We start from the raw sequence: 57,671 nt of genomic DNA on the forward strand, positions 1-57,671 counted from the left end.
TAAAAGGAAAAGTAGCGCTGATTACAGGGGGAGACAGCGGAATTGGACGTGCCGTTTCTGTCGCGTATGCCAAAGAAGGAGCTCATGTCGCGATCGTATACTTAAATGAACATGAGGATGCAGAGGATACGCAAAAACGTGTAGAACAGGAAGGCGTCAAATGTTTAACAATTGCAGGGGATGTCGGGGACGAAGCCTTTTGCGAGAAAGCGGTAGAAAAGACAGTTGAAGCCTTTGGAAAGCTGGACATTTTAGTCAATAATGCGGCCGAACAGTATCCGAAAGAACGTATTCAAGATATTTCTAGTGAACAGCTTCACCAAACCTTTAGAACCAATTTCTATTCTTATTTTTATTTTACGAAGAAGGCACTCGATTACTTAAAACCGGGAAGTTCCATTATTAATACAACATCTATTAACCCGTATCGAGGCAACAAAGTGCTCATTGATTATACGGCGACAAAAGGGGCCATCAACGGCTTTACTCGTTCTATGGCACAGTCGCTTGTGAAAGATGGAATTCGGGTCAACGGTGTAGCACCCGGTCCAATTTGGACGCCGCTCATTCCATCTACATTTGATGAAGACAGTGTCGAAAACTTCGGGGCCGAGACCCCAATGGGAAGACCAGGACAGCCTGTGGAGCATGTAGGCTGCTATGTACTGCTTGCTTCAGACGAGTCGTCTTATATGACGGGACAGACACTTCATGTCAACGGTGGTTCCTTTATGAATACATGATCAATAGCACGCCGCCCAGATTTAATTGGGCGGTGTATTTAGTATTTCTTCCGATTCTTCTGTACAGATGAGACAGACCATATGATAATGCCCACAACAACCGCTGCAATAACAAGTGAACTCAAATGGAACATCGTTTCATGATGCATGTTCAACTTCCCCTTTCAATGTGTCCGTTTTTTATAGCATCAGCTAGAAGATGTCTTTTTATGAAAAACACATTTCTTTGTTTAATGAATGGATTGTCGTGGAAACCTAAGAGTACGGATGACATTTTGAAGGAGTGAAGATACATGTCACAAGAAGAGTTAAAACAAAAGGTAATGAACTTATTAGATGAACAAAAAGTTGGAACATTGGCGACTGTTGAACAAGATAAGCCGCATACCCGCTATATGACTTTTTTTCATGAAGGGCTGACATTATATACACCAACAAGCAAAGAAACACATAAAGCGGATGAGATTGAAAAAAATCCGAATGTTCATATTCTCATTGGTTATTCAGGTGAAGGATTTGGGGACACATATGCAGAAATCGCAGGTAAAGCCACATTAACGGATGATCCAGAATTGATCGACCGCCTTTGGTCTGATGAGATGGAGAAATGGTTTAAAGGAAAAGATGATCCAAACCTAGTGATCCTTAAGATTGACCCAACCTCCATTCGTTATATGAACGAAGGAAACCGTACACCAGCAGAATTATCACTTTAACACTTGCGTAAGTTGGGGGAACGTGTTATAGTTTTATATTAAGTGTTGAAATAGCAAATAAATAAAGAAAGTAAACTTTCTTTTTTCTATGACATAATGAGAAGCAATAGAGCTTCTACTTGATAAGAACGAGACGCTGTCAAAGCGAACAAACTTATTCTTTTCCTTCTGCAACCGCCCCCTATAAAAGCGGAAGAATGGAAAAAAGACGTTTTGATTTACAATTCACACTGGCACGGCTTCGGAGCCGTAAGGACGAATGAGAGGTAGGGCTTTCGTTGTCTTGTTATCCAGAACTTCCATGGCGTTTACTTTCAAACGTAGGTTCACTCGGAACACATATGACACACTGATATGATCGAATCTTAATTCATACACTCCGTGACGGAGATTAAACATTGATTATTTATTTGCATGAAAAGAGTAAGAAACGGGCTGCCATCTATTTGGCAGCCTTTTTTTAGGTTAAAAGCGGACACCATCCGCATGACATCCCCTTCAAAAAGATTCGCCGTCAACAATAGAACAACGAACACTCATCGACAGCAAGAGGAAATGCTTCATCATCACTCCCTTCGCCCTTTCTTCTGATACCTCCAAATCCGGCCAATAAAAAAGAACATCACCGTAAACAAAATAGAGAAGATCAACATGTCCAGCAGTGTCACGCCTCTATCTGGATGCACAACCCCAAACCAAACCCATTGAAGAACAAAAGAGATAGCAAAATAAAAGATGGATTCTTTCATGAAATTCTCCTTTTCACTTGTTTTTTTGATTGTTTAGACACACCATCCAGATGAAGAAGGAACAAATGGCGCATGCGAGCAAAGTGACAGGCGGCAAGGTGTACCAGCTAGTCAGCCCCTTTACAAAGCACATATAAAAAAAGAAAATGGTAATAGATACGAGCACCCCTTGCTTGAACCAACGGGGAACACGCAGCCAAGCCGCTAGAATGATCGATGATAGCTTATCCATTGAGATAACATCCTTTTTTTGAATCTGATTGGATTTTATCGTAAACAATCAAATATGTAAAATATGGATTTAGAAAGTTGGAATGGTATTCTGCTAGCATGAAACATTCTCGCTGCACTGACGTATAAGAAAAAGGAACTCCATGAAAGGAAGCGATCAAGTGAAAAGAATACCAGTGATTTTCCTCAGGTATATTGTCTTCTTTATTCCAGCAATCATTCTTAGTATTTTGGTGTGGAACCATTACCAAGATGATTTGTCAGCAGGGAAAGCGACGCAATATGACGTCAAACAAATATTTACATTCGATGAAGGAAAACGAGTAGTGAGTGCTGTATCAAAAAACCAGCAGCTCCATTTTGCAATGTATGATCCTCAATCAGGAAAAAGAATCAGTGACTGGATAACGGAAAGCGATACGTTTAATGAAATGCTGCCATCTATTCAAGGGAACAACCTCTTACTTGCTTTAAAAAATAAAGAGGGGCAGCTGTTGATCGAGAAACTAACGCCGAGCGGGGAAAAGAAAGAGCTCGTTAAGCAAAATCTACAGATTCCCTCGTTTTTAAAAACGAGTACATATCAATGGAATGGACGACTCTTGTTTACAGGAGAAAAGGAAGGTGCCGCTGCGGTCCTCGGTGAGCTAAAGAATGGTCAGTTTCATGTCCACAATCTCAACGAGCTGAAGCTGCCAGCAAGACCTGTTTCCATCGATGTCGTCATGAATTCTTTTAGAGGGCAGACCCCATTCCCTATGTTTGAATTGACTTTGAAAAATGACCAGAAGGCGTATGTCAGCGGAATCTCAAACGAGAAGCATCAGCTTGGGGTCTATGTCTCCAAAAGTGCAGAACCGTTTAGCCTCATTGAAGATAAAGTCGTGCAGCAACTGAAAAAAACGATCGGATCATCACAAAACGTTGCTGTCGCTGTCGAATCCAACTATCCAAAAAGACCAAGGAAAGTGGATGCAGAGGGAAGGCTTGGGGAAGTCGTCCCAACACCAAAACCGATGTACCAAACCTTTATCTACCAGCTGAATGAAGAAGAAGTTCTTCTTTTAGGCTCTACAGCAAAGGACGAAGCACAAGGCAAGCTAACTGGTTATATTTATAATCATCGCACGAATAAGGCGACGTCTGCCAGCAAGCTGTCTCAGTCGTTGTCATATGAAACTTTACAAAAAGAAGATCTCTCTTTTCATAAAAATGTGAAGAGCAATTGGCTCTATTATTCACTTGGCAACCAATTAACGGGGGCATTTGAGGCGAAAAGCAAACAGCTAAAGGAATTTCCTTTGCAAAAGGTCATCTCAATCGAAAATGCCAGTCCAGCCCACCAAACGTCTGTTGACACCTTTATACAATATGTCATGAAGGGCGGACCACTCATTCTCAACTGGGCGATATGGATCTTTATCCCACTGCTGTTATTTGTGCTAGCGATCTTCCTGCCACCGATTTTGAGACTGGTGAGAAAGAACAAGATAAAAGACAGTGTCACATTAGAAGCCAATATTGTATCAGTCAAAGAAACGGGTACCTACATCAACGAACAGCCGCTGGTCAACATGCAGCTTCAATTTCAATATGATGGGAGAAATATCGAGAAGGCGGTTAAAACGGTTGTATCCTATACTCAGATACCGAAGCCGGGTCAGCGTATCGCTATTCTCTACAACCCGAAAAAGAAAAAAGCGATGCTCTTAAAAGAAGGTGACTTCTCGCAGCCAAGCGAGCCAAAATTCATCAAAGACGCTATTTTAAGAAACATAGAATCATATGGAACCGTAGGACGAGGCATCGTCTTATCACTTACATTTGAAGCAAATCAGGAAAGGTATATCATTCCGATGGTTCAAGCCCATGGTTTTGAGTTTAGAACAGGAGAAAAAGCCGATCTCGTTGACATCAGCGGTCAGTTGAAAATGGCAGCCTATGGGCATGAAGTGCGGAATCGTTCGGGGAAAGACGTGACATTGACAGGAACGATCCAACGGGTGAAGCAATATCCAGTCACAATTCATGATCAGAAGCCTATTATGCTGGATGTGACGGTTTCTAGCGGAGATCAATCCATCACAAAAACGGTCAGCCAATTCATCCCTGATCATATGGAGGTCGCGCCAGGAACACAAATCACGATGCAGACAAAAAAAGAAGAGTTTAATAGAGAAATGGGACTCATGCAAGAGAAACAAGGAAGTGCAAAAGTGACCGAAGTGTCGTTTGTCGGGGTCATCGGCAATCTTCCGTTAGCGATCATTCAAGTCGAAAGAAATGGTGTGCAGTATGAGATCAAGCAGCCAATCGATCCAATTACTAGCGTATTGCCTGATGATGAATTATGGATAGCGTTTAACGACATGACACGTCAAGCAGCCATTGTGAAATATGCATCGATATAAAAAAGCGTTCCATTATCAGAACGCTTCAACGTAAAGACAAAGGGCTAAAACGACATTCGTTTTAGCCCTTTTGATTAAGCTTTTGTATCATACTGACGGAGCACCTTGTCATAGGCGAAGTTGCCGAAAGGAATGAATGCCGCAAAGAATCCGGCGATGGACCATTTCAAATGCCAGCGAACTTTAAATGTCACATATGCCAAAATGAGCATATAGATCACAAACAATGCGCCATGAAGAGAGCCCACAATGGTGACCGCCATCGGAATATCCGCAAAATATTTTAGAGGCATGGCAATTAAAAGAAGGGTTAAAAGAGACATACCCTCAATAAAACCCGCCTGTCTCAGACGGCTGATACTTGTATGCATATACAAATCCTCCTGTATAAAAGCTAGTTTCTCATCTTCTAATATAAACGAAAGATCGCCTGAACATGCGATAATCTACGAAAAATTCAAAATATGTTCAACGAATGCTTAAAAAATGGGAAATGACACGTGTTACTTTTCGGTTGTTTCAGAGAGTACTTGCTTTAAATGCGCCACATCATGTATGAGGTGGTCTGTCATCGCCTGAACGGCTTCAGCAGCCCGGCGTTCTTTTATTAGAGTGAAAATGGCCGTATGCTCTTTTTGAATCGTCTCGGCCCGAGGCCCGCCGCTAAAATGAAAGATGCGGCAATAATGAATGAGCGCATTCACGTGATTTAATTGTTTAGATAAACGGTGATTGTGACTGGCTTGTATGATTGTTTGATGAAACGCTTCGTGTAACTGAACGATATCCTGAGATGGCAGTTGCTGTTTGATCGCTTCGTCTGCCTTCGTGAGCACCTGTTCAATGTCATCTATTTCTCTATCTGTGGCTTCTTTGCAGGCAAGCTTAACGGCAAGCGTTTCTAAAGCCATTCGGACTTGATAGAGTTCCTCGACATCCCGCTCTGTTAACGTATAGACGGAATAGCCTGATCGATGATCCGCGATTAAAAGCTCGTCTTTTTCTAACAGCCTCATCGCCTCTCTGACCGGTGATCGGCTTACGCCAAATTGTTTGGCAAGCTGTGTTTCATTGATGCGCTCTCCTGGCTGAAACTGGCCATCAAAAATCATTTGCTTCAGCTGTTCATAAAATTGCATGTGATACGGTGCTGGTCTTTCCATCTCGAATGAATTCATCCCATCATTCCCTCTTTTGTACATCATCTTTTGTCTCATGTTATCCAAGTTCTTCCCTCTAGGCAAGCCTGCATCGAAAAGTCAATATCGTACAATCCAAGAGAAAAAGGGTGTGCTACACTAATGATCAGCTCAGTGAAAAGAGGGGATCGACATGAGAATACTAGAGGAACGAACAGTCCATTTTGACCAGGACTTGCAAATAGAGGCGTATCGCTTTCATGCCATCATCAAAAAGTTCCCAAAACATTTTCATCCATACTATGTGATTGGATTTATTGAAGGCGGTCAAAGACGTATGTTCTGCCAAAATCAAGAATACATCATTGAAAAAGGAGATATCCTTCTTTTCAATCCGTACGATAACCACGCATGTGAACAATTTGATCACATGCCCCTAGATTATCGCAGCTTAAATATTGAACCAGAGGTGCTGGAGAAGGTCTTTCAGCACAAGCCGCATTTTAAAGCCCCTGTGGTTTCACAAAGTGAACTAGCAAAGCAATTATATGATCTTCATCAAATGATCACAGAAGAAGCTCCCGCTTTGAATAAACAGGAAGCCTTTTACTTTTTGATGAAGCAGTTGATCGAAACCTATTCTGATACACCAGAGGAAAAAGCATCAGCAGCCAATGCCAATGAACAAAAAGTCCAAGACGTACAGCAATATATTGAAACACATCTCACGGAAAATATATCGTTAGATGACTTAGGTGAGCTTGTGTCCATGAACAAATATTCATTGCTGCGTGCTTTTACAAAGTTCAGAGGAATTACGCCGTATCGTTATTTACAGACAATCAGGGTGAACTATGCGAAGGAACTTCTCGCCCAAGGAATGAAGCCAATAGATGTAGCTGCTGCCGCTGGATTTTCTGATCAAAGTCATTTGACTCATTTCTTTTCGGAATTTATTGGGCTTACGCCAGGGCAGTATCAGCAAATTTTTGCAAAGCAGGTAATAGCAAAATGAAAAATAAACAGCTTCTTGGTCATCTAGCAGCCATGCTCACCATTTTTTTATGGGGATCTACCTTTATATCAACCAAAATATTATTAACGGCTTTTTCTCCAACAGAGATTTTATTTTTTCGTTTTTTCCTTGGGTACCTTGCCCTGATGATCATTTATCCAGTCACCATGAAGGTGCAGCATAGAAAGCATGAAGGGATGTTTGCGCTCGCAGGGTTATGCGGTGTGGTCTTATACTATTTTTTAGAAAATGTTGCACTTACCTATACGTTTGCTTCGAATGCAGGTGTTATCAGCTCCGTTGTCCCATTTTTCTCTTTTCTATTGTCTTATTTTTTATTAAAAGATGAGCCGCTACATAGCCGGTTTTTTATCGGCTTTTTCATTGCGATGACGGGAATTGTGCTGATTAGCTTGAACGGGATGACGACATTCCAATTGAATCCACTCGGCGATGCTTTAGCATTTATGGCTACCATTGTCTGGGCATTTTATTCCATTTTATCGAAAATGATCAATCAATATGGCTACCATATTATTCAGGTGACAAGACGTGTCTTCTTTTACGGGCTTTTATGGATGATTCCACTGATCTGGCATTTTAAGATTCGTTTAGACTGGGAGCGGTTGACGAATCCATCGTTTGCCTTCCACTTGCTGTTTTTAGGCGTCTTTGCATCTGCTATTTGTTTTCTGACATGGAGCTTTTCCGTGAAGACGATCGGTGTGGTGAAATCGAGTATCTACATTTATGGCGTTCCAATCATCACGATGGTCATTTCAATGATCGTTCTCCATGAGAGATTGACCTTCATGTCACTGATCGGAACAGCTCTGACTTTGGGAGGATTGCTTCTTTCAGATAAAAAAGGAGCAGGTAGAAAAAAACAGCCAGTCCCATTACAGTTGCAGAACAAAAAGGCGCTTTGATCAAAAAGCGTCTTTTTGTTTATTGAAAGAACATGAACTCTTTAGTAAACTCAACTTAATCAGTCGACGGTCGACCATTCATAAGGGGGAGAATACAATGAAACACTTTTCGATTGCGACGATACCTGGTGATGGGGTAGGAAAAGAAGTTGTACCAGAAGCAGTACGTGTTTTGAAAGCGATATCAGAGGTGCATGGCGGTCTGACTTTTTCTTTTCAGGATTTTCCTTGGAGCTGCGAATACTATTTAGAGCATGGCGAGATGATGCCAAAGGATGGATTGGTACAACTGAAAGCCTTTGACAGTATTTTCTTAGGGGCTGTCGGTGATGCCAACTTAGTGCCTGATCATATCTCGCTTTGGGGACTGCTCATAAAAATTAGACGGGAATTTGAACAGGTGATTAACGTAAGACCGGCAAAACAGCTAAAGGGCATCCGTTCTCCGCTTGCTCAGCCAAAAGATTTCGATCTACTAGTTGTAAGAGAAAATGGAGAAGGCGAATATAGTGAAATTGGGGGCCGGATTTATCAAGGGGAGGATCAGCTTGCGATTCAAAATGCCGTCTTCTCTAGAAAAGGGACAGAACGTGCGATGCGTTTTGCTTTTCAATTAGCAGAAAAGAGACGAAACCATGTAACAAGTGCCACAAAGTCAAACGGCATCGTGCATACCATGCCATTTTGGGATGAAGTGTTTCAAGACGTCTCAAAGGACTACCCTAATGTGGCGGCAGATTCTCAGCACATTGATGCGCTCTCAGCCTTCTTTATCACAAGACCAGAGAAATTCGATGTGATTGTTGCCAGCAATTTATTTGGTGACATTTTGACGGATCTTGGTGCCGCCATAATGGGTAGTATTGGCGTCGCACCAGCAGCCAATATCAATGTAAATGGCAAATATCCATCCATGTTTGAGCCAGTACATGGATCAGCACCAGATATCGCTGGAAAAGGGATCGCAAACCCTATCGGACAAATCTGGACCGCTAAACTCATGCTTGATCATTTCGGAGAGGAAGAATTAGGCACACACCTTCTCGATACGATTGAATCTGTCACAGCAGACGGCTTTTTAACGGCAGATATCGGCGGAGCTTATCAAACACAAGAGGTCACAAACGAAATCATTAAACGATTGAAGAAATAATCCGTCATTAGAACCACATCTCCACGTCTGCTATAATAAAAGGATGGATAGAAGAAAGAGATGTGAAATCTAGTGTCAAAAACAGTTGTATTAGCAGAGAAACCTTCAGTAGGGCGTGACCTTGCACGTGTGCTGAAGTGTCATAAAAAAGGAAATGGTTTCTTAGAAGGAGATCAATACATTGTCACTTGGGCGCTTGGCCACTTGGTGACACTGGCTGATCCAGAAGGCTACGGGAAAGAATTTCAATCCTGGCGCCTAGAGGATTTACCAATTATTCCAGAACCACTCAAGCTTGTCGTGATGAAAAAGACAGGCAAACAGTTTCAAGCGGTTAAAGCGCAGCTGGCGAGAAAAGATGTAAAAGACATTGTCATCGCAACAGATGCTGGACGTGAAGGGGAGCTTGTGGCAAGGTGGATTCTTGAAAAAGCCCATGTGAAAAAGCCTCTAAAACGTCTATGGATTTCGTCTGTTACAGACAAAGCTATTCAAGAAGGGTTCAAACGATTAAAAGACGGCAGAGAGTATGATAACTTGTATCGCTCGGCGGTTGCGCGTGCAGAGGCCGACTGGATTGTAGGAATCAACGCAACAAGAGCGCTGACAACGAAGTTCAATGCGCAGTTATCCTGTGGACGTGTGCAAACGCCAACGATTGCTATGATCGCCAAGCGAGAGGAAGACATTCAGCAATTCCAGCCGAAGCCGTTCTTTGGGCTGACTGCACAAGTAGACGGACTGACGCTGACTTGGCAGGATGCAAAGACAAAACAAAACCGTACATTCCAAGAGGATGTAGTGAAGGAGCGCTTGGCAGCCTGTAAAGGAAAACCTGCAGTGATTGATGCACTGAAAAAAACAGCGAAAAAAGCCTTTGCTCCAGGATTGTATGACTTGACAGAGCTGCAGCGTGATGCCCATAAACGCTACGGTTTTTCAGCAAAAGAAACACTGTCTACACTTCAGCGTCTGTATGAGCAGCATAAGCTCGTCACGTACCCGCGTACGGATTCACGTTTTATTTCGGCAGATATCGTGCCTACATTAAAAGATCGACTCAAAGGAATGAACGTTAGACCTTACGCGCAGCATGTGAATCGCATTTTACAATCAGGCATTAAAGCACATAAAGGCTTCGTCAACGATGCCAAAGTGTCAGATCACCATGCGATCATTCCAACCGAGGAAGAGCTGTATCCAGGTGCATTAAGTGATAAAGAGCGTAAATTATATGACCTGATTGCCAAGCGATTCCTCGCTGTACTGATGACCCCTTTTGAATATGAGGAAACAACAGTGATCGCCAAGATCGGCAGTGAGACATTCACAGCGAAAGGAAAAATTGTGCAATCAGCCGGCTGGAAAGCCGTGTACGATGATTCCTATGAAGACGAGGAATCAGCCGAAGCAGATCAGCACTTGCCGGCATTAACAGAGGGGCAGTCACTTGACGTACGCCAATTAAAAGAGACAAAAGGCGAAACGAAACCTCCTGCTCGTTTTAACGAAGCGACCCTTTTATCTGCCATGGAGAACCCGTCTGCATTTATGGAGAACAAGGAAAAGGACTTAGTGAAAACCCTTGGCGAAACGGGTGGATTGGGGACAGTGGCAACTCGAGCTGATATCATTGAGAAACTGTTTAACAGCTTCTTAATTGAGAAAAAAGGCAAAGACATCTTCATCACATCGAAAGGGAAGCAGCTGCTTTCTTTAGTACCTGAAGATTTAAAGTCACCTGCGTTAACAGCGGAATGGGAACAAAAGCTTTCTAAAATTGCGAAAGGCCAATTGAAAGCTTCTCAATTCATGAGTGAAATGAAGTCATATGCAAAACAAGCCGTATCTGAAATCAAACAAACGAACCAAACCTTTAAGCATGACAACATGACAGGCACACATTGTCCTGACTGCGGAAAACTCATGTTAAAAGTGAACGGGAAAAACGGCACCATGCTTGTTTGTCAGGATAGAGAATGCGGACATCGAAAAAATGTGGCAAAGAAAACAAATGCACGCTGCCCGAACTGTCATAAAAAGCTTGAGCTGCGCGGGGAAGGCGATGGCAAAATATTTGCCTGTGTTTGTGGTCATAGAGAGAAACTGTCTGTCTTCGAAAAACGTAAATCACAATCCAATCAAAAACGAGCCAGTAAGCACGATGTGTCTAAATATATGAAAAAACAAAAGAAAGTGGAAGAACCAATCAATAACGCACTTGCAGAACAATTGAAGAAACTAAAATTAGATCAATAGTTGTGTAAAAACCCATGTGAATTCGCATGGGTTTTTTGTTTGTTCGAGTATTTTGACATGTTGTTCTTCTGTAAATGGGAATATGTAAGAGAAAAGACTCGTAATTTGGTATAAAATATTTATTTTCATTTAAACAGAAACGCTCTATAATAAATCGTTAGATGCTTAGAGAGAACAGGGATTGAAAGGGGACACGAATGGATAAACCCATACATCGTACAGCTATCGCTATACTCATTGTCATTCTACTAGGCGGATGTACCTGGAAACAGCAGCAACATTCAGCTCAACCAGAACCTGCAAAGCCAGTATTGTCAGGAGAGTACTTTATGACTCACCACTTAATGACAAACCAAGGCATGATTCAGACCTCGCTTGCGGAACAGCCTACTTACTTATCAGAATCGCTCGGACTTTGGATGGATTATCTTGTTAGAAAAAAAGATCAAACATCTTTTGATCAACAGGTAGACGTCCTGCGCACTCAATTCTTACTGGAACATGATCTTCTTAGCTGGCAAATCGAATCTCATCAAAAAAGCCAAGTCAATGCTTTAGTTGATGACTTACGTGTAGTAACAGCGCTTCAAAAAGCAGATCAATTGTGGCAGAAGTCAGTGTATCAAACCACAGCCCAAAAAATCGCAAAAGCGTTAAAAGACAAAAACATGTTCAAGGGTATGTTGACCGACTATTATGATGCATCGACAAAGCAAACTTCACATACAATCACACTTTCATATCTTGACCCAAAAGCAATCAAAGAACTAGTATCCCTCCACCTATTCACAGAACAAATGATGAACAACCAATTGGCCATTCTAAAAAATGCACCGAGACAAAAAGGGTTTTTTCCAAAATCCTATGACATAGCGAAGAAAGTCTACTCATTTGATCAGGAAATCAACTTGATCGACCAGCTTTATACGGCTCTTTATGCTGAACGTGCACAGGTTGATACATCAGTCATCATGAAATGGCTGAAAACCAACTTCCAAAAGGAAGGAAAGCTGTACGGACGATATAAACTGAGCACATTACAGCCAGCAGTGACGTATGAATCGCCTTCAGTCTATGCATTGGTGATCTTATATGCACTCAAACAAGGAGAAGATGATTTTGCAAAAGACGTCTATCACCGAATGAAAGAGCTGCAAATCCAAGATCCTCTCAAGCCTTATTACGGAGGCTATATGAACGAAAAAGATACACACTCATTTGATAATTTATTGCCTCTAATTGCAGAAAGGGAGCTTCTAAATGAAAAGGTTATTCAGTAACACCTATCGCACGTATTATACGCTGCTCCTCACGTTTGCGGGACTCATTTTATTTATGGGCTACTTGAATGGACGTGATGCGGAGAGTGTCATGATCATCACACTCACATTTGTCGTGATAGGATGCGGTATTTTATTTGGTATTTTGCCAGCATTGGTTTTTACTTTGTTGATTTTGTTCTTTATAGGAAGCGGGATGTTCTTTACAGAGCTTGGTCACACAAATTCACTCTTTTCTCATCAAACGTTGCAAGATGTCGTGATATGGGGCGTGGCGCTTCTCTTTTTTGCTATTTCTGCTGGAAACGTGCATGAGCGAATCAAAACGATGCGTTACACCATTGACCAACAAAAGAGGGCCATCAAACAATTTGTAGCGATTGACTCAACCACAGGATTTGACAATGCAGAGCGAATGAGGCTCGAGTTATCTGAGGAAATGAAACGAGCAGAACGATATAAACAGCCATTCGTCTTTATCCTTCTTCATATGCACTACTCAGCTGAATTCAAAACATTATATGGAGAAAAAGAAATGCAGCATCTTTTCCAGCAACTCAGTATGAAGATACGCGAAAGTGTGAGAGAAACGGATAAGAAATTTCGATTATCGGAAGAACGAATCGGGCTGCTGCTCACTCACACACCTGCAGAAAACGTCTCGATCGTTCTTGAAAAGCTAAAGGATAAACTGCAAACGCATGTCCTGCTAAATGGTCGTGAAGTGACCTTAACTTTTCATGTCTGTCATTTAACAAGCAGATCGGATTATCGGACACCAGAGCAATTTTTAGAAGAACTAGAAAACGAGATGATGATGAATGAACTTTAATGTTTTGACGAAATGTTGTTTGTTATTCGTTCTTTTCTCTATGCTTTCGATCAAAGACAGTACATCAGCCGGTGCACTTGAGAAAGAGTCCAGGACCCTCATCGTCTATTCCACACAGTCAGGTGAGACAACGCCAACTGTTCATATGCTTGATGTACTTGTGGGGCATTTTTCCACACGAACGACCATTTTATCTGATGAACAAATCACTGAAAAGATCCTCAATGACTCTCAGCTAGTTATCTATATAGGTGAAGAAAAGAGAACGTTGAAAGCACAAACCATTCGTCTCATAAACGAATCAAAACGCTTAATTGCAATAGGATACAATGCGGAACAGCTTCGCCCATTCTCCAAGCTTACTTTTCACAAACAAGATCACATCAGTCAAATCAAAGAGACCGATGATCAAGAATACCGTCAGCTAGAGAGAGGAATCACAGCTCAGGCGGTTCAAGGGACAGATCTGCAACGTAAATTCTTATTGAAGAAAAATCAAACTGAGCAGCCATTTGTGATTCAAACAAAAGAAGGTGCGGCATATGTCGGAATGCTAAATATCCTTCAGCACGACAAGCTGCTTGCAGAGGTGCTGGAAAGTCTCCTGCCGGCTTCTAATCAAACGACGACAAAGTACTTACAGATTGGGAAGATTAACCCCGTCACGGATGAGAAGAAGTTGCTTGAACTTGGACGATACGTAACAGCTCGCCATATCCCTTTTCTGCTGGCGGTGACCCCTATATGGATTGATCCAGCAACAGGGGATGAAGTGACGCTCAGTGACCGGCCTAAACTTGTCCACGTGTTAAAACAATTGCAAAGCAATGGAGCTAGTGTCGTTCTTCATGGGTTTAGCCGTACGTATCGAGCGGAGGAGTCGGGTAAAGGCTTTGAATTTTGGGATGTCAAGTACGATCAGCCCGTTACGTCAAATGAACCAGAGAAAGCTGATCAGCAGCTGAACAAAAGCTTTTTTTCGAATGAAAAAGATTTTAATACGTATATCACATCCAATCAACATCAAGAAGCCATCTATACAGAAGAAAAGCTGACAAAAGGCATTGAACTGCTCGCGCAGCAGGGATTATATCCGCTTGCATTTGAAGTACCAAATGATGCCATATCCCTGCAAGGCTATGAAGTGATTTCCCGCCATGTGTCCAGTCTATTTGGACAGGTGCAGCTCTCAGACCGTACATGGAAAACAAGAAGTGCATCACCGTTTTTATCGACACCCGCCATGCTTCATGGCATGACTTTATATCCTGAACTGTCTATAGATACAGCGTCTGACCAAGAAGGTGTAAACATACTGGCTGAGCAGACAATTCAATCCATGCAGCATATCCAATCCGCCGCCATTGGGCTGTCCTATGATGTGGAAGCGGGGATAGATGGGCTGCAAGATGTAATCACACAAATGGATGCGATCCCTTCTAGTGAATGGCTAGATTTAAAGAAAACAAAACAGACTGTTGAAACCCCGCATGTCCAGATCAAAACAACAGGAAATGGACATATTCAAATAGAGCAATCCAATATAGCTGAACCAAAAACAAACAAACGAAGCGGGATGGAAAATATGCTTCGAATGCTCACAATGGTGGTGCTGCTCTTTATTGTGGCATTTGCTTTTTACACATTGTATTTAAGGCTGACGATGAAAAAACGGATCTTTAAGGAGAGAAAATCAGGTGGCTGATATCTTATTTTACCTATCATTAATACTGATTTGGATCATGCTCCTATATCATATGTTTCTGATGCAGGGAGGCTTTCAGCACTATTTAACTTACGAAAAAGTGCTGCCTAAATGGACGAAACAAGGGAAAGATCTGCCGACCGTCAGCATTCTCATTCCAGCACATAATGAAGAAGTGGTCATTCGGCAGACGCTAAAAGCCATGGTCCAGTTATCCTATCCCAAACACCTTCTTGAAATCATTGTGATTAATGACAATTCCTCTGATTGTACAGGGGAGATTGTGCAATCATTTAGTGAGCAATACGATCATGTCCATCTGATTGAAACAAAGCCGCCATTTGCAGGGAAGGGGAAATCTACTGCACTGAATGAAGGCTTGAAGGCTTCGACAGGAGACGTTATTTGTGTATACGATGCAGATAATATGCCTGAAAAGAAAGCCGTCTACCATTTGGTTCTTGGATTATTGAATGATCCTAAAGCAGGTGCTGTTGTCGGGAAATTCAGGGTCATTAATGCAGCCAAAAACCTCCTGACAAAATTCATTAACATAGAAACGATCTGCTTCCAGTGGATGGCGCAAGGCGGGAGATGGAAATGGTTTGGCATTGCGACGATACCAGGCACCAACTTTGCGATCCGCCGGCACATTTTAGAAGAGCTTGGCGGCTGGGATGTCCATGCACTAGCTGAAGACACTGAATTAACAATTCGTGTGTATAATCTGGGCTATGTGATTCGGTTCTTTCCTGCTGCGATTACATGGGAACAAGAGCCTGAAACATGGAAAGTCTGGTGGCGGCAACGAACACGCTGGGCTAGAGGCAACCAATATGTTGTGCTCAAATTTTTAAGGCAGTTTATGAAATTAAAACGAAAACGAATGATTTTCGATTTATTTTATTTTTTCTTTACGTATTTCTTATTTTTCTTTGGTGTACTGCTCTCCAATGGCATTTTTATCTTAAACTTATTCGTTGATCTTCACTTATCTGTGGGAGCTGTGGCACTCATCCTATGGGGGTTAGCCTTCTTCCTCTTTTTAACAGAAGTGATGATTACGTTAAGCATAGAGAAAACAGAGCTGACCAAACAAAACATTCTCATTGTCGTTCTCATGTACTTTACCTATTCCCAAGTATGGATTGCGCTTGTTGTGTACTCCTTATGTGTAGAGGCGAAAAGCCGATTATTGAAACAAGAAGTGAAATGGTACAAAACCGAGCGTTACAATCAACAACAAAAGAAAAGCGGGTGACATATTGAAATCGTTAAAATGGTTGATTTATATATTAGGATTATCCTTAGCGATCCAGCCTTTTTTCTTGGCAGGTCAAGCAATGGCGCAATCCAACCGAGTTCAAGTCAAAGATGATTGGGTTCAACCTTCAAAAGAAAGCAAAACAAAAACGCAGCATCTATCAGAAGACGTAGTGACCTTATATGGACAAGAAGACCGCACTGAATTTACCTATCAAGTGGATCAGGAAAAAACAGAGTCAAGCACATTGACGTTAAATATAGAGGCTTCACCATTATTGATTTCACCTTCCTCATTCACTGTTATGATTGATGGAGAGATCGAAAAGACCATCCCTGTATCAGGGAAAAACCAGAAGAAGTCGATTCAAATCAAGTTGAACAAATCACAATTGAAAAAAGGTACTCACCGCATTCAGGTCACATTTTATGGTGTTTTAAAAGAAGGCGTGTGTATCAACCAAGAGACACCTGCCAATTGGCTAAAAGTGTATCCTGAAAGTGAACTTACATTCAAAGGAATCAAGACGAAAGATTTCACATTAGATAGCTTTCCATCACCTTTTATTCAAACAGGTGATCAGAAAGAACAGACAGACATTGTCATTCCTAATTCACCGGATGCAGCTGAATTAGAAGCAGCCATCAAAGTATACCGTACGTTGAAAAACAAAGATCGCCAAAAGGAGATCAAACTTATCCAAGAAAAGGACATCAAGCAAGTGGCTCACCCAACGATTGCTGTGGGAGCTATAGGAAGCTGGGATGGACGATTGAAAACGATTGAACAAGCTGCAGGAATTAAAACAAAAAGCAGTCATCTTACGTTAGCGATGAGAACTTTGACAGCAAAGAAAACAGAACAGCCCATTTTATTTGTGACAGCGGAAAAACCTGTGACAATTGCTGAAAAAATCAATGTTCTGACTCAGTCAGAATTAACGGGTCAACTGACTGGAACGGACTTACTGATTCAAAAGACTGCAGCTCAAACGTCTAAACCATCTCACAAGATTCCTTTGAAAGATTTTGGCGGAGATGATGTCACGGTTGGGACCAACAAGACGGCATCCGACCACTACTATTATCCGAAAGCGCTACTGGCTAACCAAAAATCAGGTGCAAAGCTCAATCTTTCATTCAAAAAATCTGATACAGCGGCAAGCAAAACAGAACGGTTAACTGTTATGATCAATGACGAACCGCACGACGTACCATTAACAAAACTAGGCAGCAAAGATGCGAATGGATTCTATCATGTCTCGATTCCAGTAGATTCAAAGGTACTTCAAAAAAATGAATATATTGATTTGCAATTTGTCACAAGTGGTTTTAAAAACATGGAATCCTGCAGACATACGGATGAAGAAGGCTGGATATTCATTGACAAAAATAGCACTTTACAAATACCAGAAGGAACAACGAGTGAAAAGCCAGATTTAGCCGCATGGCCGCTCCCGTTCACGTCGAAAAATACATTGATCATCATACCAGATCAAATCAAACGTGAAACAATCAATCAAATGGCCATGTTGACGGAATCTTTTAGTCAGCCAGAAGTAGCTCAATATCATTTAATGAAAGCATCTCAAGTGACAAATGAACAATTGAAAAATCACCCTCTCATTTTCATCGGAGGCATTCAGACATTCTCTCTTCTGAAAGAAAAAGCAGCCGATCTCGTTGTTCCGGTGAAAAAGGATCAGTATGATGTATCTTCTTTCGGCATGATCAACGAAACAACGGCTCGAATTGTATGGACACAGCCATCTGTTTGGAATAAAGAACAGACAATGACAGTCTTTTCAGGAATGACTGCAGCTGAAGCTAACGTGTCAAATGAAGTCATGCAATTTCTTCAAACTAATACAGAAAAAGCAACAGTTGCAATAGAGAGTAAAAACAAAGGCGTGTTTACTAATCATCAATCCGTCAGCAGCACATCGAACAGTCTGAAAACAAGTGAAAAACAAAGCAGCAGCGAGTCTTGGATTTACTTTGTGTGTATCGCTGCACTCATCCTTTTTGTGCTTGTGATGATTGTCTATTTCGTACGAAAAAACCGTAAAAAGACTAAGTTCTAAACGATCAAAAGACCTTGAAAAAATCTCTTTACTTTGGTGTCAAACGGGAGTATGATCTCTTTTATAAAAGACCAATCGCTGAATCATTTCGATGAGCGGGGGAACCAATTGTGGTGGTATAAAACACCACGTGGGGTGAATCCTTTTAAGGTAGGGCAAAATCTCATGCGCCCGAATCCGTCAGCTAACCTCGTAAGCGTTAAAGAGAGCAAAGACCAACCTGTGATCTAAACAATAGGCACAGGGGCATTCTATTGCCTCTGTGTCTTTTTGGTGATCCAAATTTTGTAACTCAAATCGTTTGACACTAAAGGAGCGGGCATCACATGTACAGTTTGATGAAGCGTATTTTAATTGGTAAACCATTAAAATCACAGGCAGCAGGAGAACAAAAACTATCAAAAATCAAAGCTTTGGCATTATTGTCATCAGACGCATTGTCGTCAGTCGCATACGGTACAGAACAAATCTTGATTGTTCTATCAGTTGTTAGTGCGGCAGCGTTTTGGTACTCACTCCCGATTGCAGGTTGTGTATTAATCCTTTTAATGGCGTTAATTCTATCTTATCGCCAGATTATTTATGCTTATCCAGAAGGCGGCGGGGCGTATGTCGTCTCCAGCAGAAACTTAGGTGAAAAACCAGGGCTGGTTGCTGGTGGATCATTACTCGTCGATTACATTTTAACCGTAGCAGTGAGCATTTCTGCTGGGACCGATGCGATCACATCGGCTTTTCCAGCTCTATATCCATATCATGTCATGATCTCAATCGTATTGGTCCTAGTGATTATGGTGTTAAACCTTCGTGGACTGACAGAGTCGGCATCTATTTTGGCTTATCCTGTGTACCTATTTGTCTTTTCATTGCTCATTTTAATTGGGGTGGGCGGGTTTAAACTATTAACTGGGCAAGTGCCGCCAGCACCTGAACATACAGCATTTGGCACACATGTATCAGGCATCACGTTATTTCTTTTACTAAAGGCATTTTCGTCTGGCTGTTCTGCTTTAACTGGTGTTGAAGCGATTTCTAATACAATTCCATCCTTTAAAAAACCAGCTGCACAAAATGCAGCGAGAACTTTATTGATGATGGGGGGATTACTGGCCGTTCTATTTGTAGGAGTGACATTGCTTGCGTTTGGTTTTGGTATCTCCCCAAAGCCAGAAGAAACGGTTGTGTCACAGATTGCATCAGACACATTTGGACGGACATTTTTCTACTATGTCATTCAAGCTGTCACAGCATTAATTTTAATATTAGCGGCAAACACAGGCTTTTCAGCTTTTCCATTATTGGCTGTCAACTTAGCAAAGGATAAATATATGCCGCGCATGTTTACAGTGAGAGGAGATCGGCTCGGTTATTCCAATGGTATTATCTTTTTAGGTGTAGCTTCTATGCTGCTCATTTGGCTATTTGATGGGAAAACGGAACACCTCATTCCACTTTATGCTGTCGGTGTGTTTATTCCATTTACCTTGTCTCAGACAGGTATGTGTGTAAAGTGGATTCGTGAAAAACCACAGGGATGGAAAGTGAAAATGCCTATCAATATCGTGGGAGCACTTATTTCATTTACGGTTTTCATGATTCTCATTTTGACCAAGTTCCATCTTGTATGGCCAGTATTTGTTTTCATGCCAATTGTTCTATTTATTTTTCATTCTATTAAGAAACATTATCTGTCTGTTGGAGAACAATTACGTTTATTGAATGAAACCGAGCCTGTCGAAATCAAAGGAAATGTGGTCATCGTCCCAATAGCAGGTGTCACACGTGTCGTCGAACAATCTGTGCAATATGCAAAATCCTTATCAGACCAGGTCATAGCGGTTCATGTATCGTTTGATAAAGAGAAAGACAAGAAAATTGAAGCTGATTGGGAAAAGCTGAATAGTGATGTGCGTCTGGTGATTTTACATTCGTCTTATCGAAGTCTCATTCACCCGCTTGATAAATTTCTTGAAACGATTGAAGCGAAAGCAAATGCACATCAATATAGAGTGATGGTGCTCGTTCCTCAATTTATTCCGAAAAAAAGATGGCACACCATTTTGCATAATCAATCTGCTTTCTTATTAAGATTCCGTTTATTATGGAAACGGGATATTGTTGTCGCCACTCTTCCATATCACTTTAAAAAGTAGCAAGAGCAAGTTGAAACGTTTGATCAAAAGGGTGCGGTGGTATGGAGTAAGAAAAAAGGAGTTTTCTCACATGCCGCAAAGAACCGCAGGAAAAGAAGTAACAGCGCTACTGGAAGAGTGGGGCGTGAAACATATTTATGGAATGCCCGGCGACAGTATTAACGAATTAATCGAAGAACTAAGGCATGAATCAAGCAAAATTCAATTTATACAAACAAGACATGAAGAAGTGGCAGCACTTTCAGCAGCAGCTGATGCGAAACTAACAGGCAAACTTGGTGTTTGTTTATCAATTGCTGGGCCAGGTGCTGTCCACTTATTAAATGGACTATACGATGCAAAAGCGGATGGTGCACCTGTATTAGCGATAGCAGGGCAGGTTGCCTCAACTGAAGTAGGCAGAGATGCATTTCAAGAAATCAAATTAGAGCGGATGTTTGACGATGTTGCTGTCTTTAATCAGCAAGTACAAACAGCAGAAGCTCTGCCTGACTTATTGAATCAAGCCATCAAAGCTGCTTATACCCATAAAGGGGTGGCGGTTCTCACTGTCTCAGATGATTTATTTTCTCAGAAAATTAAGCGGAGTCCCGTTTATACATCTCCTCTTTACGTAGAGGGAGACGTGCGGCCCAAGAAAGATCAACTGCTAAAGGCTGCTCAACTTATTAACAATGCGAAGAAGCCAGTCATCTTAGCAGGAAAAGGATTAAGAAATGCAAAAGAAGAGCTTCTTTCGTTTGCAGAAAAGGCAGCTGCACCGATCGTCATTACACTTCCTGCAAAAGGTGTTGTTCCAGACAGGCATCCATACTTTTTAGGGAACCTAGGTCAGATCGGGACGAAGCCTGCATATGAAGCGATGGAAGAGTGCGATTTATTAATCATGCTTGGAACCTCCTTCCCATATAGGGATTACTTACCGGAAGACACACCTGCCATTCAATTGGATATCAAACCGGATCAGATCGGTAAAAGATATCCAGTAGAAGTGGGGATTGTAAGTGACAGTACGACTGGTCTTCATGAACTAACCTCTTATATTGAATATAAAGAGCAGCGCGGTTTCCTTGAAGCTTGTACAGAGCATATGATGAAGTGGCGAGAAGAAATGGATAAGGAGAAATCTATTGCCACATCACCGCTTAAACCGCAGCAAGTCATCGCTAGATTAGAAGAAGCGGTAGATGATGATGCCATTCTTTCAGTTGATGTCGGTAATGTGACGGTATGGATGGCACGTCATTTCGAAATGAAGCAGCAGGATTTCATTATTTCCAGCTGGCTTGCCACAATGGGCTGTGGTTTACCTGGCGCAATATCAGCTAAATTAAACGAACCAAACCGCCAAGCCATTGCTGTCTGTGGTGACGGAGGCTTCACAATGGTGATGCAAGATTTTGTGACGGCGGTAAAATATAAACTGCCAATTGTCGTTGTGATCTTAAACAACAACAACCTTGGTATGATTGAATATGAACAACAGGTAAAAGGCAACATCAACTATGGTATAGAGCTTGAAGATATTGATTTTGCAAAATTTGCAGAAGCATGCGGTGGTAAAGGAATCTCGGTGTCATCACATGAAGAACTAGCACCAGCCTTTGATCAAGCACTTCAAGCTGATAAACCTGTGATCATTGATGTTGCGGTGACCAATGAGCCACCGTTACCTGGTAAAATCGCGTACACACAAGCAGCAGGCTTTAGTAAATATTTATTGAAAAAATTCTTTGAAAAAGGTGAGCTGGATATCCCTCCACTCAAGAAAAGCCTTAAACGCTTTTTCTAAACAGCAGGTAGTCGGTCCTCCAATTAGGGGGACTGACTTTTTTGTTGAACAAGGAAAAACATTTCAATTGTCACTTGTTTTCTTTTGTATAAAAATATCCAGATTGGATTTTTGTAACTTAAAGCCTATTTTTCCAATTCGGTGAGAAAGGTAAAATAGACTTTATGATCAATAATGGAGGGAGTGGCTTAATCTGGGCAAGATACTTGATGCAAAAGCACTAACCAGTGCCATGGATACAAGGGCAAAACACTATCAGGAACTCCGTGAAGAAATGGTTGATTTAAAAAAAGCGCTACAGGGTGTGGCGAATCTCGGTGATGATTTTACCGGAAAAGGTGCCGATAACATTAAAAGCTTCTACAAAGAACTCGCCGGAAATGTGGACATGTTTATTAGCTTCATTGATAAACAAAAAGCCTTTCATGAAGGTGTTTCTGGAACGCTTGATGATACAAACTTTGGCGGCGACACCTTTGTAGAAGAACATTTTTTAGACAACGCTGTACATATGGGAATCAAAAATGCCAAAAGTATTGTAAAGGATCAAAAAAAGGCACTCAAAACGATTTTTCAAGATATTGATGACCTCATTTCTCTGGAGGTATTTGATAGTAAAACCTTTGACGAAAAGATTGCAGATGCGGAAGATGAACGAAAAAAGACAGTAAAAGATTTAAGAGAGCTTGATCAAAATCTAAAAGATGAATATGCTTTGTCAGAGACGGAGCAGCAGGCTACAATGGCATTGTACGCAGAAATGATCAATGCGACAAATGACGGAAAATCCATTTCGCCTATGAATTTTGACAAGAAAGCGTATCAAAATAGCGAAATCTACAAGGCAAAAAGCGATATTGAGAAGCAAACGTCTGAATATCTGAAAATCAAAAATGATCAAGAAGAAGCTCGCAAGATCGCAAAGGAACAAGAAGCACTCGCCAACCGTCCGTGGTATGAAAAAGCTCTTGATTACGGAGGAAATATCGTCAATGAACTGACAGGCGTGAACGATGCAAAACGTGCCGCAACAGGTGTCGATCCGATCACAGGTGAAGAACTCACCGCAGGCCAGCGAGTCGCCGCAGGCGGCATGGCAGCAGCAGGCTACATCCCGATCGTCGGATGGGCGGGCCGTATTTTCAAAGGCGGTAAAGCCGTTTATAAAACGACTCAAGCCACGTCAGCCGCAGTCAGAGCAGTCGACATTTACAAGACATCACAAATATCCTTTGACGCCCTGAAAACATCACAAAAAGGCTTATATGGCCTCACCGCAACAAACGGCTTCAGCGAAGCGATTACTGGTCGAGACATGTTTGGAAATAAAGTCTCGAAAGAACAGCAAGAAGCCAGTATGAATGCGGCTCTGGGGATGCTTTTGCCGTTTGGGGCGAAAGGGTTTCAAGGGAAGATGGGGATTAAGGGTGCTGAAAAATATAATACCCATACGATGAAACACATTTATCATGGTGAAATTAATAAAAGAGGAAAAGCAGTTGGTTATCATCATGAAAGTATGCAAGGTGGTAAGATTATTCCAGGAAGTGAAAGTTTACCTGATAAAAACGGTATTTATAGAGCTAAAGTTGAAATTGAAGGAGTTGAAAAAGTAGCTAAATCAAGTTTCTTTCCTAAGGAATGGAACCGCATTGATGTGTTAAAAGCTATCGATGAAGCTTACCAAAATAAACAACAGATAGGTCCTAATAAATTTAAAGGTATAACATCATCAGGAATTAAAATAGAAATGTATTTGAAAAAAGATGGATCAATAGCTACAGCATATCCATTATATAAAAAATAATATGAAGGTGATTAACTTATATGAGATATCCATATGAATTTAAGGAAGACCAATTTGGTGATTTAGCAATCATACTTCCCGAAGAAATAAGTATTTTCTCAGATTTTATACAAGATATTTCATCGATAGAAGAAGTGGATGAATATATAGGATATATTCAAAATGTTATAGATGGAGTATATGAGAAATTTGAAATTACATTGAATGCTACCAGTGTAAATATTAAAAAAGATGAGACAGTAGTTGAACATCATTATAGGATTGAAGAACCTCTTGAAAATAAAATTGAAACGAAGGAATTCATAGAATTGTTGTTAATTTGGAGAGAGAAAATACCGGAAATATTCGAAGGTTAAACATCATTGTCGAGACTGAAAAATAAAAAGCACTTTATTGTTATTCAAGGCAAAAAGTGCTTTTTGTTATGAAATAAAACTTTAGATAATTGTCTAAAAAAGAAGTTGCCAAAAATGATCCCAAAAAGAATAACAAGAAGCTCAGTCTACCGTTTTTGGTATGAAAAAGCACTCGATTTATGGGAAATAATTTTAGATGACTCCGTGGAGACAGCTTACTACCATTAATAAAGAATGCTGTGTATATGCCTTGAAAGGAGACATGATGATGTTAAGAGTAACAGAATATAAAGACAGTCAGCCTATAAATATTGAAAATGATCTTTATACACCGATTAATATAGAGTTCGGTAGTTGGAATATATCAAAAGAGCCAACGATATATTGGAAAACTGAAGATTTTAAGAAATTCCCAATTAAAATAGGCATAATGAAGGGTCTCTGTGCTTAAAGCAAACAGAATATTTTATCAGAACGCTCTAAAATAATAAATATGAAAGTTATAAAATGAAAGGGGTTTACATGATGGATGATATTCTGACAAAAAAAATAATTACAGAAAGTGGTACGGAGTTTGAAAAATCTCTAGAATATGGAGGGTCCTACGAGCTAGCAATTGTAGAATTTACTAAAGAAGGAGAAGAAAAACTTTTTACAGGACTAGCCTATGATTTGTATGAAAATGGAAATTTAGAAAGTTATTTCTATGTAGAACAAGGTGTTAAGCAGGGAAAGTATGTTGAATTTTACTCAAATGGAAATGTGAAAAAAATAGGTAATATGAATAAAAGTGCTGCAGACGGATATCAAGTCGAGTTTTTTGAAAATGGAAATAAAAAGTATGAATCTGAATATATAGCTGGTCGGAAAATGACTTATATAAAGTACGATGAAAACGGAAGTATTGTAGATCAAAAAACAGAGCCTGATGAATCTGATTTAAAATACGTCGAAAAATTCAATGGTTAGTAAGGAAAAATAAATTCGAATAATGATTGAAATAATTGGAGTAATATTAATCTGTCTCAAAATAAAGAGAAGGCTTATACATAAAATGTGATAAAATTTATTAATCTTGACTACCAATCCCTGTGAGATATGCAGATATCGAGACACACATTATTCGAAATGAGTTATGAACAAAAAAGGGTGAAATGTGAAGTGCTCATTTTTTAAGATTTAGAAAATGAAACTATCGAAACCCAATCACCAAAAAAAAGGGGAATCAACCAATGCTATGGATTTTCACACAAAACGAACAAAGTTTCGTTAATGTTCACGAAGTCACAGTAACCGGTAAAAAGATTGAAGGGTCTATTGCTGGCAGTGATTCTTGGGTCAAGACGCTCGGCAAGTATGACTCAAATGATCGAGCATCAGAGATCCTTCAAGACATTGTGAAAGTAATTGAAAAAAACCCAAATGGTACGATGACCTATCGAATGCCTCAGCAGTAAAAAGAAACCACCTTTCCATTGCGAAAAGGTGGTTTTGTTTATGAAGGTGTTTTGGTAAAGGCTAAAAATAACGGAATGCCTGTGCCGACAAGTGTTGTGGCAAATAGAAACATACCGCAAATGAATAGAAAGTGACTGGCTGAAAAGACGAGTGCCAGAATGAGAAATACGATGCTGAGTCCTGCCATGCTATAGGATGGGACAAAGCGGCGTTTGTATGTGGCTTTCTTTGTTAGGAATGAGAAGAAAATGCCAAATAATAAAGGGACAATCCATAAGTAAAATAAAATAATAAGAGACATACATCATACCTCGATTTTTTCCTTCTATTTTATCAGATGCCAATCACAACGGATACTACAAAGCTTCACTTTGTAAAATAGTTCATCCAATCGACACAATTAAGTAGGCTGATTGATCGAATTCGTTTTTTGTTTCATATATTCAGGCTGTAAAAGTGCGTACACACAGTGATCGGCAAAGTGGTCGCCCAGCCATTCACATTGTCTTAATATGCCTTCAAGTGAAAAAGATAAACGCTCTGCGATGCGTCTGCTTTTTTGATTATCAACAGCGGCCCTTATTTCAATGCGGTGCAGACCGCACTCTTCAAATAAATAGTGAATGACCGCTTTGCATGCTTTTGTCATGATGCCTTTTCCTTGATAGCCTTCCCCGAGCCAATAGCCAATGGAAACCGTCCGGTTAATCCAATGAATTTGGTGGGTGCCAATGATACCAACGAGTTCTCCATGTGACCAGATTCCAGCCTGAAAACCATTGTTTTGCAAAGCTTGCTGCATGGCACCTTGAATAAACGCCATGCTGTCTTCTTCTGTCTGCGTCGAATCGACCCATAGCATCCATTCACGTAAGTGCTCTCTTGAGCGTTGGATGAGCAGGTACAGACTTCTCGCGTCTCTTGGTTCAAGCAGCCGCATGGATAGATCTTGATCCTGATAAAAAAACATGTGATCACATCCTCTCAAGGGAAATTCTACCACAACCCGATGTAAAAGACAGCATGATTACTGTCTTTTACATAAACGTATCCACAATTAAAAACAGATTAAGTGCGACAACAAGAGCTGCTATCACCCAAGATATTCCTGTCACCCAGCGAGCATTCGTCAAATCACCCATAATTCGTTTTTTACTTGTAAACAAAATGAGCGGAATTAAAGCAAACGCAATGCCAAATGATAAGACCACTTGACTCATCACAAGCGCAGATGTCGGATTGACCCCAGATGCAATGATCGCAATAGGTGGAATGATGGTAATCAGCCGGCGGACATATAGCGGAATTCGGTACTGAATAAAACCCTGCATAATAATATCGCCTGACAGTGTACCGACAGAAGAACTGGAAAGTCCGGCTACAAGCAGACCTACACCAAATAAGATCGCTGATACAGGACCTGCGAGAGTTCCAAAATGCTGAAATGCTACATCTAAATCCTCAACAAAAAGACCATTTTTAAAAAATAAAGCAGCTGCTACAATCAACATGCTGGCATTGATGGCGCCAGCAACTACCATCGCAATGAGGATGTCTAAAAACTCAAAACGAAAAATCAGCTTTTTCTCTTTTTCCGTTCTGCCGACGACTCTTCTTTGCGTTAAGGCTGAATGGAGATAGATCGCATGCGGCATCACCGTAGCGCCTAAAATACCAGCGGCAAGCAGTACGCTGTCTGTCCCTTCAAACCTTGGAATGAACAGTCCACCGGCGACACTTGCAAGATCAGGTTTAGCCACAAAGGTTTGTACAGCGAAAGCAATCACGACAACAAACAGCATGCCGGTAATTCCTGCTTCTAACGCTCGATAACCTCGTCTTTGGAGCTCTAAAATGGCAAAAGAACCGATCGCTGCAATAATCGATGCTTCAAGCAGCGGGATACGAAAGAGTAAGTATAAACCAAGGGCAGCCCCGATAAATTCGGCTAAATCTGTGGCGATAATGACGAGTTCGCCCTGAATCCATAAACCGATCGAGACTGGTTTTGGAAACTCTTCTCGTGCAATTTCAGGTAAATTTTTCCCTGTTGCGATTCCAAGCTTTGCAGACAAAGACTGGATGAGTAAGGCCATGAGATTGGATATGAGAATGACCCATAACAGAAGGTAGCCATATTTCGAGCCAGCCGCAATGTTGGTCGCAAAGTTTCCTGGATCAATATAGGCAATGGCTGCGATAAAAGCAGGCCCGAGAAAAGGAAGGAGCCTTCTAAATCCTTTCACCTTTCCTTCAAGTGCACGCTCCGCTGCCACTGACATGTGGGCTTGTGCCTCGATGTATTTGTTTGTCATATGTCATCACCTAGATTCTACAAAGTTTTGCTTTGGCACAAAAAGTTTCCTCGATGCAATTTTTAATCATCATATGCCCATCTACATGAAAAGTCAACTATCTGAACTAATAGGTTTGTTTATCATATGTAAGTGAAAAAAATAGATACCTTGTCAATCAACACATAAAAAACACCGCCTCTGATCTTAGGCGGTGCATCCTCTACTTCCTCTTCTTTTGTATCGTTTTTTAAGAAACCCTTGATCCAACGCTGCGGAAGATCAGGCTTAAAATAATGACAAAAATGGCTGCTCCTAAGATCGCTGGAATGATCGCAAATCCTGCCAGACTAGGACCCCACGTTCCAAGTAATCCATGACCAATCCAAGCTCCTGCAAGCCCGGCAATCATTGAACCGATCCAGCCTCCTGGCACACTGCCTCCAGCGAGTGCACTCCCAATGAGACCAATGACAATCGCCACAACTAATGAAATCAGAAATCCTAACATGTTGATCACTCCTCTTTTGTTTGTTTATTGTTTACTAAGCAATAACCGTTTTAAAAGAGATTAAAACCTTTCGGAACCGCTTCAATGTTCGATACGTATGATGGACAAGGATTGTGTATAATAACAGACATATACTTGAACGGCATCTAAGGAGGCAAATGGCATGGAGGAAAGAGAGTGGCTAAAAGCACAATTAAAAGAGATTGAAAAATGGGAGAAAGACCAGCAGAAGGTATGGTTTTGGGAGAAACTTAGCCGGCTTCCATTTCAAATGCTGGACAAGCTGACCCCTGCCTTTATTCAAAAGAAAATCGGTGTGTTATTAGATGAGATGGGGCACTACATTCAATCAGGCGGTGTCTATTTGACGTCAGAGAAAGGCATTATTCATCAATTTCAAAAGAAATGTGCCGATGAATCGATTCAGCGTATTGAAGATATTGAGGCGGCTCCGATCGAGGTCATGGATGCCATTAGTGATCAGATGGGGAAAAACCGAACAAACCTCGCCACTGTGCAAGGTGCGACAACAGGTGTCGGAGGTATGTTTACATTAGCGGCAGATATTCCGGCTGTTCTCGGTCTCTCTTTAAAAACATTACAGGATATCGCCGTCACCTATGGCTATGATCCGAAAAATAAAGAAGAACGAGTCTTTATCATTAAATGTTTACAGTTGAATTCTGCTGACGTTGTTGGGAAAAAATCAATATTAAAAGAGCTGAAGAGCTATCATGCATCAGAAGGGAAGCACGAAAACATGATCTCTCAAATTCAAGGATGGCGTGAGGTCGTATATAACTACCGTGATTCGTTTGGCTGGAAGAAGCTGTTTCAACTTGTCCCAATTGCGGGGATTTTGTTTGGTGCAGCGTCCAACCGCTCACAGTTAAAAGGAATTGCCGAAACAGGCATCATGCAATATCGAAAGCGCAGAATATTAACAAGATTAGAGGAGCTCGCTCAGCAAGAACAGCGTGACTCCGGCGCATAAAAAAATCCCTCTCTAAAGGGATTTTTTATTTGGTCTCAGCATCTTCTTCAAACGCTTGAATCGGAGAATATTCATAGCGTGCCCGGAGCTCGCGGATTTGTTTGATCAAGGTGGAACCGATGATCCTTTCTGCTTCATCATACAAAGGATCGAGCGCCTTCATCCATTTTTGCCGCTCTGCTGGTGTTAATTCGTGTATGGCAATTGGAGATTCGCGTTTAATATCCTCCAGCTGATCCTTGTTCATTTGTTCGGCATGTTTTTCGTTCCATGCCGTTGTTTCTTCCATCGCTTCGAGTAAAATTCGCTTCGTCTCAGGTGTTTGACGATCAAAAAAGGATTGATCTGTTAAGACGACATACCCTAAATACCCGTGATTACTGATCGTCATATAGTCTTGTATATGATAGAATTTTTTTGAATAAATATTTGAAATTGTATTTTCTTCACCGTCTACTTTTTTTGTTTCTAGCAGCTGAAACGTTGAATTAAACGATTCCTGATAGGGTTTTGCACCAAGAAGCTTGAATTGCTTTTCAATCATGTCACTTTGCATAATACGGAGAGATTGCTTTTTTAAATCACTAGGCTGCTTGATTGGGCCTTTATTCGAAGTGATTTGCTTAAAGCCATTTGTCCAGTAGGCCATTCCTTTTAGTCCGTCTTTTTGCAGTGTGCCGAACAGTCTCTGTCCAATCGCACCATGTAACCCTTCTTGGACAGCATCGTAGTTAGAAAAGGCAAAGGGCAGATCAAGTGCCAGCCATTCAGGGGACAGCATGCCGAGCTTTGACGTAGACGGAGCAATAAATTGAACTTGATTCTCTTTTAGTGCATTAATTTCTTCGATATCAGAATAAAGACTCCCGTTTGAAAAGATTTGAATGCTGATCCTGCCGTCGGATTTTTCGTGAACAAGTTCAGCAAATTTCTTTGCAGCCAGCCCTTTTGGGGTATTATCTGCGACAACATGGCTGAATTTGAACACAAGCTGATCCTTCAGCCCAGTCTGTTCATCGTCGAAGGTCGTCGCTGATTTAGGCATCATATGATAAAAACCAAAGTATAAAGCGGTTACAAAACCGATGATGAGTAATAGCGTATAGGCGAGTAAATTCTTCATGCGTCAGATCCCCCTTATGTCAAGGATACTTGACATAGGAAGAATTCGTAAAGATACAGGTGAAAAAATGATGAGAAATCGACTGAAATTACAACAATTATCTATTAGATGGAAGCTCACCATCCTCACATATTTCGTTGTCATTTTTGCCCTTTTAATCGGAGGAATTGTTCTGGTCGGGGGAATTCAGCAAACAGAGGAACGAGAACTTCGAAAAAGGCTCATGAACACGGCAAGAACAGTGGCTGAGATGAATGAGGTAAAGCAGGCGTTGGATGATGAGACAAAGGAGCGTGCGCGGTTGCAGCATGCCATTGAAGAGATTCGGATTATCCAAGATGCTGACTACATTGTGGTCATGGATATGGATCACATGCGATTGACACATCCAGTGAAAACAAGGATTGGCCAGCGCTCTGAGGGGACAGATGAAGAACCTGCCTTTGCAGAGCATATCTATTTCTCAGAAGCACAGGGAGAGCTTGGCACAGCCATTAGAGCTTTTTATCCAGTAAAGGATGAAAAATTTAACCAAACAGGGGTTGTACTAGTCGGAAGAACATTGCCGAGTATGGCAGATATATTAGGAGAAATGAAGCAGGATATCCTCATGATCCTTCTGCTCACGCTCAGCTTCGGGCTTGTCGGTTCATTTTTGCTCGCCCGTCATATTAAACAGCAAATGTTTAAGCTGGAGCCGCATGAGATTGTCAGAATGCTAGAGGAACGCACCGCTACCTTTCATTCCATTAATGAAGGGGTCATTGCCATTGATAACCAGCACATGATCACCATTTTTAATGAAAAAGCAAAGCAAATTTTCAGCGTGACAGGTGATGTAGTGGGCCGAAATATTTGGGATGTGCTGTCAGATACAAGGCTTCCAGAAATCATTGATCGCGCAGAACCCGTCTACAATGAAGAAATTCATATGAGCGGAAAGCGGATCATGAGCAGCCGAATTCCAATTGTGATGAAAAAGAAAATCATCGGAGCGGTTGCGATTTTTCAGGACCGGACAGAGGCAGCCAAATTGGCGGAGGAATTAACCGGGGTGAAGAATTTCGTTGATGGCCTGCGGGTGCAAAATCATGAACATATGAATAAGCTTCATACAATTGCGGGTTTAATTCAGCTAGGGAAAGCCGATCAAGCGCTCGATTTAGCGTTTCAAACGACCGAAGAGCAGGAGCATGTGACGGACTTTCTCCACCGTGTGATACAGCATGATGCAGTGGCAGGTTTATTGATGAGCAAGATAAGAAGGGGCAAGGAGCTAGGCATAAAGGTTGAAGTAGATGAAAATAGCAGTCTGCGCGATTTCCCAGAGCGGCTGGATCAGCATGATATGACGAAGCTACTTGGCAACCTGATCGAGAATGCCTTTGCCGCGTATGATACTGTAGAAAGAGACACAAAACTCATTTCTATTAGTATTGATCAAACAGAGGATGTCCTCGCGATCTTAATTGAAGATTATGGTTCTGGAATAGAAGAGGACATGATTCCTCATATTTTCGACAAAGGCTTTACTCACGGTAAAGAAGGCGGAACAGGCTACGGACTGTATATTGTAAAAACGATTATCGACAAAGGAATGGGAAATGTAGAAGTCACATCAAGCATCGGCATTGGTACCACCTTCTCAATCGAATTCCCAATGACAATAGAGGAGAGAGACAGATGACTCAGATTAAGGTGCTATTAATTGAAGATGACCCGATGGTGCAAGAAGTCAATAGAGAGTTCATTAAGAGTGTCCCTGGCTTTCAAGTTGCGGCTGTAGCAGGAAATGGCGAGCAGGGCATCCAGCTCATCAAAGACATTCGCCCAGATCTTGTGGTGCTCGATGTGTATATGCCTAAAAAAGATGGCGTCAAAACACTGCAAGACATCAGAAAGCAAAAGATGCAGGTGGATGTGATTGTGATTTCGGCAGCAAAGGACAAAGAGACGATCGGCACCATGCTTCAAAATGGTGCCCGAGATTATATCATTAAGCCATTTAAGTTTGAACGGATGAAAGAATCTCTTGAAAGCTATAAAACGTTCAAATCAAAAATTCGTACCGCAGCAGAATTTTCTCAAGAGATGCTCGATGATATCATACGAAAGCCTGCAGTTAAGCAGGAAGAAACATGGCTTCCTAAGGGGCTGAATGTGCATACGATGAATGAAATTAAAGCCTATATGCGTCTGCAAGACGGAGCGCAGTCTGCAGAGGAAGTCGCCAATGCACTTGGGATTGCACGTGTTACGGCACGCCGTTATTTAGACTTCCTTGTAAAAGAAGGCGAGCTGAAATTAGATATGCAATATGGCGGGGTCGGACGCCCTGTGAATAAATATATCGTACATTCTGACTAAGAGACCAAAAAGACCAAAATGTACGATATGTCCATAAGCTTCACAGCCTTTGATGAAATCGCTATCATTTACCTACAGATAACAGTTAAGCGTTTACATCAAAGGGTGAGGGAGTTGATTTTTTATGAAGAGGCTATTGAAGAACCTGACATTTCAGGTCATTGCAGCTGTCATTATCGGGATTATTGTTGGGATGGTTTGGCCAAACGTCGGGAAAGAAATGAAGCCGCTTGGTGACACATTTATTAATGCAGTGAAAATGGTCATTGCACCCATTATTTTCTTAACCATTGTTCTTGGAATTGCCAAGATGGGGGACATGAAAAAAGTTGGAAAAGTTGGGGGAAAAGCTTTTATCTATTTTGAAGTTGTGACGACGCTTGCGCTTGTCATCGGACTGTTTGTGGTCAATATCATGAAGCCAGGGGCGGGTCTTGACTATAGTAAACTTGAAAAAGGGGATGTCTCGCAATATACCCAAAATGGGGGACAGGGTATCGACTGGATGGAGTTTGTCACACACATTGTGCCATCTAACATGGTAGATGCCTTTGCAAAGGGGGATATTTTACAGGTCTTATTCTTCTCTATTTTATTCGGTGTTGCGCTCGCTGCACTTGGCGAGAAGGGGAAAGGCATCATCGAATGGCTTGATAAGCTGTCGCTTGTCTTCTTTAAAATCATTGGTTACATCATGCGTGCCGCGCCATTAGGGGCATTTGGAGCAATGGCTTATACAATCGGACACTTCGGTTTAGCTTCAATTAAACCACTGGCTAGTCTAATGCTTTCCGTTTATATGACGATGTTCCTGTTTATTTTCGTCGTGCTGAACATCATTTGTAAAATGTATGGCTTCAGCCTGTTCGGTTACCTCCGTTTTATCAAAGATGAAATTTTAATTGTTCTTGGCACAAGTTCTTCAGAATCTGTCCTGCCAAGAATGATGGATAAAATGGAACGCTACGGGTGCTCTAAGTCGGTTGTTGGACTTGTCATCCCGACAGGCTATTCCTTTAACTTAGATGGAACCTCAATCTACTTGTCCATGGCCGTGGTCTTCTTAGCGCAAGTGTTTGGGGTGGACCTATCCATCGGACAGCAAATCACGATTATCCTTGTTCTGATGCTCACATCAAAAGGAGCAGCTGGAGTCACAGGAAGCGGATTTATCGTGCTAGCTTCTACACTTGCTGCACTTCAGGTTATCCCGCTAGAAGGTCTTGCACTGCTATTAGGGGTCGACCGTTTCATGAGTGAAGGAAGAGCGATTACGAACCTGATTGGAAATGGAATTGCTACAATTGTTGTAGCGAAAAGTGAAGGGGAATTTGACGAAGCGAAGAGTAAAACAGCGCTACAGGAAATGCGAAATATCAAGCAGGCTGTTTAGTATAAAAACAACCAAAAACCGAAACCTTATGTTCTACATGGGGTTCGGTTTTTTCTTGTGTAAAAAAAGAAAAAACATAAAAGCTTGATTAATTTAGGACGAATCGTAAGACCTCATTGACCTTTTGTTATATAATTTACAGAAAGATCCGATATAATGAATATGAGATCCAACGAAAAATAGACTTTAGTCCTGGCAGGTGTGTAACGTATGACGGCATTTTTTAAATTGTTCGAAAAACCTGGTGTCAAGAGGTTTTCAGTATTTGTAGTATTAGCCACAGCATTATATCTATTAAGAGGAATGATGAATTTAATTCTCCTGACCTTCATTTTCACCTTTTTAATGAATCGGTTAGAAGAGGTCATAAGAGGCTTTTTAAATCGCTTCCTGAAAATAGGACAGAAATCAGTCATCACCATTTTGTACATCCTTCTAGCTGGTGGATTGACGTTTGGCGGCTTTGTGTTTGTGCCCATCATTGCTAAACAGGTGGAACAGTTATTTCATTTAGGGAAAAAGATTGCAGATCATCCACAAGATTTACCCTTCTTTGACGTCGTCACCAATGTGTTCGGAGATTTCAAAATATCTTCTTTCTTCGAGAAAGGGTTTAATTTCCTCTATACATACTTAACAGATTTCAGCACGTTCAGTATCCAGGTCATTATGTCCTTAATATTAAGCATGTTCTTCCTGTTCGAAAAGGAACGCCTCATTCAATTCATGAATAAGTTCAAAACGAGTAAAATCTCCGTGTTCTATCATGAAATTGCCTTCTTTGGACGTAAGTTTTCCAGAACATTTGGTAAGGTACTTGAAGCACAGTTCATCATTGCAACAGTTAACTGTGTCTTAACGACAATTGCGCTTGGCATTATGGGCTTTCCGCAATTATTTGGATTAGCGGTCATGGTCTTCTTGTTAGGTTTAATTCCGGTAGCGGGTGTGGTCATCTCCCTCGTTCCACTCAGCATCATTGCGTATACACTTGGAGGCGGAATGTACGTCCTATATATTGTGCTGGTGATCGTGATCATCCATGCCATTGAAGCCTACTTCTTAAATCCGAAGCTCATGTCAGCTAAAACAGAGCTCCCTATTTTCTTCACGTTTATTGTCCTGATCTTTTCTGAACACTATATTGGCATTTGGGGACTGATTATCGGCATCCCAATCTTTGTGTTTATCTTAGATATCTTGGAGGTCACGAATAAGGAAGAAAGTAATTAAAAAGTTCATATGAACCTGTTTACAATTTTCTAAAAATAAGGTATAAATAGTATGAAAATATCATATTACCACACGCTTAATCCTTCTAAAGGAATGGGGGACCCAAGTTTTTGGGGTGAATTTTTCTTATTTTAAGAAAAAAGGACATCTCTTCGTCCTAACCCGTCAGCTAACCTCATCAGCGTGAAGAGAGTAGACAGTGGTACACGTATGGACACGCAGGCCCACGAGAAGACTCTCTCGTGGGCCTTTTTGACGAGGAAGGGGAGATTTTATTGAAGCTTGCGACGAAAATTATTATTGCTTTAATTGTAGGTGCAATCACAGGACTACTGCTCAACATTTTTGCTCCAAATGTATTCAAAGTGTTAGACCCTTATCTATTTACACCTCTAGGTCAAATCTTCTTAAACCTGATTAAAATGTTAGTTGTGCCGATTGTCTTCTTTTCGATCACACTTGGTGTAGCAGGCCTTGGCGATCCGAAAAAACTTGGCAGAATCGGCGTGAAAACCATTACTTACTTTCTACTCACTACGACTTTTGCCATCATTATTGGCATTTCATTGGCCTTACTTATTAAGCCAGGCGCATTCGGTAATTTTGATACGAAAGCGGCAGAATATTCCGCTGAGGAAGCCCCATCAATGGCAGACACACTACTCAACATTATTCCAACCAATCCAGTCCAATCTCTAGTTGAAGGAAACATGCTTCAAATTATCGTCTTTTGTGTATTTTTAGGTCTCGGCATTGCCTTGCTCGGTAAAAAAACAGAAGGTTTGCTGAAGCTGTTTGAACAAGGAAATGAATTAATGATGTATCTTGTCGGTGTTGTGATGAAATTCGCACCGTACGGGACATTCGGTTTGATCGCAACGGCAATTGGCAGTCAGGGGCTCGATGCCATGAAAGCGATGGGACTTTACTTCTCAGTCGTCTTAATTGCGCTGATCTTGCATTTCTTCCTGACCTATGGGTCAACCGTTGCCCTATTAGCTAAACGAAATCCAATGGCATTCTTCAAAGGATTTTCTCCAGCGATGGTTGTGGCATTTAGTACATCAAGCAGTAACGCAGTACTGCCAGTATCAATGGAAACAGCTCAAAAGCGTTTGAAGGTGCCAGAACCTATTTCAAGCTTTGTGCAGCCGCTAGGTGCGACCATTAATATGGATGGTACAGCGATCATGCAAGGGGTTGCGACTATTTTTATCGCACAAGTGTATGGAGTTGAATTAACCCTTGTTCAAATGCTGACAGTTGTCTTAACGGCAGTACTAGCAAGTATTGGCACAGCAGGTGTCCCAGGGGTAGGGCTCATCATGCTAGCCATGGTTTTAAATTCCGTGAATCTTCCTGTTGAGGGCATTGCGCTGATCCTTGGCATAGACCGCTTATTAGACATGGCAAGAACCGTGGTCAATATTACAGGTGACGCAGCATGTGCGGTGATTGTTTCTGAAACCGAGAAGAAACATGAGAAGGAAGCACCAACACCTAATTTATCACTGTAACAACAAAAAGGGCTGACTGGACCAGCCCTTTTTTTCGTGGAACGGCTTGTCTAGCGTGATATACTTTTTACAGGATGAGCGGCCGTAACTGCCGCCATATGTTTTACATTAGAAGGAGGAACCACTTTGCAGTCTGCTGTTCTACACATAGAGAACGTCGATAAACAAATTGGCCGGCATCAAATTTTACAACATATTTCGATGGACATTAGGCAAGGAGAAATTGTCGGTTTACTTGGACCAAATGGGTCTGGAAAAACGACCTTGATTCGATTGATTGTTGGCTTGATGAAAAAAAACAACGGCCGGATCATCATGAATGGATATTCTCAAGATGATGATCATCTAAAGGCGATGTCATCTGTTGGAGCGATCATAGAAAATCCGGAATTTTATTCATATTTAACAGGTTTTGAAAACCTTGAGCTGTATGCATCTATGCATGATGGAATTTCAGAAGAGCGCATTTTTGAAGTGGTAAAAAGAGTTCGTTTGGAGCACGCCATTCATCAGAAGGTCAAAACATATTCACTAGGGATGAAACAAAGGCTCGGGATTGCACAAGCCATTTTGCATAAGCCCAATCTGCTCATTTTAGACGAACCAACAAATGGGCTTGATCCCGCAGGAATGAAGGAGTTTCGAGAGCACTTGCAAATGCTTGTACAAGAAGAAGGTGTCTCTGTGTTATTTGCTACACATCTTTTGCATGAAGTAGAAGAGCTTTGTGACCGCATGATCATCATCCAAAAAGGACAGATCAAAGCCAATACAAACCTTCGCGACATGGAAGGAAAAGAGCAGGTGCTGATGAATATTCAGCCAGTAGAAAAGGCAGTTTCATGGCTAGATACGCAAGGGTATACATATGAACAAAGGGATCAGCATGTGCTGGTTCAACTGAAAAAAGACCGTGTGCCGGAGCTGAATAAACAGCTTGTCTTAGCAGAATTTGATGTACTTGAAATGACGCCTCAAAAACAATCAATTGAAGAGGCCTTTATGAAATGGACGGAAGGCGGGACGGCAGATGCTTCAACTCATCAAGAATGAACATAAAAAAATCACGAGACAAAAGATCACATTCATTGCACTTGGACTGATTGTTGTCTTTCAATTGACGATGGCTCTAGCATTGAAACGAGTCATTTCCGGGCTTGGTGGGCAAGATACAGTCGCGAACTATTTTGCTTATTCCACGAATGTTGTGTTTATTTTACAAGTGTTCGCTGTCGTGATTGGCGCCACATTGATCTCAACAGAGTTTCAAAAAAGAACCATCAAGTTCTTGTTGATTCGGCCGAAGACAAGGCTTCATATTTTCTTGTCAAAATACATCACTCTTGTGCTGATGGTCCTTTACCTGTTTGTTTTTTATTATGTGTTCGCTTTTCTTTTTGGCCTTATTTTCTTTGGTACTGATTTTGATGAAAGCACTGGGCGGTTATTTCTGCACACATTTGCTGTGATTGGATCACAGTGGGTGGAAGTAGTCATGATGGCAAGCTTTGCTTTTCTGTGCTCAAGTTTGTTTAGAAACAGTCTGATTGCACTTGTGACTTCATTTTTCGTCTTATACGCGGCGAAATCACTAGTGTCGATCATGTCTCTGTTAGAAAATCAGTGGGGGAAGATTCTACTTTTCGCTAATACGGACTTCACACAATACAGTTTTCAAGGTCCGCCGCTCTTTCAGGGCATGAGCCCTCTGTTTTCGCTATTCATTGTAGGGGCGCATTTTGTTTTCTTTGTTGGTGCTGCTTGGCTCCTTTTTTGGAAGCGTGATGTAAATGTGTAAAAATTGTGTCAAATAACAAGAAAAATTCGTGACATCTTTGTGAAAACGAGTCTGTATTTCACGATAACCGGCTGATTTTGTCTTATAATAAGACAGAGTCATGGAGGTGGCACTATCGTGAAAAATTTTATTACGGCTTTACCCATTTTGTTGCTGTTGTCGTTTTCGTTTGTGTCTTTTGCCTTCCAGTTTGATCATCTTGTTTATTTCAGACTAGCGCTAGGGATCTTTTCATTAGCGGGTCTTTTCTTTCTGTATACACTTAAAAGAAACATGAAATGGTTCATGGTCTATTTATATGCGAGCTGGATCGTGCTTGCTGCCGTTACGACATTTGAAGAACCTGTGTTTTCACAATTCTTCTTCGGTGGTTTAACGATGACAATGGGTTATCTAACATATATGCTCATCTATTTAGGAATGAAGCAAGACCGTGTAGCGAAATCACATTAAAACAAAAGCCGATAAAATCGAAGAATAGATTTTATCGGCTTTTTCTTTTCTTCAGGCAAATAAAAAAGCAGCCATCTGTTTGACTGCTCTTCTTGTGTTTATGATTCACGTCCAGCAGCGGCAAGCTGCTTCTGGTGCTTTTTGTCGATGGTTGCGTATATACTTTCCATCATCTTAGGGTCTCGCATGATCGCTTCTTTGTTTTCTTCAATCAATTGCTGATACGTTTTGATTTTCTTCTTAGACATGTAACTCAACGCTCCTTTGGTAGAATGGACTCTATAAGATTTCACATAGATGAAATTGATAATCATTTTCAATTAGCATCTCCATTATACAAAGCAGAATGTCATAAGTAAAGATTCAATTCAGAAAATTCACGTAACCGACATATTCCCATCCATATCGACGATGAATTCTTTCCCAGGAAATAATCCGCTGTCAAACCTTGTCATAAAATCAGATCAAACATTCCTGTCGATGTTGAAACGTTTTAGCCGCACATCTCGTCTTATGAAGAGATTTGATTTAAAAGGATATAAAAAAGACACCAGCATGAGTTGGCTGATGTCTCCATTCAAATGAGTTATGAAACGTGTTCTTGAAGAAACTCTGTTACTTCTTCAGGTGATTTAGCGTTGGCACTGTGTAAATGACCTGTTTTTTCGCCATTTTTGAAAATTAACAGGCTAGGAATTCCCATGACCTGATACGTTTCCGCTAACTCAGGAAAGTCGTCTTTGTTTATTTCAAACCATTCATTCTGAGCATAAGCCTCTAAGATGTCTGGAATGAACATGTCCATTCTAGTGCAATCAGGGCACCATGTCGCAAAGAATTTAACGATGACCTCTTTGTCTGATTGAATGATTTCGTTGAATTGTTCAGTGCTTGTAATTTTTTTCAATTTGTCACAACTCCTTTTCAATGTCATTTTAATATAAAATAAAGGCGAATGACATACAAATGCTCGGGGGGGCGCTTACAACCTTTACAAATCATTTCAATTCCGTAACAACAAAAATTAATTAGAGCATTTTTGCTTGAAAGTGATAAGATAGTAAAGATGAATTTTAGTGGGGGGAGTATCCATTGAAAATAAGTTTAGGATTGGTTTACGGCGGAAAGTCAGCCGAACATAATGTATCACTGCAAACAGCCCTTGCAGTTACGAAAGCACTTAACACTGAGAAGTTCGATATACATCCAATTTATATTACAGAAGAGGGCGAATGGCTAAGAGGAGAAAAACTCACTGAACCAGTATCAAACGTCAAAATGCTTCAATTTGAACAAAATGCAAAGACGTTTTTACCAACTTCTTTAAATGAAAGCATGTTTCCACAGCCTGCATCAGCTGATGAAAAGATTGATGTCGTCTTTCCATTGCTACATGGGCCAAATGGTGAAGATGGGACCATGCAAGGGTTACTTGAACTATTGAATATCCCGTATGTCGGTAACGGCGTTCTCGCGTCTGCTGCGGGTATGGATAAAGTCATGATGAAAGATGTGTTTGCTCAAGCTGGGCTTGCGCAGGCAAAGCATCTTTCCTTCAGTAAAAAGGATTATGAGAAAGCCATATCAGACAGTCTAGAACAGGTAGAAGCAGTTCTCGGGTATCCTTGTTTTGTGAAACCTGCCAACATGGGATCAAGTGTCGGAATTAGTAAATGCCGCAGCAAAGAAGAGCTGCAAGCAGCATTTGATTTGGCTTTCCAATATGATCGTCGTGTTGTTGTGGAAGAAGGCGTTGTAGGACGAGAAATTGAAATTGGTGTATTAGGAAATGACGAGCCGAAATGCTCAGTCGTTGGTGAAATTGCACCTAAAACAGATTTTTATGACTACAAAGCAAAATATGAAGATGGCGATACAGATTTGATCATTCCTGCGAGTGTGTCAGAGGAAGAGTACAAGACGATTCACGATATGGCGATTAAGGCATTTAAAGCCATTGATGGATCTGGCCTCGTACGTGCAGATTTCTTCCTAACAGAAGAAGGCGAAGTGCTGATCAATGAAGTGAATACAATGCCAGGGTTCACACCTTTTAGTATGTTCCCGCTGCTTTGGAAACATACTGGTGTAGAGTATCCTGAGCTGATTGAGAAGCTGGTGTCACTTGCAATTGAGCGCCATCAAGAAAAACAAACCATTAAAACCACTTTTTAATGTAAGAAGCAAGCAGACACTATCCTACAGGTAGTGTCTCTTTTCCTTCAAACGTGAAATGAGAAAGAGAGGCGAAAAAACATGATCAAACGTACAGTGAAACAAGTCGCCCAAATGGCTGGTGGCACATTATCGAATGAAGCTTTTGGCGAAGAACAGATACACGGAGTGACAACAGATACACGAAAAGTATCAAAAGGCGCACTATTTATCCCGCTTATCGGGGAACATTTTAACGGTCACACTTTTGCTTCAAAAGCAGTGGAGCTTGGAGCGGCAGCGGTTCTTTGGAATGAAACAGAAGCGAACCCACCATCCGGTGTACCTGTCATTCTTGTAGAGGATACTCTGACAGCACTCCAACAGCTTGCGAAATCATACTTAAAAGAGGAAAACCCTCGAGTTGTCGGTATTACTGGAAGTAATGGCAAAACAACGACGAAAGACATGATCCATTCTGTCCTACAAACGACATACAGAGTCCATAAAACAGATGGAAACTTTAATAATCATATTGGACTTCCGCTGACCATCCTTGCAATGCCAGAAAAAACAGAGATTGCTGTATTAGAGATGGGCATGAGTGCAAAAGGAGAAATCGAATTTTTATCTAATCTCGCTGAACCTGATGCAGCTGTCATCACCAATATTGGAGAATCTCATATGCAGGATCTAGGATCAAGAGAAGCCATTGCAGATGCAAAATGTGAGATCACAAAAGGGTTAAAAGAGGATGGGACTTTTTATTATTTAGGAGACGAGCCTTTACTCCGCCAAAGAGCAAATGCCCTTGCACGTAGCGTAAAAACATTTGGGGAATCAGAGGACTGTGATATCAAGGTGATTCACATCCACCAACTCGCTGAAGGCACTGAATTTCAAGTGGAGGGATATGCTCAAGGGTTTCTCATTCCTGTATTAGGGAAACACAATGTAAAGAATGCTCTTGCAGCTATTGCAATCGGCCAGCATTTCGGTCTGAATGAAAGACAAATTGCCCAAGGGCTAATGCAAACGAAATTGACAGGCATGCGTTTAGAACTGTTTAAAACAGATAAGGGCATCACGGTTATCAACGATGCGTATAATGCGAGTCCTACGTCGATGAAGGCAGCGATTGATCTTGTAGGAGATATGGACGGCTTTGCTAACCGCATACTCGTTCTCGGAGATATGCTGGAGATGGGCAGTGAAGAAGAGACCTATCATTTTGAAGTAGGGGAGTACATCAAGCCTGAGTTTATTGATCATGTTTTAACGTTTGGCCGTCTTGGCGCATTCATTGCTGAAGGAGCAAAGAAAGCATTTGGAGACGACCGTGTATCTTCTTATATGGACAAAGAAGAACTGAAGAAAAAACTAGCGGATGTGGCAGGACCTGACGATGTCGTTCTTGTCAAAGCTTCCCGTGGCATGAGATTGGAAGACGTGATTACTGCACTATAAATCAGATCGGCAAAGAAGGTGACAGGGTGATTGGCTGTCTATGTATACACGGTTTTACTGGTGCCCCGTATGAAGTAGAGCCGCTTGTGGAATATTTAAAGCAGACGACAGATTGGACGGTACAATCTGTCACGCTTCCGGGGCATGGGGAGGAACTTCAGCTCAAAGGCATTCTCTATCAGGAGTGGATTGCCACCGCTGAACTAGAACTCTTATCCCTTTACCGAACATGTGACACCATTTATTTGGTCGGCTTTTCTATGGGCGGGATGATTGCCTCATATTTAGCAGCGAAGTATCCAGTGGCCCGTCTTGTTCTGTTAAGTGCTGCTGCTAAATATGTTAACCCGAAACAAATGATTCAAGACACAAGGCAGATGGTGAAGGAATCCTTGTCTGGTTTGATTGATACGAACCCATTGTATGATCGATATCGTCATAAGCTGACGAGTACACCGCTATCAGCTGCTGTAGAATTTATGAAATTGGTGAAGCAAACGAAAGGTTCTCTTGAAAAGCTTCATCTACCTGTCTTGATCGTTCAAGGTGAAAGCGATGGGATCGTCCCCGCTTCTAGTGCAGAATTCATTTATCATAAAATCCCGTCCCGTCAGAAAGAAATGTTCTATTTACCGGATTGTAAACATCACGTTTGTCATGAGCCTTGTGCACAGCAATTGTTTGAGAAAGTCGAACAATTTCTAAAAAAACAATTTAATCTATAGAAAAGCTAAAATGTGGCTAAACTAATATAAATTGAATCCCACTTGTTAAAATTTGCATCATTTTTGTCGAATGAGTGACAGGCCTATGTTACAATAGGTAAGAAAAGGTGGTCGATTCGGTTGTTTCAATATGACGGAAAAACCTTTGTCCCGCAGTCTAATTCGAGCAATGGGGAAGTATCGGAAGGAACCATATTTCAATATCGTCAGGACGGGAATATTTTAACGGGCACATATCAAGGCGGCAGTATTCAATCTGGCGTACTTGTAGGAACTGTGAATAAAGACGGAGCACTTCATTTTAGATATCATCATGTAAGTAAGGATGGCAGCATGAGAAGCGGTTCATGTCATTCCACCCCTAAGCAGCTGGATAACGGGAAAATCCAACTGTTCGAAAAGTGGAAATGGATGGACGGAGATCAAAGTGAAGGTGAATCTGTCATTGTGGAGCAGTAGATATATCCATTTCTGTCTTGTTGAAAAACAAATAGTGTAATGGTAAGATATAAGGTAGGGTAATTCGGGCTTTGTATATAATGGACCTGTCCTTTCATACAAAGGGCAGTTTTTAATGATCATTCACGAGATTACTGAAACAGCAATTAGAAGGAGTTTGAATAATTTGACTATAACGTTTCAAGATTTTCAATTAAGCGAAAGTCTCATGAAAGCTATTAACCGCATGGGATTTGAAGAAGCAACACCGATTCAAGCGGAAACAATTCCTCTCGGTCTTCAGAATAAAGATGTCATTGGACAAGCACAAACAGGAACAGGAAAAACTGCAGCGTTTGGTATTCCTCTTGTAGAAAAAATCGACCCAGCGTCTCCAAATATCCAAGCGATTATCATTGCGCCAACAAGAGAATTAGCGATTCAAGTATCTGAAGAGCTATACAAAATTGGCCAAGACAAGCGTGCGCGCGTACTTCCGATTTACGGTGGACAAGATATCGGTCGCCAAATCCGTTCGCTCAAGAAAAATCCTCATATCATCGTAGGGACTCCAGGACGTTTACTCGATCACATTAACCGTCGTACAATGCGTCTTCAAAATGTTGAAACAGTCGTGCTTGATGAAGCAGACGAAATGCTCAACATGGGTTTCATCGAAGACATTGAATCGATCCTTTCAAATGTACCAAGTGAACACCAAACACTTTTATTCTCTGCGACAATGCCTGCACCAATTAAGCGTATTGCAGAACGTTTCATGACAAACCCAGAACACGTAAAAGTAAAAGCGAAAGAAATGACTGTATCTAACATCCAGCAGTTCTACTTGGATATCCATGAACGTAAAAAGTTTGATACATTGACTCGTCTTCTTGACATTCAATCACCTGAGCTTTCAATTGTCTTCGGCCGTACAAAGCGCCGCGTTGACGAATTGACTGAAGCACTGAACCTTAGAGGTTATACAGCTGAAGGAATTCATGGTGACTTGACTCAAGCGAAACGTATGGTTGCGCTTCGTAAATTTAAAGAAGGTTCAATCGATGTGCTTGTAGCAACAGACGTTGCAGCACGTGGACTTGATATCTCAGGTGTTACACATGTGTATAACTTCGACGTACCACAAGATCCAGAAAGCTATGTACACCGTATTGGACGTACTGGACGTGCTGGACGTACAGGTATGGCGATGACATTCATCACACCACGTGAAAAAGATATGCTTCGTGCGATCGAACAAACAACTAAACGTAAAATGGATCGTATGAAAGAACCAACACTAGATGAGGCAATCGAAGGACAACAACAAGTAACCATTGATCGTCTGCGCACAATCATCAGTGAAAACAACTTAAACTTCTACATGACAGCAGCTGCTGAATTATTAGAAGATCATGATTCTGTTACAGTGGTTGCGGCTGCCATCAAAATGATGACAAAAGAGCCGGATGCAACGCCTGTTCGTTTGACAGATGAAGCACCAATGATTTCAAAACGCAATCGTAACAACCGCAGCTCTTCTAAACGCAGAGACGGCGGCGGTGGTGGCGGCTATCGCGGAAAAAGCCGTTCATCTTACGGTGATAAAAAGCGTTCTTCAAATGACCGCAATCGTTCTTCTAACGATCGTCGTCAAAAGAAATCTTATAACAACTAATTCAAAAGCGAATCCTTTGCAGGGTTCGCTTTTTTTAACAGGTTTGCTGAAACTTTTTAGGCTTTCTTTCGTAATATATTGATAGAAAAGTAAGAGAATGGGGGAAGAATGTGAGAAAACAGCCGCAACGTCAAATCAGCTTAAATGGATTAAAAGTATGGCGTCTTCAAAATGGAATTATCTCATTGATTTTCTTATTCATCATCATTGGGGTATTTGTAGCTAGTTATTATTTTCAATGGCCATATTGGATTGGAGCCATCCTCATCGGTTTGTGGATTTTACAGGTCATCTTCGGAATCTGGCTCATCCCGAAAATCCGCCATCACATCTGGCGCTATGAAGTATTTGAGAACGAAATTGAAATACAGCACGGATTGATTCGTGTCACACGTGTCATTGTGCCAATGGTACGTGTTCAGCATGTGGATACATCTCAAGGGCCGCTTTTAAGGCGCTACCGGTTGGCATCTGTTCAAATTTCTACGGCTGCGACAGTGCATGATATTCCGGCACTGGAATTAGAAGAGGCAGATGAGCTTCGGGATTACATATCTAAATTAGCAAGGGTGACGGAAGATGATGTCTGAACCAAAACGTGTACATCCAATCTCGATGTTCATTGATTTTATATCAGATGCCGTATCCATGATCAAAAACTTCATTATCCCTTTTTTCGTGCTTATTTTTGTGAACTCGAATTCAAGTATTCGTTTTTATGCGTTCATTATTCTTGGGGTGCTTCTTTTATGGAAAGCTGTTTCAACCGTTTTAGCATGGAGACGATTCACCTACCGAATGGAAGACGATGAATTTCGAGTGGAATCAGGTGTCATCACCAAAAAGAAAAAGTATATCTCGTTAGAACGAATTCAAACGGTGAATACAAGTGAAGGTATCTTCCAGCGGATCTTTGGTTTGGTTCGGGTGCAAATCGAAACGGCAGGCGGGACGGATGGACCTGAAGTGAGCCTGACGGCCATTACAAAAGCAGAAGCTGAGCAACTAAAGCAATCGATTTTCAACCGGAAGAAAAGCTTGCAACAAGAAGAAATGATTGATGAAAATTTAGATCTCCCTGATTCTCTGACAGCGCAACAGCCTGTAGAAAAAGAAATCAGTGTTTCCTACCGAATGGGTATACCAGAGCTGCTTTTGGCTGCGACCACTTCAAGCGGAATCGGCGTCATTATTTCTGGGTGTCTCGCCATTTACACACAAATAGATGAAATTCTACCTTTGGACGGATTCCTTAAACGGTTTTCTTTTTTAAGTCATGCGAGTGTTGAGATTTATGCGATTCTCATATTTATTGCCGTATTGATTGCGTGGATTCTTAGTGTTGGGGTAACAGCCCTTCAATATGCGAATTTTACCGCAAAACGAAAAGGGAAAGACATCATCATCACAAGAGGACTCATCGAAAGGCATCAAATGACCATTCCGCTTGCGAGAATTCAAGCAGTGAAAATCAAAGAAAATATTCTGCGTGAACCATTTGGTTTTGCGACGGTCATGCTTGTCAGCGCAGGAGGTTCCATTACAGAAAAAGAGACCTCTTCTGTCTTATTTCCACTCATACGGAAGAAAAAGATCAATGAATTGTTAACGCAATTTACAGATCAATATCAGCTGGCACCAGAAAGTGAATTGAAAAAAGTGCCGAAGCGTTCACTAAAACGTTATCTGATATCTTACGGATTTGTTCCATTACTTGTAGGTATAATCCTTTCTGTACGTTTTCCACCATGGGGGTATTTGGCGCTGATTCCATTACCATTTGCCTTGTTTTTTGGGTATTTAGCCTATAAACAATCAGGATATGTGATCAAAGATCAACTGATTCAATTAACGACAAGAGGTATCGGCAAGACCACCGGAATTGTTTTAAGAAAACGAATGCAAAACTATACGATGACCCAATCCTATTTTCAAAAGAAAGGGCGGGTGGCAAGTATTCACACCTTTGTGAAGTCCTCTGCCTTGCTTGATTCCTTTGGTGTGCATCACCTTGAAGAGGAAGATGCTGAACGTGTATGCGATTGGTATTCCTATGAAACGAATCAATCAACTTAAACAAAAAATGTCGATCAGCTCCCGTTAAACGGAGTGATCGACATTTTTTATGAGCTTAATAGCGTCGTTTTTTTGAATGGAAGAATAGAGTGATCGGTGCTAGGATCATGCCGCCTATCAATCCAAATAAGTGGGCCATGATGTTGATGTTCGAGTTGACGAACGTCATAATAACAGAGACGCCGAGAATCGTTAAGATCACCTGAGAATTACCACGGTCCATCATATGCGGTTTAAATAGGACAAGATAAAGATAGACGCCAAATAAACCAAATATCGCACCAGAAGCCCCGACATGTACGTACTCTAAAGGCTCCACCCAATAGGTTCCGAGATTGCCAATGAATCCAGCACCCAGATAAATCACAAGAAATCGAACCTTTCCAAGCAAATACTCAAGTGCTGGAGCGAATAGGAAGAGCGACATGGAATTGAACAGAATATGTGTCAGACTTCCGTGAAGAAAAATAGGCGTTAAAAGCCGCCACCATTCTCCTGCTGCAACACCATAATTAAAACCAACGAGATGGTCCTGCCCAAGCTGGATCATTGGAATAGGGATCGCAAATAAAAGCCATAGGCCGATTTGCAAAGCAAGGATCGCTGTTACGATTGGATACGATCTAATAAATTGTTGAAAGCTCTCCGTTCGAATAAACATAACAAACCCCTTTTGACTAGATAATGGTAAGTTTATAGTAACACGTTTATGAAGCGAACATCCAAATTAGTACGAGTATCATAGGAGGTACCTCATGATTAAAGGAATCGGTATGGATATTGTAGAGATCGGCCGGCTGTCAAGAGTGCTTAGCAGGCAGCCCCGTTTACCAGAAAGAATTTTGACTTTACGTGAACAAGAAGTCTTTCGCACACTAAGTGAAAAGAGACAGCTGGAGTTTCTGGCAGGGCGTTTTGCGGCGAAGGAAGCATTCGCAAAAGCATACGGTACGGGAATTGGTCAGTATGTAAGCTTTCACGACATCGAGATACAAAAAGATGCAAACGGAAAACCTCTCATCAAAAGTGAGAAAACAAAAGAAGACTACGTTCATGTATCCATTACACACACAAAAGAATATGCTGCAGCACAAGTTTTAATTGAAAGGTTGTCAAGCTAGTCTGCATATTGTTTGTCCCTCCTTCATATATTGGGTAGTGCGATAAGGAAGGGCGAGTTGCTAACAGGCTTTGATGGTTCGCGGTACGCAGTTAACTCTTGAGGCGTACTGTTAAAGTCAAACAAGCGGTTTCTTCCTTTTAACACAATTAACGAAGGGGTTGAAAAGGGTGAGAAAAAGCTTTGTTTTGCTTGTAACGGGGATCCTTTTTGTACTGATTCTCTCCGCATGCGGTCAAAAATCTCAACAAGATATCGTTGGAGATTTAAACAAAAAGGCAGAGGAAATGACATCATACAAAGCCAAAGCAAAAATGACCATTGAGACAGGAAATGATCCGCAGGAATACCACGTGGAAATTTGGTACAAGAAGCCGGAGCTTTACCGTGTCTATTTAGAAAATCCGAAGAAGGATCAGAGTCAAGTCATTTTAAGAAATGGCAATGGTGTATTTGTGCTGACACCTTCATTAAACAAAAGCTTCCGCTTCCATAGCGATTGGCCGAACAACAGCAGTCAGGTGTATTTATTTGAATCACTTGTGAAAGACATTAAAAATGACAGTGCAGCTCAGTTCAAAGCAAAAGAGTCGAAGTACGTTTTTGAAACAAAAACCAACTATCAGCACAACCAAATGCTGCCGACCCAAGAGATTACCTTTCATAAAAAAACAATGGCGCCTGCCAGTGTGAAAGTACTGGACAGCGATAAAAAGCCAATGGTGAAAGTAGAATTCTCTCATTTTGAATTCAACAAATCCTTTGACAAAGACGCCTTTGATGAGAAGAAAAATATGACACTTTCTCAAATGGATGTTGCCACAAGTGCAGATCCATCTGACAGCTTTGCTGTGAAAACGCCTGTGGATATGCCAGAGGGCGTGAAGAAAATGGAAGAGAAAGAAATGACAACAGATGCTGGGAAACGGTATGTGATGACGTATGGCGGAAAGAAATCCTTCACGCTCATTCAGGAAAAAGCGCGGGTAGCAGAAGCGTCTACGCCTGTGACGATGAATGGCGAGCCAGTCGACCTTGGCATGACAGTGGGTGTTCTGACAGACAAATCTCTTTCTTGGACATCTGATGGAGTTGACTACTTAATTTCTTCAAGTGATTTATCGAAAGAAGAACTCTTAATGGTCGCCAAAAGTGTAGAAGGACAGTCAGCGAAATAGGCGAGATTCTTAACATAACAACAAATCAGCCCTGTACAGGGGCTGATTTTCTTTGAGTTGTTTCACATTATTCTGGATTTTTAGTATCATAATGAAGTATTGAATCATTCAATAGGGAAGTGTGATGAATGGACACAAATGCCTTTTATAGAGACACATGGGCAGAAATTGATTTAACAGCAATCAAGCATAATGTTTCACATATGAAAGACCATATTGGTCAAAGCGTCCAACTAATGGCTGTTGTGAAAGCCAATGCATATGGACATGGAGATATAGAAGTGGCAAAAGCTGCCCTCGAAGCAGGAGCAGACCTATTAGCCGTCGCTTTTTTAGATGAAGCCATTTCTTTAAGAAATAAAGGTGTAAAAGCACCTATTCTTGTGCTCGGCGCAGTACCGTCAGAGTATGTCAAAGTCGCCGTTAGATACAACGTTATCATGACTGCTTACTCTATCCAGTGGCTGAGAGAAGTCGTCAAAGTGATGAAAGGGCAGATGGGACAACCCATTCGTTTCCACTTGAAAATCGACAGCGGCATGAATCGGTTAGGTGTGAAAACAATCGAGCAGGTGAGCGAAGTAAAAGAGCTTGTCCACGCTCATTCTTTTTTACTGCTGGAAGGAGTATTTACTCACTTTGCCACAGCGGATGAAAAAGATGAAAACTACTTCGGTATGCAGGTTGATACGTTTAAAACATTGCTTCAACCGCTTCATACGGACAAACTGCTCATTCATTGCGCCAACAGTGCAGCAGGTCTAAGGTTTAAAGACACTTTATTTAATATGGTTCGTTTTGGCATCAGTATGTACGGGCTGTCGCCGTCGGAAGAAATCAAAGATGAATTGCCGTTTGAACTGGAAGAAGCATTATCTCTTCATACAAAACTTGCACATGTAAAGCCCATTCAAAAGGGTGAGAGCGTGAGCTATGGTGCAACTTATACAGCGAATCAAGATACATGGATTGGTACGATTCCAATCGGGTATGCAGACGGCTGGATCAGGAAGCTTGCCGGAACAGAAGTGCTCGTTGGCGGAAAACGCCGAAAAATTGCTGGAAGGGTGTGCATGGATCAATTCATGGTTGATTTGAAAAAGGACATTCCGGCAGGGGAGCCAGTCGTGCTCATCGGCACACAAGGCGAAGACAGGATATCTGTCGATGAAATAGCCAAGCGGCTTGAAACCATTAACTACGAAGTCACATGTTCTGTTGGTTACCGCGTCCCAAGAGTCTATATAGAGGACGGCGAAAGGGTTCATGTACGAAATCCGCTGCTTCAAGACGGTCCAAGCTTTTTATAAACAGCATCCACGGGAACGATGTTCAAACTGACATCGTTCTCTTTTATTCTACAAAGGCATCATAAACATTCTCCCTTTTTTAGAGATTTTGGAAATACCGTATGATTTTCGGAAAAAAGCGTATAATGGGAAAGAGGAACTCCATTATCATCTTGATTTACGGGTGGCGAGCCGCTTCATGTTCTAATAAGAAATCATGAAAAAACAGCTTTGCTTGTGCATTGAATAATGGTATGATTAGTCTTGGAATGGATCGAAACGGTATCCGTAAGTTTTGTGGAGGTGTATGTTTTTTGTCTGAATCCAGCGCAACAAACGAAATGAAGATTCGACTGCCGGAGGCTTTAATGTCTGAGATCGAACGAGTAGCAGAGCAGGATAAGGTAACAAGAAATGAATTGATCTACCGAGCGACAAAAACGTATATTCGTGAACGTAATATTCGACAAAATCGTGAATCGATGAGACGCGGCTACATGGAGATGGCGAAAATTAATCTGAATATCTCTTCAGAGGCACAATACGCAGAATTTGAGGCTGAGAATACAGTTGAGCGATTAGTCAGCGGGGGTTAAACATTTGATTGTTAAACGCGGTGATGTTTACTTTGCTGATTTATCTCCTGTTGTTGGCTCCGAGCAGGGCGGGGTTCGCCCGGTATTGGTGATTCAAAATGACATTGGAAATCGCTTCAGCCCGACTGCTATCGTTGCAGCCATAACAGCCCAAATACAAAAAGCGAAATTACCGACTCACGTCGAAATTAATGCAAAGCGCTACGGCTTTGAACGAGATTCTGTCATTCTTTTGGAACAAATTCGTACAATCGATAAACAAAGATTGACAGATAAAATCACACATCTTGATGATGAGATGATGGAGAAGGTTGATGAAGCCTTACAAGTTAGTTTGGCTCTTATTGATTTTTAATATGGTGATACTTGGTTGCTCTACTGGGAGCAACTTTTTTTGTGTTCAATTTTTTTTAACGTTATAATGAAGAAAGACTAAAGAAGAGCTTTAAATGTAAGTAGGGGGTAAAACATGTCGAATCATATCGTGTTAGCTTTTGCAAGAAAGCACCAAAAGGAATTAGAAACAGAGTGGACGGACATTTTAAAACGACTCGGAGAAAAAGAAACGGACATGATGCTGAACGACAAAATGTATGAAACCATCTGTTCGGAATATGTTCAACTCATCATTACATCTCTTTCAGAGGGGGATCATGAGGATTTTGAAGAAAAAGTGCAAAATTTTGCTTTAAAAATTGTTCAAATGGGTATATCACTTAAGTTACTGGCAAACGGTCTAACAGAAATCCGTACACATTTATATGAAAAAATGAACGATGACAAAGATACAACACAAGAAAGTCATGACCTCATCTGGCAAATCGATCGATTCATCACACCCATCCATAACGAGATCTTAAACCAGTATTCCATCTCATGGGAAAAAACCGTCAGCCTTCAAAAAATTGCGCTGCAGGAACTTTCTGCCCCGCTAATCCCTGTGTTTGAGCACATCACCGTCATGCCACTTGTTGGCACAATTGATACAGATCGTGCGAAAAAAATTATGGAGAACCTGCTTAATGGTGTCGTCAAACATCGCTCACAGGTCGTTTTGATTGATATCACGGGTGTACCTGTCGTGGACACAATGGTGGCACACCATATTATTCAAGCGTCAGAGGCTGTGAGATTAGTAGGAGCGAAGTGTTTACTTGTTGGTATTCGCCCGGAAATAGCCCAAACGATCGTTAACCTTGGAATTGATTTATCTCAGGTTACAACAAAGAATACCCTTCAAAAAGGAATTCAAACTGCTTTGGAAATGACAAATCGAAAAATTGTTTCATTGGAGGGATAACCAATTGAGAAATCACCCGAAGATTCCAATCTTAAAATTATATAATTGTCTTCTGATTTCAATACAGTGGGAGCTTGATGATCAAACAGCTCTTCACTTTCAAGAAGACTTACTGAATAAAATTCATGAAACAGGAGCAAACGGTGTGGTCATTGACTTAACATCCGTCGATATGATTGATTCATTTATCGCAAAGGTATTAGGTGATGTGATCACCATGTCCAAGCTCATGGGGGCAAAAGTTGTATTAACAGGAATACAACCGGCAGTCGCTGTGACGCTTATTGAACTTGGCATTTCACTGGAAGAAATTCAGACAGCACTAGATCTTGAACAAGGGCTTGAGACACTGAAGCGGGAATTGGGGGAATAGATATGAAAGACCAATCCTGTGTAAAAATATTGACGGAATGGGACATAGTCGCAGCAAGACAATTGGGGCGCAATGTTGCAAAAGAACTTGGTTTTGGAACAGTTGACCAAGCAAGAATTACGACGGCCATTTCAGAATTAGCTCGAAACATCTATTTATACGCTGGTAAAGGTCAGATTTGTATAGAAGAAGTAATGGAGCGCGGAAAGCGTGGACTCAAAGTCATCGCAGCCGATGAGGGTCCTGGCATTATGGATATACGTAAAGTAATGGAAGACGGATTTTCTACATCAGGCGGACTTGGAGCAGGCTTGCCGGGCGTCAGAAGACTGATGGATGAATTTAAATTAGATTCCGCACCAGAACAAGGAACTGAGATACAAGCTGTCAAGTGGCTTCGCTAGGAGGGAAACCATGGATTTTAAGGAGGTAATGGAGCAGCGGTATCATCAGCTGCTCAGTCGTTATATCAGTGATTTAACTGAAACATCGCTTTATCAAGCTCAAAAATTTAGCCGTAAAACCATTGAGCATCAAATACCTCCTGAAGAAATAGTGAGTGTTCACCGAAAAGTGATTCAGGAGCTTTACCCTGATTTGCCGGAAGATGTCTTTCATTCACTGGACTTCTTAATTGAAGTCATGATTGGATACGGACTTGCCTACCAGGAGCATTTAACACTAAGAGGCATCCAGCAAGAAATTAAGTCGGAAATTGAAATTGCTGCAAATGTTCAGCAAACCCTTCTGGAAACGAAAATTCCAGAAGGAGACACATTTGATATCGGAGCCATCAGTGTGCCGGCAAAACAGATGAGTGGGGATTATTACCATTTCGTAACAGATCACGATACAATCAATATCGCGATTGCAGATGTGATTGGGAAAGGCATTCCAGCTGCGCTCTGTATGTCGATGATTAAGTATGCGATGGATTCCTTGCCAGAGTCAGGCAGCGGCCCAACGAAAGTGCTCAAAACCCTTAATCGTGTGGTCGAGCAAAACGTAGACCCAAGCATGTTTATCACCATGTTTTATGGCAGCTATAATAAAGAAACACATGAATTTAAGTACGCATCGGCTGGACATGAGCCGGGCTTTTTCTATTGCAAAAAAGAGAATCATTTTTACGATTTAGATGCAAAAGGTCTTGTCCTTGGAATCGCACCAGACTTTGATTACAGGGAGTATGAGCAGCATTTGGACGTAGGAGATATGGTGATCTTATTTTCAGATGGGGTCACCGAATCCAAGTCAGAGGACGGCTTCTTAGAGCGCGAAGATATCAAAGCGCTCATAGCAGAGCATCTTTCCTATTCAGCGCAGGAAATGGTCGACGCTATCTATGCAAGCTTACTCAAATTACAAGATTTTCAGCTTCACGATGACTTTACTTTACTTGTCCTTAAAAGAAAGGTTTAGAAAGTGAATATGCGGGTATATAAAACTTTAGGAAACAAGAATTTCGAGGTGAATGCATAATGAATATGTCTGTAAAAGAGCATCAAATTGATCATAAGACGAAAATTAGTGTCAGCGGAGAAATCGATGTGTACTCTGCTCCTCAGCTAAGAGAAACACTTATGCCTAAAGCCGAGGCGGGAGAGCATCTAGAGATCTGTTTGAAGGATGTTACGTATATGGATAGTACAGGATTAGGTGTATTTGTTGGGTTGTTTAAAGCAGCTCAAAAAGCAGGTGGAACACTAAAGCTTGAGAACTTGTCGGATCGGCTTATCAGATTGTTTGAAATCACTGGACTAAAGGACATCATTGACATTTCTGCAAAGTCAGAGGGTGGGGTACAATGAACGAATCAGTAGATCTAATCGAGATGAAAATACCGGCGAAACCAGAATACGTAGGCATCATTCGTCTGACTCTTTCAGGCGTTGCAAGCCGGATGGGCTATGCCTACGAAGAGATTGAGGACTTGAAAATTGCCGTCAGTGAGGCATGTACAAATGCAGTTCAGCATGCCTATAAAGGTGCAGATGGCGAAGATGGAGAGGTAGCGGTTCGCTTTCTTGTCTATGAAGATCGTCTAGAAATCATTGTCGCTGATAAAGGCGGTAGCTTTGACTTTAAGCAAAAGCAGGAAGACCTAGGGCCGTACACATCTGCTCATACGGTGGATCAATTGGCAGAAGGAGGTCTTGGTTTATACTTAATGCAAACATTGATGGATGAAGTCGAGGTGCAAGCAAACTCCGGAGTTACCGTGGCGATGACAAAGTTTTTAAACAGGGAGCGAGTTGACCATGACACAACCATCCAAAACTATGAAACTAACTAAAGATGAAGTGGATCGCCTCATTCAAAGCTATCAATCCAACCAAGACGAGCAGGCGCAGCTGACACTAGTTGAGTGTTATACAAATCTTGTGGATATGCTCGCGAAGAAATACTCCAAAGGAAAAAGCTTTCATGAGGATTTAAGACAAGTTGGAATGATTGGTCTACTCGGCGCAATTAAGCGTTATGATCCACTTGTCGGTAAATCATTTGAGGCATTTGCCATTCCAACCATTATCGGGGAAATCAAACGCTTTTTACGTGATAAAACATGGAGTGTCCATGTACCAAGACGAATTAAAGAGCTTGGACCAAGAATCAAGATGGCAGTTGATCACCTGACAACGGAAACGCAAAAGTCACCTAAAGTACAAGAGATTGCAGAATATCTAGATGTAACAGAAGAAGAAGTTCTTGAAACAATGGAGATGGGCAAAAGCTATCAAGCGCTGTCTGTTGACCAAGGCGTAGAGGCTGATTCTGAAGGAAGCACTGTGACGATTTTAGACGTTGTCGGCTCACAAGAAGAAGGGTACGAACGTGTAAACCAAAAAATGATGCTTGAAAGTGTGCTTCACGTTCTGACAGATAGAGAAAAAGAAATTATCAATCTCACGTATTTGCAAAATAAAAGCCAGAAAGAAACAGGCGATTTACTCGGCATATCTCAAATGCATGTATCAAGGCTGCAGCGGAAGGCAGTTAAAAAGCTACGAGATGCATTGTCAGAAGATGCGTCTATGGAGCTAGGGTAATGAAGCAGATCGAACAGCATGAGCATGTAAACGCCATTATCTATCAATCGAACAAAGAAGGAAAATCATGCTGCGGGGACAGTTTTTTTATTAAAGCAGATGATGAAGAACTAATTTGTGCTGTCGCAGACGGATTAGGCAGCGGCCAGTTCGCCAATGAATCATCTTCTTTAGTCAGCGAAATTGTCGAAGAATATGGACATGAGGATGTAACAACCCTCATTGATAGATGCAATCAGGCCATGAAAAATAAACGTGGGGCCACTGTAGCCATATTAAAGGTGAATTTTTCCCAGCAGCAGTTTACCTATTGTTCGGTTGGCAATATTCGATTTATCTTGAATGCACCTTCTGGCGACTATATTTATCCACTTCCGACATCAGGATATCTATCAGGTAAACCTAGAAAATACAAAACATACACCTATTCCTACGAAAAAGGATCGACATTCATTATGTATTCAGACGG

General features: G+C 41.3%; 60 protein-coding genes and 2 riboswitches (2 of these 62 running past the window's edge). Of the genes, 48 read left to right on the plus strand and 12 right to left on the minus strand.

Translation table 11 applies throughout. From position 1 onward, the window contains the following. Nucleotides 1-743: the 3' portion of an SDR family oxidoreductase gene (locus tag EBQ12_RS12160; RefSeq protein WP_125590196.1), read on the plus strand. 127 nt of this gene lie to the left of the window's left edge; the window shows 743 of its 870 coding nt (coding positions 128-870); its start codon lies off the left edge, out of view; it ends in the stop codon at nt 741-743. Between the two features lie 293 nt (nt 744-1,036). Next, on the plus strand, nt 1,037-1,459 hold the full coding sequence (locus EBQ12_RS12165) for a pyridoxamine 5'-phosphate oxidase family protein (protein ID WP_008347166.1): 423 nt from the start codon (nt 1,037-1,039) through the stop codon (nt 1,457-1,459). A gap of 566 nt (nt 1,460-2,025) precedes the next feature. Here the strand turns inward: EBQ12_RS12165 and EBQ12_RS12170 are convergent. Next, the gene (locus EBQ12_RS12170; protein ID WP_041091160.1) at nt 2,026-2,208 is read right to left on the minus strand and encodes a hypothetical protein; all 183 of its coding nucleotides are present in this window, start codon (nt 2,206-2,208) and stop codon (nt 2,026-2,028) included. 13 nt (nt 2,209-2,221) lie between these two features. Then, entirely contained in the window at nt 2,222-2,440 is a 219-nt protein-coding gene (locus EBQ12_RS12175) for a hypothetical protein (protein WP_125590198.1), read from the minus strand. A gap of 160 nt (nt 2,441-2,600) precedes the next feature. On the opposite strand from EBQ12_RS12175, the gene EBQ12_RS12180 reads away from it, so the two are divergent. Then, nucleotides 2,601-4,850, plus strand: a complete 2,250-nt coding sequence (locus EBQ12_RS12180; RefSeq protein WP_241215641.1) for a hypothetical protein — start codon at nt 2,601-2,603, stop codon at nt 4,848-4,850. Between the two features lie 74 nt (nt 4,851-4,924). Here EBQ12_RS12180 and EBQ12_RS12185 read toward each other — a convergent pair whose 3' ends face one another. After that, nucleotides 4,925-5,221 carry a DUF3817 domain-containing protein gene (locus EBQ12_RS12185; protein WP_008347156.1) on the minus strand — a complete coding sequence of 99 codons (297 nt, stop codon included), beginning with the start codon at nt 5,219-5,221 and terminating at the stop codon, nt 4,925-4,927. 132 nt (nt 5,222-5,353) lie between these two features. Next, nucleotides 5,354-6,028, minus strand: coding sequence for a GntR family transcriptional regulator (locus tag EBQ12_RS12190; RefSeq protein ID WP_206428031.1), 675 nt, complete (start codon nt 6,026-6,028; stop codon nt 5,354-5,356). Between the two features lie 154 nt (nt 6,029-6,182). Here EBQ12_RS12190 and EBQ12_RS12195 point away from each other — a divergent pair, with 154 nt between their 5' ends. From EBQ12_RS12195 to EBQ12_RS12270, 16 genes are all read left to right on the plus strand, one after another. After that, a complete protein-coding gene (locus EBQ12_RS12195; RefSeq protein ID WP_125590204.1) occupies nt 6,183-7,004 on the plus strand; it encodes an AraC family ligand binding domain-containing protein in 822 nt (273 codons plus the stop codon). Further along, nucleotides 7,001-7,933: a DMT family transporter gene (locus EBQ12_RS12200; protein WP_125590206.1), complete on the plus strand. Its 933-nt coding sequence runs from the start codon at nt 7,001-7,003 to the stop codon at nt 7,931-7,933. The genes EBQ12_RS12195 and EBQ12_RS12200 overlap by 4 nt, the downstream gene beginning before the upstream one ends. 97 nt (nt 7,934-8,030) lie before the next feature. Further along, on the plus strand, nt 8,031-9,086 hold the full coding sequence (locus tag EBQ12_RS12205; RefSeq protein ID WP_125590208.1) for a tartrate dehydrogenase: 1,056 nt from the start codon (nt 8,031-8,033) through the stop codon (nt 9,084-9,086). Between the two features lie 72 nt (nt 9,087-9,158). Beyond that, nucleotides 9,159-11,345 carry a DNA topoisomerase III gene (topB, locus tag EBQ12_RS12210; RefSeq protein ID WP_041091165.1) on the plus strand — a complete coding sequence of 729 codons (2,187 nt, stop codon included), beginning with the start codon at nt 9,159-9,161 and terminating at the stop codon, nt 11,343-11,345. A gap of 197 nt (nt 11,346-11,542) precedes the next feature. Continuing rightward, nucleotides 11,543-12,625 (plus strand): glycosyl hydrolase family 8, encoded by a 1,083-nt coding sequence (locus EBQ12_RS12215; protein ID WP_125590210.1) that lies wholly within the window; start codon nt 11,543-11,545, stop codon nt 12,623-12,625. Then, entirely contained in the window at nt 12,606-13,457 is an 852-nt protein-coding gene (locus EBQ12_RS12220) for a GGDEF domain-containing protein (RefSeq protein ID WP_098680874.1), read from the plus strand. The genes EBQ12_RS12215 and EBQ12_RS12220 overlap by 20 nt, the downstream gene beginning before the upstream one ends. Beyond that, nucleotides 13,447-15,162: a DUF2334 domain-containing protein gene (locus tag EBQ12_RS12225; protein WP_125590212.1), complete on the plus strand. Its 1,716-nt coding sequence runs from the start codon at nt 13,447-13,449 to the stop codon at nt 15,160-15,162. Before EBQ12_RS12220 ends, EBQ12_RS12225 begins: the two co-directional genes overlap by 11 nt. Before the next feature lie 37 nt (nt 15,163-15,199). Further along, entirely contained in the window at nt 15,200-16,423 is a 1,224-nt protein-coding gene (locus EBQ12_RS12230) for a glycosyltransferase family 2 protein (RefSeq protein ID WP_430384050.1), read from the plus strand. A 4-nt stretch (nt 16,424-16,427) separates the two neighbouring features. Further along, nucleotides 16,428-18,509 carry a cellulose biosynthesis cyclic di-GMP-binding regulatory protein BcsB gene (locus tag EBQ12_RS12235; RefSeq protein ID WP_125590216.1) on the plus strand — a complete coding sequence of 694 codons (2,082 nt, stop codon included), beginning with the start codon at nt 16,428-16,430 and terminating at the stop codon, nt 18,507-18,509. 66 nt (nt 18,510-18,575) lie between these two features. Further along, nucleotides 18,576-18,723, plus strand: a riboswitch (cyclic di-AMP (ydaO/yuaA leader). A 112-nt stretch (nt 18,724-18,835) separates the two neighbouring features. Continuing rightward, nucleotides 18,836-20,662, plus strand: coding sequence for an APC family permease (locus EBQ12_RS12240; RefSeq protein ID WP_007498061.1), 1,827 nt, complete (start codon nt 18,836-18,838; stop codon nt 20,660-20,662). A gap of 70 nt (nt 20,663-20,732) precedes the next feature. Continuing rightward, complete coding sequence (locus EBQ12_RS12245) at nt 20,733-22,454, plus strand: pyruvate oxidase (protein ID WP_046342707.1); 1,722 nt, start codon at nt 20,733-20,735, stop codon at nt 22,452-22,454. A gap of 232 nt (nt 22,455-22,686) precedes the next feature. Further along, nucleotides 22,687-24,261, plus strand: coding sequence for a T7SS effector LXG polymorphic toxin (locus EBQ12_RS12250; protein ID WP_046342708.1), 1,575 nt, complete (start codon nt 22,687-22,689; stop codon nt 24,259-24,261). Nucleotides 24,262-24,281: 20 nt separating this feature from the next. Beyond that, nucleotides 24,282-24,617 (plus strand): hypothetical protein, encoded by a 336-nt coding sequence (locus EBQ12_RS12255; RefSeq protein WP_046342710.1) that lies wholly within the window; start codon nt 24,282-24,284, stop codon nt 24,615-24,617. A gap of 268 nt (nt 24,618-24,885) precedes the next feature. Further along, nucleotides 24,886-25,068, plus strand: a complete 183-nt coding sequence (locus EBQ12_RS12260; RefSeq protein ID WP_046342713.1) for a hypothetical protein — start codon at nt 24,886-24,888, stop codon at nt 25,066-25,068. Between the two features lie 71 nt (nt 25,069-25,139). Next, nucleotides 25,140-25,586: a toxin-antitoxin system YwqK family antitoxin gene (locus tag EBQ12_RS12265; RefSeq protein ID WP_046342714.1), complete on the plus strand. Its 447-nt coding sequence runs from the start codon at nt 25,140-25,142 to the stop codon at nt 25,584-25,586. Nucleotides 25,587-25,849: 263 nt separating this feature from the next. Continuing rightward, nucleotides 25,850-26,074 (plus strand): hypothetical protein, encoded by a 225-nt coding sequence (locus EBQ12_RS12270; RefSeq protein WP_046342716.1) that lies wholly within the window; start codon nt 25,850-25,852, stop codon nt 26,072-26,074. 38 nt (nt 26,075-26,112) lie between these two features. On the opposite strand, the gene EBQ12_RS12275 is transcribed toward EBQ12_RS12270, so the two are convergent. The 4 genes from EBQ12_RS12275 to EBQ12_RS12290 all read right to left on the minus strand — a co-directional run bounded on the left by EBQ12_RS12275 (nt 26,113) and on the right by EBQ12_RS12290 (nt 28,880). Then, on the minus strand, nt 26,113-26,376 hold the full coding sequence (locus tag EBQ12_RS12275; RefSeq protein ID WP_008346966.1) for a hypothetical protein: 264 nt from the start codon (nt 26,374-26,376) through the stop codon (nt 26,113-26,115). Between the two features lie 99 nt (nt 26,377-26,475). Then, the gene (locus EBQ12_RS12280) at nt 26,476-27,045 is read right to left on the minus strand and encodes a GNAT family N-acetyltransferase (RefSeq protein ID WP_008346964.1); all 570 of its coding nucleotides are present in this window, start codon (nt 27,043-27,045) and stop codon (nt 26,476-26,478) included. Nucleotides 27,046-27,112: 67 nt separating this feature from the next. Then, entirely contained in the window at nt 27,113-28,390 is a 1,278-nt protein-coding gene (locus EBQ12_RS12285) for an Nramp family divalent metal transporter (protein WP_008346963.1), read from the minus strand. A gap of 229 nt (nt 28,391-28,619) precedes the next feature. After that, entirely contained in the window at nt 28,620-28,880 is a 261-nt protein-coding gene (locus tag EBQ12_RS12290; protein WP_003214275.1) for a GlsB/YeaQ/YmgE family stress response membrane protein, read from the minus strand. 163 nt (nt 28,881-29,043) lie between these two features. Between EBQ12_RS12290 and EBQ12_RS12295 the strand changes: the two genes are divergently transcribed. Continuing rightward, entirely contained in the window at nt 29,044-29,874 is an 831-nt protein-coding gene (locus EBQ12_RS12295; RefSeq protein ID WP_024720476.1) for an EcsC family protein, read from the plus strand. A gap of 25 nt (nt 29,875-29,899) precedes the next feature. Here EBQ12_RS12295 and EBQ12_RS12300 read toward each other — a convergent pair whose 3' ends face one another. Beyond that, nucleotides 29,900-30,997, minus strand: coding sequence for a TRAP transporter substrate-binding protein (locus tag EBQ12_RS12300; RefSeq protein WP_025206786.1), 1,098 nt, complete (start codon nt 30,995-30,997; stop codon nt 29,900-29,902). Nucleotides 30,998-31,064: 67 nt separating this feature from the next. Here EBQ12_RS12300 and EBQ12_RS12305 point away from each other — a divergent pair, with 67 nt between their 5' ends. From EBQ12_RS12305 to EBQ12_RS12340, 8 genes are all read left to right on the plus strand, one after another. Beyond that, complete coding sequence (locus EBQ12_RS12305) at nt 31,065-32,684, plus strand: ATP-binding protein (RefSeq protein ID WP_411231439.1); 1,620 nt, start codon at nt 31,065-31,067, stop codon at nt 32,682-32,684. Continuing rightward, on the plus strand, nt 32,681-33,364 hold the full coding sequence (locus EBQ12_RS12310; RefSeq protein WP_052320363.1) for a response regulator: 684 nt from the start codon (nt 32,681-32,683) through the stop codon (nt 33,362-33,364). The genes EBQ12_RS12305 and EBQ12_RS12310 overlap by 4 nt, the downstream gene beginning before the upstream one ends. Nucleotides 33,365-33,488: 124 nt before the next feature. Continuing rightward, on the plus strand, nt 33,489-34,757 hold the full coding sequence (gene dctP, locus EBQ12_RS12315) for a C4-dicarboxylate transporter DctP (RefSeq protein ID WP_007496516.1): 1,269 nt from the start codon (nt 33,489-33,491) through the stop codon (nt 34,755-34,757). A gap of 210 nt (nt 34,758-34,967) precedes the next feature. Beyond that, nucleotides 34,968-35,990, plus strand: a complete 1,023-nt coding sequence (locus tag EBQ12_RS12320) for an AI-2E family transporter (protein ID WP_035704206.1) — start codon at nt 34,968-34,970, stop codon at nt 35,988-35,990. Nucleotides 35,991-36,053: 63 nt separating this feature from the next. After that, nucleotides 36,054-36,188: riboswitch (cyclic di-AMP (ydaO/yuaA leader) on the plus strand. Nucleotides 36,189-36,265: 77 nt separating this feature from the next. Further along, nucleotides 36,266-37,507, plus strand: a complete 1,242-nt coding sequence (locus EBQ12_RS12325; protein WP_025206789.1) for a dicarboxylate/amino acid:cation symporter — start codon at nt 36,266-36,268, stop codon at nt 37,505-37,507. A 126-nt stretch (nt 37,508-37,633) separates the two neighbouring features. After that, nucleotides 37,634-38,560, plus strand: a complete 927-nt coding sequence (locus EBQ12_RS12330) for an ABC transporter ATP-binding protein (protein WP_074041675.1) — start codon at nt 37,634-37,636, stop codon at nt 38,558-38,560. Next, nucleotides 38,538-39,305, plus strand: a complete 768-nt coding sequence (locus tag EBQ12_RS12335) for an ABC transporter permease (protein ID WP_024720482.1) — start codon at nt 38,538-38,540, stop codon at nt 39,303-39,305. Before EBQ12_RS12330 ends, EBQ12_RS12335 begins: the two co-directional genes overlap by 23 nt. 117 nt (nt 39,306-39,422) lie before the next feature. Then, entirely contained in the window at nt 39,423-39,758 is a 336-nt protein-coding gene (locus tag EBQ12_RS12340; protein ID WP_017366657.1) for a hypothetical protein, read from the plus strand. A 98-nt stretch (nt 39,759-39,856) separates the two neighbouring features. Here the strand turns inward: EBQ12_RS12340 and fbpB are convergent, their stop codons facing one another. Then, the gene (fbpB, locus tag EBQ12_RS12345) at nt 39,857-40,006 is read right to left on the minus strand and encodes a Fur-regulated basic protein FbpB (RefSeq protein WP_017366658.1); all 150 of its coding nucleotides are present in this window, start codon (nt 40,004-40,006) and stop codon (nt 39,857-39,859) included. 338 nt (nt 40,007-40,344) lie between these two features. After that, on the minus strand, nt 40,345-40,665 hold the full coding sequence (locus EBQ12_RS12350) for a thioredoxin family protein (RefSeq protein WP_008346934.1): 321 nt from the start codon (nt 40,663-40,665) through the stop codon (nt 40,345-40,347). A 185-nt stretch (nt 40,666-40,850) separates the two neighbouring features. On the opposite strand from EBQ12_RS12350, the gene EBQ12_RS12355 reads away from it, so the two are divergent. The 7 genes from EBQ12_RS12355 (at nt 40,851) to EBQ12_RS12385 (ending at nt 48,296) form a co-directional block, all read left to right on the plus strand. Beyond that, nucleotides 40,851-41,933 carry a D-alanine--D-alanine ligase gene (locus EBQ12_RS12355; protein WP_060832101.1) on the plus strand — a complete coding sequence of 361 codons (1,083 nt, stop codon included), beginning with the start codon at nt 40,851-40,853 and terminating at the stop codon, nt 41,931-41,933. Nucleotides 41,934-42,014: 81 nt separating this feature from the next. After that, on the plus strand, nt 42,015-43,379 hold the full coding sequence (locus EBQ12_RS12360) for a UDP-N-acetylmuramoyl-tripeptide--D-alanyl-D-alanine ligase (protein ID WP_025206792.1): 1,365 nt from the start codon (nt 42,015-42,017) through the stop codon (nt 43,377-43,379). Nucleotides 43,380-43,405: 26 nt separating this feature from the next. After that, on the plus strand, nt 43,406-44,104 hold the full coding sequence (locus EBQ12_RS12365) for an alpha/beta hydrolase (protein ID WP_125590220.1): 699 nt from the start codon (nt 43,406-43,408) through the stop codon (nt 44,102-44,104). Nucleotides 44,105-44,224: 120 nt separating this feature from the next. Next, entirely contained in the window at nt 44,225-44,563 is a 339-nt protein-coding gene (locus tag EBQ12_RS12370) for an avidin-fold protein (RefSeq protein WP_017366661.1), read from the plus strand. A gap of 166 nt (nt 44,564-44,729) precedes the next feature. Beyond that, nucleotides 44,730-46,220, plus strand: coding sequence for a degradosome RNA helicase CshA (cshA, locus tag EBQ12_RS12375; RefSeq protein WP_058214406.1), 1,491 nt, complete (start codon nt 44,730-44,732; stop codon nt 46,218-46,220). 110 nt (nt 46,221-46,330) lie between these two features. Further along, complete coding sequence (locus EBQ12_RS12380; RefSeq protein WP_125590222.1) at nt 46,331-46,810, plus strand: PH domain-containing protein; 480 nt, start codon at nt 46,331-46,333, stop codon at nt 46,808-46,810. Further along, a complete protein-coding gene (locus EBQ12_RS12385) occupies nt 46,800-48,296 on the plus strand; it encodes a PH domain-containing protein (RefSeq protein ID WP_125590224.1) in 1,497 nt (498 codons plus the stop codon). The genes EBQ12_RS12380 and EBQ12_RS12385 overlap by 11 nt, the downstream gene beginning before the upstream one ends. A gap of 55 nt (nt 48,297-48,351) precedes the next feature. Here EBQ12_RS12385 and EBQ12_RS12390 read toward each other — a convergent pair whose 3' ends face one another. Then, nucleotides 48,352-48,957: a rhomboid family intramembrane serine protease gene (locus tag EBQ12_RS12390; protein ID WP_007496491.1), complete on the minus strand. Its 606-nt coding sequence runs from the start codon at nt 48,955-48,957 to the stop codon at nt 48,352-48,354. A gap of 94 nt (nt 48,958-49,051) precedes the next feature. On the opposite strand from EBQ12_RS12390, the gene acpS reads away from it, so the two are divergent. The 13 genes from acpS to EBQ12_RS12455 form a co-directional block, all read left to right on the plus strand. Further along, a complete protein-coding gene (acpS, locus tag EBQ12_RS12395; RefSeq protein ID WP_017366663.1) occupies nt 49,052-49,417 on the plus strand; it encodes a holo-ACP synthase in 366 nt (121 codons plus the stop codon). A 160-nt stretch (nt 49,418-49,577) separates the two neighbouring features. Beyond that, nucleotides 49,578-50,594, plus strand: coding sequence for an outer membrane lipoprotein-sorting protein (locus EBQ12_RS12400; RefSeq protein ID WP_007496489.1), 1,017 nt, complete (start codon nt 49,578-49,580; stop codon nt 50,592-50,594). Nucleotides 50,595-50,722: 128 nt separating this feature from the next. Beyond that, the gene (gene alr, locus EBQ12_RS12405) at nt 50,723-51,904 is read left to right on the plus strand and encodes an alanine racemase (RefSeq protein ID WP_125590226.1); all 1,182 of its coding nucleotides are present in this window, start codon (nt 50,723-50,725) and stop codon (nt 51,902-51,904) included. 293 nt (nt 51,905-52,197) lie between these two features. Beyond that, the gene (locus EBQ12_RS12410) at nt 52,198-52,479 is read left to right on the plus strand and encodes a hypothetical protein (RefSeq protein WP_003214273.1); all 282 of its coding nucleotides are present in this window, start codon (nt 52,198-52,200) and stop codon (nt 52,477-52,479) included. Nucleotides 52,480-52,483: 4 nt separating this feature from the next. Beyond that, nucleotides 52,484-52,834, plus strand: a complete 351-nt coding sequence (gene ndoA / locus EBQ12_RS12415) for a type II toxin-antitoxin system endoribonuclease NdoA (protein WP_003214169.1) — start codon at nt 52,484-52,486, stop codon at nt 52,832-52,834. A gap of 114 nt (nt 52,835-52,948) precedes the next feature. After that, on the plus strand, nt 52,949-53,779 hold the full coding sequence (locus EBQ12_RS12420; RefSeq protein WP_017358395.1) for an RsbT co-antagonist protein RsbRA: 831 nt from the start codon (nt 52,949-52,951) through the stop codon (nt 53,777-53,779). 4 nt (nt 53,780-53,783) lie between these two features. Then, on the plus strand, nt 53,784-54,152 hold the full coding sequence (gene rsbS / locus EBQ12_RS12425; protein WP_003214235.1) for an RsbT antagonist protein RsbS: 369 nt from the start codon (nt 53,784-53,786) through the stop codon (nt 54,150-54,152). A gap of 2 nt (nt 54,153-54,154) precedes the next feature. Continuing rightward, nucleotides 54,155-54,556, plus strand: coding sequence for an anti-sigma regulatory factor (locus EBQ12_RS12430; RefSeq protein ID WP_003214085.1), 402 nt, complete (start codon nt 54,155-54,157; stop codon nt 54,554-54,556). Nucleotides 54,557-54,566: 10 nt separating this feature from the next. After that, a complete protein-coding gene (locus tag EBQ12_RS12435) occupies nt 54,567-55,574 on the plus strand; it encodes a PP2C family protein-serine/threonine phosphatase (protein ID WP_048002360.1) in 1,008 nt (335 codons plus the stop codon). Nucleotides 55,575-55,633: 59 nt separating this feature from the next. Beyond that, on the plus strand, nt 55,634-55,963 hold the full coding sequence (locus EBQ12_RS12440; protein WP_007496474.1) for an anti-sigma factor antagonist: 330 nt from the start codon (nt 55,634-55,636) through the stop codon (nt 55,961-55,963). Then, nucleotides 55,960-56,448 (plus strand): anti-sigma B factor RsbW, encoded by a 489-nt coding sequence (gene rsbW / locus EBQ12_RS12445; RefSeq protein WP_007496471.1) that lies wholly within the window; start codon nt 55,960-55,962, stop codon nt 56,446-56,448. The genes EBQ12_RS12440 and rsbW overlap by 4 nt, the downstream gene beginning before the upstream one ends. After that, nucleotides 56,414-57,202 carry an RNA polymerase sigma factor SigB gene (gene sigB / locus EBQ12_RS12450; RefSeq protein WP_012009000.1) on the plus strand — a complete coding sequence of 263 codons (789 nt, stop codon included), beginning with the start codon at nt 56,414-56,416 and terminating at the stop codon, nt 57,200-57,202. Before rsbW ends, sigB begins: the two co-directional genes overlap by 35 nt. Beyond that, on the plus strand, nt 57,202-57,671 hold the 5' portion of the coding sequence (locus EBQ12_RS12455) for a PP2C family serine/threonine-protein phosphatase (protein WP_008346897.1). It continues 130 nt past the right edge of the window; only the first 470 of its 600 coding nucleotides appear in the window; the start codon lies at nt 57,202-57,204; the stop codon falls past the right edge of the window. The genes sigB and EBQ12_RS12455 overlap by 1 nt, the downstream gene beginning before the upstream one ends.

The sequence above is a fragment of the Bacillus sp. 2B09 genome, from assembly GCF_003946835.1.
GTDB lineage: Bacteria > Bacillota > Bacilli > Bacillales > Bacillaceae > Bacillus > Bacillus altitudinis.

Coding starts and splice junctions, on each gene's coding strand:
- EBQ12_RS12245 (WP_046342707.1), top strand. CDS start 20,733: ATGCCGCAAAGAACCGCAGGAAAAGAAGTAACAGCGCTACTGGAAGAG.
- rsbW (WP_007496471.1), top strand. CDS start 55,960: ATGAACGAATCAGTAGATCTAATCGAGATGAAAATACCGGCGAAACCA.
- EBQ12_RS12255 (WP_046342710.1), top strand. CDS start 24,282: ATGAGATATCCATATGAATTTAAGGAAGACCAATTTGGTGATTTAGCA.
- EBQ12_RS12275 (WP_008346966.1), bottom strand. CDS start 26,376: ATGTCTCTTATTATTTTATTTTACTTATGGATTGTCCCTTTATTATTT.
- EBQ12_RS12440 (WP_007496474.1), top strand. CDS start 55,634: ATGAATATGTCTGTAAAAGAGCATCAAATTGATCATAAGACGAAAATT.
- EBQ12_RS12435 (WP_048002360.1), top strand. CDS start 54,567: ATGGATTTTAAGGAGGTAATGGAGCAGCGGTATCATCAGCTGCTCAGT.
- EBQ12_RS12310 (WP_052320363.1), top strand. CDS start 32,681: ATGACTCAGATTAAGGTGCTATTAATTGAAGATGACCCGATGGTGCAA.
- EBQ12_RS12290 (WP_003214275.1), bottom strand. CDS start 28,880: ATGTTAGGATTTCTGATTTCATTAGTTGTGGCGATTGTCATTGGTCTC.
- EBQ12_RS12390 (WP_007496491.1), bottom strand. CDS start 48,957: ATGTTTATTCGAACGGAGAGCTTTCAACAATTTATTAGATCGTATCCA.
- EBQ12_RS12170 (WP_041091160.1), bottom strand. CDS start 2,208: ATGAAAGAATCCATCTTTTATTTTGCTATCTCTTTTGTTCTTCAATGG.
- EBQ12_RS12265 (WP_046342714.1), top strand. CDS start 25,140: ATGATGGATGATATTCTGACAAAAAAAATAATTACAGAAAGTGGTACG.
- EBQ12_RS12205 (WP_125590208.1), top strand. CDS start 8,031: ATGAAACACTTTTCGATTGCGACGATACCTGGTGATGGGGTAGGAAAA.
- EBQ12_RS12385 (WP_125590224.1), top strand. CDS start 46,800: ATGATGTCTGAACCAAAACGTGTACATCCAATCTCGATGTTCATTGAT.
- sigB (WP_012009000.1), top strand. CDS start 56,414: ATGACACAACCATCCAAAACTATGAAACTAACTAAAGATGAAGTGGAT.
- EBQ12_RS12200 (WP_125590206.1), top strand. CDS start 7,001: ATGAAAAATAAACAGCTTCTTGGTCATCTAGCAGCCATGCTCACCATT.
- EBQ12_RS12285 (WP_008346963.1), bottom strand. CDS start 28,390: ATGACAAACAAATACATCGAGGCACAAGCCCACATGTCAGTGGCAGCG.
- EBQ12_RS12190 (WP_206428031.1), bottom strand. CDS start 6,028: ATGAATTCATTCGAGATGGAAAGACCAGCACCGTATCACATGCAATTT.
- EBQ12_RS12250 (WP_046342708.1), top strand. CDS start 22,687: ATGGATACAAGGGCAAAACACTATCAGGAACTCCGTGAAGAAATGGTT.
- EBQ12_RS12175 (WP_125590198.1), bottom strand. CDS start 2,440: ATGGATAAGCTATCATCGATCATTCTAGCGGCTTGGCTGCGTGTTCCC.
- EBQ12_RS12420 (WP_017358395.1), top strand. CDS start 52,949: ATGTCGAATCATATCGTGTTAGCTTTTGCAAGAAAGCACCAAAAGGAA.
- acpS (WP_017366663.1), top strand. CDS start 49,052: ATGATTAAAGGAATCGGTATGGATATTGTAGAGATCGGCCGGCTGTCA.
- alr (WP_125590226.1), top strand. CDS start 50,723: ATGGACACAAATGCCTTTTATAGAGACACATGGGCAGAAATTGATTTA.
- EBQ12_RS12295 (WP_024720476.1), top strand. CDS start 29,044: ATGGAGGAAAGAGAGTGGCTAAAAGCACAATTAAAAGAGATTGAAAAA.
- EBQ12_RS12335 (WP_024720482.1), top strand. CDS start 38,538: ATGCTTCAACTCATCAAGAATGAACATAAAAAAATCACGAGACAAAAG.
- EBQ12_RS12225 (WP_125590212.1), top strand. CDS start 13,447: ATGAACTTTAATGTTTTGACGAAATGTTGTTTGTTATTCGTTCTTTTC.
- dctP (WP_007496516.1), top strand. CDS start 33,489: ATGAAGAGGCTATTGAAGAACCTGACATTTCAGGTCATTGCAGCTGTC.
- EBQ12_RS12430 (WP_003214085.1), top strand. CDS start 54,155: ATGAAAGACCAATCCTGTGTAAAAATATTGACGGAATGGGACATAGTC.
- EBQ12_RS12360 (WP_025206792.1), top strand. CDS start 42,015: ATGATCAAACGTACAGTGAAACAAGTCGCCCAAATGGCTGGTGGCACA.
- EBQ12_RS12305 (WP_411231439.1), top strand. CDS start 31,065: ATGATGAGAAATCGACTGAAATTACAACAATTATCTATTAGATGGAAG.
- fbpB (WP_017366658.1), bottom strand. CDS start 40,006: ATGTCTAAGAAGAAAATCAAAACGTATCAGCAATTGATTGAAGAAAAC.
- EBQ12_RS12280 (WP_008346964.1), bottom strand. CDS start 27,045: ATGTTTTTTTATCAGGATCAAGATCTATCCATGCGGCTGCTTGAACCA.
- EBQ12_RS12240 (WP_007498061.1), top strand. CDS start 18,836: ATGTACAGTTTGATGAAGCGTATTTTAATTGGTAAACCATTAAAATCA.
- EBQ12_RS12195 (WP_125590204.1), top strand. CDS start 6,183: ATGAGAATACTAGAGGAACGAACAGTCCATTTTGACCAGGACTTGCAA.
- EBQ12_RS12220 (WP_098680874.1), top strand. CDS start 12,606: ATGAAAAGGTTATTCAGTAACACCTATCGCACGTATTATACGCTGCTC.
- EBQ12_RS12185 (WP_008347156.1), bottom strand. CDS start 5,221: ATGCATACAAGTATCAGCCGTCTGAGACAGGCGGGTTTTATTGAGGGT.
- EBQ12_RS12260 (WP_046342713.1), top strand. CDS start 24,886: ATGTTAAGAGTAACAGAATATAAAGACAGTCAGCCTATAAATATTGAA.
- EBQ12_RS12215 (WP_125590210.1), top strand. CDS start 11,543: ATGGATAAACCCATACATCGTACAGCTATCGCTATACTCATTGTCATT.
- EBQ12_RS12320 (WP_035704206.1), top strand. CDS start 34,968: ATGACGGCATTTTTTAAATTGTTCGAAAAACCTGGTGTCAAGAGGTTT.
- EBQ12_RS12165 (WP_008347166.1), top strand. CDS start 1,037: ATGTCACAAGAAGAGTTAAAACAAAAGGTAATGAACTTATTAGATGAA.
- EBQ12_RS12230 (WP_430384050.1), top strand. CDS start 15,200: ATGCTCCTATATCATATGTTTCTGATGCAGGGAGGCTTTCAGCACTAT.
- EBQ12_RS12300 (WP_025206786.1), bottom strand. CDS start 30,997: ATGAAGAATTTACTCGCCTATACGCTATTACTCATCATCGGTTTTGTA.
- EBQ12_RS12270 (WP_046342716.1), top strand. CDS start 25,850: ATGCTATGGATTTTCACACAAAACGAACAAAGTTTCGTTAATGTTCAC.